The organism is Dolichospermum sp. UHCC 0406 (genome assembly GCF_009712025.1).
In the GTDB taxonomy this organism is placed as follows: Bacteria; Cyanobacteriota; Cyanobacteriia; order Cyanobacteriales; family Nostocaceae; genus Dolichospermum; species Dolichospermum lemmermannii.
This window is the reverse complement of record NZ_VILA01000003.1, coordinates 1-57671: the sequence shown is the minus strand read 5'-3', so window position 1 is coordinate 57671 and position 57671 is coordinate 1. Positions and strand designations below refer to the sequence as shown.

Annotated in this window: 46 protein-coding genes and 1 tRNA gene (1 of these 47 running past the window's edge); 23 read left to right on the top strand and 24 right to left on the bottom strand. The window is 37.6% G+C overall.

All coding sequences use genetic code 11. The features are described 5' to 3' along the window. The 6 genes from FJR09_RS04760 to FJR09_RS04735 all read left to right on the top strand — a co-directional run. Positions 1-2936, top strand: partial view of an ABC transporter substrate-binding protein gene (locus FJR09_RS04760; protein WP_168653130.1) — the 3' portion only. The gene continues 196 nt to the left of window position 1, outside the view; 2936 of the gene's 3132 nt are visible here — the last part of the coding sequence; its start codon lies beyond the left edge, outside the window; the stop codon is at positions 2934-2936. A 42-nt stretch (positions 2937-2978) separates the two neighbouring features. Continuing rightward, positions 2979-5654, top strand: a complete 2676-nt coding sequence (locus FJR09_RS04755; RefSeq protein ID WP_168653129.1) for an ABC transporter substrate-binding protein — start codon at positions 2979-2981, stop codon at positions 5652-5654. A 23-nt stretch (positions 5655-5677) separates the two neighbouring features. Continuing rightward, on the top strand, positions 5678-5935 hold the full coding sequence (locus tag FJR09_RS04750) for a MoaD/ThiS family protein (RefSeq protein WP_168653128.1): 258 nt from the start codon (positions 5678-5680) through the stop codon (positions 5933-5935). Positions 5936-5972: 37 nt separating this feature from the next. After that, positions 5973-6380, top strand: a complete 408-nt coding sequence (locus tag FJR09_RS04745) for a hypothetical protein (RefSeq protein WP_168653127.1) — start codon at positions 5973-5975, stop codon at positions 6378-6380. A gap of 429 nt (positions 6381-6809) precedes the next feature. Then, positions 6810-7115 (top strand): hypothetical protein, encoded by a 306-nt coding sequence (locus FJR09_RS04740; RefSeq protein ID WP_015083136.1) that lies wholly within the window; start codon positions 6810-6812, stop codon positions 7113-7115. A gap of 620 nt (positions 7116-7735) precedes the next feature. Next, the gene (locus FJR09_RS04735) at positions 7736-8227 is read left to right on the top strand and encodes a hypothetical protein (RefSeq protein WP_015083137.1); all 492 of its coding nucleotides are present in this window, start codon (positions 7736-7738) and stop codon (positions 8225-8227) included. A gap of 17 nt (positions 8228-8244) precedes the next feature. Here the strand turns inward: FJR09_RS04735 and sbcD are convergent, their stop codons facing one another. From sbcD to FJR09_RS25760, 4 genes are all read right to left on the bottom strand, one after another. Further along, positions 8245-9501 carry an exonuclease subunit SbcD gene (sbcD, locus tag FJR09_RS04730; RefSeq protein ID WP_015083138.1) on the bottom strand — a complete coding sequence of 419 codons (1257 nt, stop codon included), beginning with the start codon at positions 9499-9501 and terminating at the stop codon, positions 8245-8247. A gap of 65 nt (positions 9502-9566) precedes the next feature. Beyond that, positions 9567-10142 (bottom strand): transposase, encoded by a 576-nt coding sequence (locus FJR09_RS04725; RefSeq protein ID WP_015083139.1) that lies wholly within the window; start codon positions 10140-10142, stop codon positions 9567-9569. A gap of 83 nt (positions 10143-10225) precedes the next feature. Continuing rightward, positions 10226-10930, bottom strand: a complete 705-nt coding sequence (gene cysH / locus FJR09_RS04720) for a phosphoadenosine phosphosulfate reductase (protein ID WP_015083140.1) — start codon at positions 10928-10930, stop codon at positions 10226-10228. 137 nt (positions 10931-11067) lie between these two features. Next, the gene (locus FJR09_RS25760) at positions 11068-11196 is read right to left on the bottom strand and encodes a hypothetical protein (protein ID WP_256370239.1); all 129 of its coding nucleotides are present in this window, start codon (positions 11194-11196) and stop codon (positions 11068-11070) included. Positions 11197-11269: 73 nt separating this feature from the next. On the opposite strand from FJR09_RS25760, the gene psb32 reads away from it, so the two are divergent. After that, a complete protein-coding gene (gene psb32 / locus FJR09_RS04715; protein ID WP_168651262.1) occupies positions 11270-12013 on the top strand; it encodes a photosystem II repair protein Psb32 in 744 nt (247 codons plus the stop codon). 61 nt (positions 12014-12074) lie between these two features. On the opposite strand, the gene FJR09_RS04710 is transcribed toward psb32, so the two are convergent. The 4 genes from FJR09_RS04710 to FJR09_RS04695 all read right to left on the bottom strand — a co-directional run bounded on the left by FJR09_RS04710 (position 12075) and on the right by FJR09_RS04695 (position 18720). Further along, positions 12075-16010 (bottom strand): GAF domain-containing protein, encoded by a 3936-nt coding sequence (locus FJR09_RS04710; RefSeq protein ID WP_168654025.1) that lies wholly within the window; start codon positions 16008-16010, stop codon positions 12075-12077. A 294-nt stretch (positions 16011-16304) separates the two neighbouring features. Then, a complete protein-coding gene (locus tag FJR09_RS04705) occupies positions 16305-16694 on the bottom strand; it encodes a DUF4346 domain-containing protein (RefSeq protein WP_015083143.1) in 390 nt (129 codons plus the stop codon). Positions 16695-16809: 115 nt separating this feature from the next. After that, complete coding sequence (locus FJR09_RS04700; protein ID WP_015083144.1) at positions 16810-17979, bottom strand: GNAT family N-acetyltransferase; 1170 nt, start codon at positions 17977-17979, stop codon at positions 16810-16812. Positions 17980-18030: 51 nt separating this feature from the next. After that, positions 18031-18720 carry a RibD family protein gene (locus tag FJR09_RS04695; protein WP_041458569.1) on the bottom strand — a complete coding sequence of 230 codons (690 nt, stop codon included), beginning with the start codon at positions 18718-18720 and terminating at the stop codon, positions 18031-18033. 466 nt (positions 18721-19186) lie between these two features. Between FJR09_RS04695 and FJR09_RS04690 the strand changes: the two genes are divergently transcribed. The 3 genes from FJR09_RS04690 to tnpA all read left to right on the top strand — a co-directional run bounded on the left by FJR09_RS04690 (position 19187) and on the right by tnpA (position 22697). Beyond that, positions 19187-21079, top strand: coding sequence for an ATP-binding protein (locus FJR09_RS04690; RefSeq protein WP_015083146.1), 1893 nt, complete (start codon positions 19187-19189; stop codon positions 21077-21079). 57 nt (positions 21080-21136) lie between these two features. Continuing rightward, on the top strand, positions 21137-21994 hold the full coding sequence (locus tag FJR09_RS04685; protein ID WP_015083147.1) for a hypothetical protein: 858 nt from the start codon (positions 21137-21139) through the stop codon (positions 21992-21994). A gap of 232 nt (positions 21995-22226) precedes the next feature. Further along, a complete protein-coding gene (tnpA, locus tag FJR09_RS04680) occupies positions 22227-22697 on the top strand; it encodes an IS200/IS605 family transposase (RefSeq protein WP_015083148.1) in 471 nt (156 codons plus the stop codon). Between the two features lie 485 nt (positions 22698-23182). Here tnpA and FJR09_RS04675 read toward each other — a convergent pair whose 3' ends face one another. Together FJR09_RS04675 and FJR09_RS04670 are read right to left on the bottom strand one after the other, a co-directional pair. Then, positions 23183-24865, bottom strand: a complete 1683-nt coding sequence (locus FJR09_RS04675; RefSeq protein WP_015083149.1) for a transglutaminase domain-containing protein — start codon at positions 24863-24865, stop codon at positions 23183-23185. Positions 24866-24887: 22 nt separating this feature from the next. Next, on the bottom strand, positions 24888-25565 hold the full coding sequence (locus FJR09_RS04670) for a hypothetical protein (protein ID WP_168654024.1): 678 nt from the start codon (positions 25563-25565) through the stop codon (positions 24888-24890). Between the two features lie 17 nt (positions 25566-25582). On the opposite strand from FJR09_RS04670, the gene FJR09_RS04665 reads away from it, so the two are divergent. The 3 genes from FJR09_RS04665 (at position 25583) to recF (ending at position 30310) form a co-directional block, all read left to right on the top strand. Beyond that, entirely contained in the window at positions 25583-28453 is a 2871-nt protein-coding gene (locus FJR09_RS04665; RefSeq protein WP_015083151.1) for a cation-transporting P-type ATPase, read from the top strand. Between the two features lie 190 nt (positions 28454-28643). Then, positions 28644-29078: a hypothetical protein gene (locus FJR09_RS04660; RefSeq protein ID WP_168650476.1), complete on the top strand. Its 435-nt coding sequence runs from the start codon at positions 28644-28646 to the stop codon at positions 29076-29078. A gap of 116 nt (positions 29079-29194) precedes the next feature. After that, positions 29195-30310 carry a DNA replication/repair protein RecF gene (recF, locus tag FJR09_RS04655; RefSeq protein WP_168653680.1) on the top strand — a complete coding sequence of 372 codons (1116 nt, stop codon included), beginning with the start codon at positions 29195-29197 and terminating at the stop codon, positions 30308-30310. On the opposite strand, the gene FJR09_RS04650 is transcribed toward recF, so the two are convergent. Both FJR09_RS04650 and FJR09_RS04645 read right to left on the bottom strand, forming a co-directional pair. Beyond that, a complete protein-coding gene (locus tag FJR09_RS04650) occupies positions 30225-30512 on the bottom strand; it encodes a hypothetical protein (protein ID WP_085929765.1) in 288 nt (95 codons plus the stop codon). The two genes, recF and FJR09_RS04650, sit on opposite strands and share 86 nt — an antisense overlap. Further along, complete coding sequence (locus tag FJR09_RS04645) at positions 30513-30968, bottom strand: MgtC/SapB family protein (RefSeq protein ID WP_168650474.1); 456 nt, start codon at positions 30966-30968, stop codon at positions 30513-30515. It abuts the gene before it with no gap. 106 nt (positions 30969-31074) lie between these two features. On the opposite strand from FJR09_RS04645, the gene FJR09_RS04640 reads away from it, so the two are divergent. Beyond that, complete coding sequence (locus FJR09_RS04640; protein WP_168653679.1) at positions 31075-33402, top strand: putative PEP-binding protein; 2328 nt, start codon at positions 31075-31077, stop codon at positions 33400-33402. Here FJR09_RS04640 and FJR09_RS04635 read toward each other — a convergent pair. The 5 genes from FJR09_RS04635 to FJR09_RS04615 all read right to left on the bottom strand — a co-directional run bounded on the left by FJR09_RS04635 (position 33399) and on the right by FJR09_RS04615 (position 39412). Continuing rightward, complete coding sequence (locus FJR09_RS04635; protein ID WP_015083156.1) at positions 33399-34565, bottom strand: hypothetical protein; 1167 nt, start codon at positions 34563-34565, stop codon at positions 33399-33401. The genes FJR09_RS04640 and FJR09_RS04635 overlap by 4 nt on opposite strands. A 250-nt stretch (positions 34566-34815) precedes the next feature. Then, on the bottom strand, positions 34816-35352 hold the full coding sequence (locus FJR09_RS04630; protein WP_015083157.1) for a shikimate kinase: 537 nt from the start codon (positions 35350-35352) through the stop codon (positions 34816-34818). Between the two features lie 46 nt (positions 35353-35398). Then, positions 35399-36016, bottom strand: a complete 618-nt coding sequence (locus tag FJR09_RS04625) for a LapA family protein (protein ID WP_168650469.1) — start codon at positions 36014-36016, stop codon at positions 35399-35401. A gap of 146 nt (positions 36017-36162) precedes the next feature. After that, positions 36163-36783, bottom strand: coding sequence for a flavin prenyltransferase UbiX (locus tag FJR09_RS04620; protein ID WP_168633931.1), 621 nt, complete (start codon positions 36781-36783; stop codon positions 36163-36165). A gap of 259 nt (positions 36784-37042) precedes the next feature. Continuing rightward, entirely contained in the window at positions 37043-39412 is a 2370-nt protein-coding gene (locus tag FJR09_RS04615) for a ribonuclease R family protein (protein WP_168653678.1), read from the bottom strand. A gap of 931 nt (positions 39413-40343) precedes the next feature. Here FJR09_RS04615 and FJR09_RS04610 point away from each other — a divergent pair. Continuing rightward, complete coding sequence (locus FJR09_RS04610; protein ID WP_015083162.1) at positions 40344-41045, top strand: hypothetical protein; 702 nt, start codon at positions 40344-40346, stop codon at positions 41043-41045. A 9-nt stretch (positions 41046-41054) separates the two neighbouring features. Here FJR09_RS04610 and FJR09_RS04605 read toward each other — a convergent pair whose 3' ends face one another. The 3 genes from FJR09_RS04605 to FJR09_RS04595 all read right to left on the bottom strand — a co-directional run bounded on the left by FJR09_RS04605 (position 41055) and on the right by FJR09_RS04595 (position 43487). Next, positions 41055-41201 (bottom strand): hypothetical protein, encoded by a 147-nt coding sequence (locus FJR09_RS04605; protein WP_168654023.1) that lies wholly within the window; start codon positions 41199-41201, stop codon positions 41055-41057. A 25-nt stretch (positions 41202-41226) separates the two neighbouring features. Next, complete coding sequence (clpP, locus tag FJR09_RS04600) at positions 41227-41832, bottom strand: ATP-dependent Clp endopeptidase proteolytic subunit ClpP (protein ID WP_015083163.1); 606 nt, start codon at positions 41830-41832, stop codon at positions 41227-41229. 695 nt (positions 41833-42527) lie between these two features. After that, a complete protein-coding gene (locus FJR09_RS04595) occupies positions 42528-43487 on the bottom strand; it encodes an FTR1 family protein (protein WP_015083164.1) in 960 nt (319 codons plus the stop codon). A 473-nt stretch (positions 43488-43960) separates the two neighbouring features. Between FJR09_RS04595 and FJR09_RS04590 the strand changes: the two genes are divergently transcribed. Together FJR09_RS04590 and FJR09_RS04585 are read left to right on the top strand one after the other, a co-directional pair. Next, the gene (locus tag FJR09_RS04590) at positions 43961-44353 is read left to right on the top strand and encodes a hypothetical protein (RefSeq protein ID WP_158310557.1); all 393 of its coding nucleotides are present in this window, start codon (positions 43961-43963) and stop codon (positions 44351-44353) included. Positions 44354-44372: 19 nt separating this feature from the next. After that, positions 44373-44615 carry a YgiT-type zinc finger protein gene (locus FJR09_RS04585; protein WP_015083166.1) on the top strand — a complete coding sequence of 81 codons (243 nt, stop codon included), beginning with the start codon at positions 44373-44375 and terminating at the stop codon, positions 44613-44615. Positions 44616-44742: 127 nt separating this feature from the next. Here the strand turns inward: FJR09_RS04585 and FJR09_RS04580 are convergent. Further along, positions 44743-44814, bottom strand: a tRNA-Lys gene (locus tag FJR09_RS04580). A 62-nt stretch (positions 44815-44876) separates the two neighbouring features. Then, positions 44877-45746, bottom strand: coding sequence for an aldose 1-epimerase (locus FJR09_RS04575; protein ID WP_015083167.1), 870 nt, complete (start codon positions 45744-45746; stop codon positions 44877-44879). A gap of 149 nt (positions 45747-45895) precedes the next feature. Here FJR09_RS04575 and FJR09_RS04570 point away from each other — a divergent pair, with 149 nt between their 5' ends. Further along, positions 45896-46297 (top strand): CAP domain-containing protein, encoded by a 402-nt coding sequence (locus FJR09_RS04570; protein ID WP_254433033.1) that lies wholly within the window; start codon positions 45896-45898, stop codon positions 46295-46297. A 115-nt stretch (positions 46298-46412) separates the two neighbouring features. Here the strand turns inward: FJR09_RS04570 and pdhA are convergent, their stop codons facing one another. After that, complete coding sequence (gene pdhA, locus FJR09_RS04565) at positions 46413-47450, bottom strand: pyruvate dehydrogenase (acetyl-transferring) E1 component subunit alpha (RefSeq protein ID WP_168653383.1); 1038 nt, start codon at positions 47448-47450, stop codon at positions 46413-46415. Positions 47451-47775: 325 nt separating this feature from the next. Beyond that, complete coding sequence (gene tatC / locus FJR09_RS04560) at positions 47776-48558, bottom strand: twin-arginine translocase subunit TatC (RefSeq protein WP_168653384.1); 783 nt, start codon at positions 48556-48558, stop codon at positions 47776-47778. 812 nt (positions 48559-49370) lie between these two features. Here tatC and FJR09_RS04555 point away from each other — a divergent pair. The 5 genes from FJR09_RS04555 (at position 49371) to FJR09_RS04535 (ending at position 57417) form a co-directional block, all read left to right on the top strand. After that, the gene (locus tag FJR09_RS04555; protein ID WP_015083171.1) at positions 49371-49574 is read left to right on the top strand and encodes a hypothetical protein; all 204 of its coding nucleotides are present in this window, start codon (positions 49371-49373) and stop codon (positions 49572-49574) included. Between the two features lie 361 nt (positions 49575-49935). Next, positions 49936-51273, top strand: a complete 1338-nt coding sequence (locus FJR09_RS04550) for an ATP-binding protein (RefSeq protein WP_168653385.1) — start codon at positions 49936-49938, stop codon at positions 51271-51273. After that, a complete protein-coding gene (locus FJR09_RS04545; RefSeq protein WP_168653386.1) occupies positions 51243-56330 on the top strand; it encodes a hypothetical protein in 5088 nt (1695 codons plus the stop codon). The genes FJR09_RS04550 and FJR09_RS04545 overlap by 31 nt, the downstream gene beginning before the upstream one ends. Positions 56331-56400: 70 nt before the next feature. Further along, a complete protein-coding gene (locus tag FJR09_RS04540; RefSeq protein WP_015083174.1) occupies positions 56401-56634 on the top strand; it encodes a 2Fe-2S iron-sulfur cluster binding domain-containing protein in 234 nt (77 codons plus the stop codon). 6 nt (positions 56635-56640) lie between these two features. After that, the gene (locus tag FJR09_RS04535) at positions 56641-57417 is read left to right on the top strand and encodes a hypothetical protein (protein WP_015083175.1); all 777 of its coding nucleotides are present in this window, start codon (positions 56641-56643) and stop codon (positions 57415-57417) included. Positions 57418-57671 lie beyond the last annotated feature (254 nt).

Below are 57671 nucleotides of genomic sequence, written 5' to 3'. Positions count from 1 at the left end.
ATGAATTTGTTTTTATCAGTTTCGATTTTCAAGGTACAGTAAACTCGTCTCATCAAGAAATTATACATTCAATTGCAATTGGAATTATAGAGAAACTAGAAACATTAGAAACAAACGAGGAAATTTTAACCCATTTAGCAGAGAATATTCTTACCAATATTGAGATTTTTTCTCGTGAATTTCTACCGACAGTTTATCAACAATTAGGTAATAAGAAATTGGTTTTACTATGGGATGAATTTGATGTTTTGACTGAAAGAGATACTGAATCAGATACAGATAGTAATAATTTTTGTGATTATATTCTACAGCTACAGAAAAGAGATCAGAAATTATTTATTATCCCAGTAGTAGGAAGACATATATCAAAGTTACCAAAATTAGTTTCTTCATTACGAGAAGCACTAAATATAGAAATTGGTTTGTTAAAGAAAGAGGATACTCAAAAGTTAATTATTCAACCTGATAAGAATGTTTTAAACTATGAAGAAGAAGCAATAGAAGCAATTTTCCAATTATCCGCAGGACATCCTTATGTTACCCAGTGTATATGTTCTGCCATTTATAATCTAGCACGCGATCGCTATAATCAAACAAATGTGCTTCCCCAGAGTATAAATGGTCATCATGTTGAAAGTATCGTAGATAAAGCAATTGAATTAGCTGAAGGTGGTTTAGATTGGTTCTGGGGGGGATTAACCCCTGAGCAGCAAGTTATTTTTGCAGCAGCAGCAGAGGCTCGAAATATAGCTATTCAAGAAAATGAACCTCCCCAGCTAATGCTATTAAGAAGCCATGGAATAGCAACAGAATATTTGAATACAGCAGACGAACAATTACATGAATATGGTTTTTTAGATAATAACAGGGTTAAGGTAGAATTTGTCCGTCGTTGGTTGGTGAAAAGTCATCAGCTAAAAGAGGAAATTAGCCATTTAGAGACAGTTGAACAAGAAAATGTTAATAAGCTCTTGTCAGTAGCAGATGATTTGCGAGAACATGATGATACACGGGCAGTGCAAACTTATGAACTGGCTTTAAAGCTTAATCCTAATAACTTTAAAACTGTAACATCTTTGGCTGAAGAATATTTAAAGATTGAAGAACTTAATAAAGCCTGTGAACTTTACAAACGAGCCTATCAATTCTATTCTTTTATCGGAAATATAAATAAACAAGAGTCTGTTTTACAGCCTTTATTAACTGTAGCTGAAAAATACTCAAAGTCCGAAAATTTTGAGCAAGCCTTGGAAATTTACAGACTAGCTGACGAAATTGATAGAGAAAGTAGCAAAGATGGTTTTTTACAGACAATAGAAAATTATGTCCATAAATTGATACTTGCAAGAGAATGGATTAAAGCAACAGAACAATGTCAATCAGGGTTAGAAATTGATCCAAACAGAATATTATTTAAACAAAGATTAAAAGAAATTGAAGCCCGTGAGTCTAACACTAATCTTAACGTTGCAGCTAAACCTTTAAATAAAAAACCTTCTACAATCATGCTCAAATGGCTCAACCGTAGTTCAAGACTAATAGCATCTTTAGGATTAGCTGGAGTTGTAGTTATTGGTGTGGGTATTTCTCAAAGTTTGAGAACTTGTCCACCAGGTGAAAGAAAGGAATTAGGTGTTTTTTGTGTAGTAGATAATAGTGGAATTAGTCGAGGTAATCGCACTTTCTTCCCTGAGATTAATAATACCTATCGTGACCAAGGTATTCAAGCCTTTAAAAAAGGTAATTATCAAGAAGCAATTAAATTATTTAAAGAAGCTGTAAACGCTAATCACAATGACCCAGAAGTGCTAATTTATTATAATAATGCCCTAGCTCGTAAACAAGGTTCTCCGTTTACATTAGCAGTAGTTGTGCCAATAGTACCAATTAGAGGTGTTGCTCAAGAAATATTACGTGGTGTAGCCCAAGCACAAGACCAATTCAATCAAAAAAATGGCTTAAACCGCAGATTACTAGAGATTGTAATTGCTAATGATAGCAACACAGAAAAGGCTAAGGAAGTAGCACAAGAACTCGCCAAAGATGCTTCCATATTCGGAGTAATTGGACATTATTCTAGTGAAGCTACTCAGCTTGCATTACCAGAATATGAAAAAGCAAAATTAGCAGTTGTTTCGCCTACCAGTGCTAGCACTTTTCTAAACAATCCAGTTTTCTTTAGAGCAGTTTCTTCTAGTGAAAGTGCAGGAAAAACACTTGCTGAATACACTTATAAAAATCTGCAATTGAAAAAAGCAGTAGTTTTTGGAAATCCGAATAGTCTATATAGTAATAATATCAGAGAGATATTCACTAATCAATTTGAAAAACTAGGAGGTGAGGTGGTTCGTAAACCCCTAATTGATTTAACTGCTTCTATATTTAATCCAGAGAAAGAAGTTGCTAAAAGTGTCTATAATTATAAGGCAAAAGCAGCGTTATTGTTTCCAGATACAGAAAGCACTAATATTGCTCTCAAGATTGCTAAAGAGATTACCAAAATAAACGAAATACTCAAAACTCAAAATCCACCAAGACCAGAATTAAAAATGTTAGGTGGAGCTAGTCTTTATCTGAATGAAACCTTAACCAGCGGGAATAACAATGTAGATGGTTTAATCATTACAGCACCCTGGTTTAGAGAATCATCACAAGCTAAATCTTTTGCCGACAAAGCAGATAAGAAGTGGGGAGGATATATTAGTTGGCGGACTGCAATTAGCTTTGATGCGACTCAGGCTTTAATTAAAACTTTATCTAATAATGCAACTCGTAGTACAGTATTAAGAGGGCTGGAAAAAGTCAGTCTGCTCGCAAGTGAAACTTCCGGCTATCCTCTCAAGTTTACACCGGAAAGAGAGCGTGAAGGGGAATCTATTCTTTTGCAAGTTAAAGGCAATCAATTCGTTCAAATTGATCCACCAGCAAAACCGTGATCTCACAGATGCAATTAAAACGTTTGGAGGTACTATGAGGATATGATTACTTCTTTTAAGTCTCAAAGAAACCCTTATGTTATTGGTCGTCCTATTGACCAACAGTTGTTTTTTGGGCGAGAAAGCCTATTTTTGACTATTCAAGATCATATTCAACATAATAGCAACATTATCTTGTTATATGGTCAGCGCCGCATTGGTAAGTCATCTGTCATTAGAAACATTCCTCATGGATTGAATGATTTACATGAGTTTGTTTTTGTGACATTTAATTTAGAACATTATAGCCAAAAGTCCCTAAGTGAAATTTTGGCGGATTTAGCTCAAGAGATACTTCATGATCTTTCGTTGGACGATGAAAATATTAAACTACCGGAAATTACGGAGTTAGAATTAGATACGGGAATTTTTTCTCATCAATTCTTACCGCAAGTATATCAATTATTAGAAAATAAGAATTTGGTATTGGTACTTGATGAATTTGATGCCTTAATGAATAGTAATAATCCAGAATTATTAGAACAAGTTTATAAATATTTATCTTCCCTTATCAATATTAATAAAAAATTATTTTTAATTTTATTAATAGAACAAAGATCAGTAAATAAGCACAGAATAAGTAAGATATTTAAGGATGTACCTGTTCGAGAAATTGGGCTGTTGGATGAAAATAGTACAAAAGAATTAATTATTAAGCCAGCAGAAAATATTCTTGAATATGAAGAAGATGCGATAAAAGCAATTTTTGATCTATCCGCAGGACACCCTTATTTTACTCAAGCGATATGTTTTACTATTTTTGGGAGAGCGAGAGAGGAGGATAAATGGACAGTTAGTAGTGAAGATGTAAAACTCATTATTAATAAAGCAATTGAGTTAGCTGAGGCTGGTTTAACATGGTTTTGGGACGGCTTTTCGATTTTAGAAAAAGTTGTCTTTGCAGCAATAGCAGAAGCACAAGAAAATTCAAATGATTATGTTAGATTAATAAAAAGATTTAGACATGACACAGAAGATAAATTAATTATAGAAACGAATCAACTTCTGAGAAGTAATGGATTTTTAGATGAAATAGAGGAAAGGGTTAAAATAGAATTTGTCCGGCTCTGGATCATACAACGTCACCCACTAAGAGAAGAAATTCATGAGTTAGATAAAATTGAGCAAAAAAAAAGTCCTAGTAATAGTAATATAATTCCAGATTCAAACACTGTTGAGAGCGATTCTACACTTGAGAGTGATATTAATTTACATCAATCAAGTGAAGTTAATATTCCAGATATTCGTGCAAAATCCAATTTGATTATTTTAACTGCAATAGCATCTGTTGTTTTTATTATTTCTAGTATTATAGTAGCTAGTATTTCTCGCGGATCTAAAGACTGCGAACCAGGTAAACGAAAGGAATTAGGTGTTTTTTGTGTAGAAGACAATAGTATAATTAATAGTAGAATTAGTCGAGGCGATCGCACTTTATTCCCTGAGATTAATAATATCTTTCGTGATAAAGGCATTCAAGCCTTCCAACAAGGTAATTATCCAGAAGCAACTAAATTCTTTGAACAAGCTAAAAAAGCTAATCCCTATGACCCAGAAGTGCTAATTTATTATAATAATTCTCTAGCACGTCAAAAAGGTTCTCCTCTAACATTAGCAGTAGTTGTACCAGTAGACAAAAGCACCATTACTACTCAAGAAGTATTACGTGGAGTAGCTCAAGCACAAAACCAATTTAATCAAAACAAGGGTTTAAATAGCAGATTACTCGAAATTGTAATTGCTAATGATAGCAACACAGAAAAAGCCAAAGAAGTAGCTCAAGAACTCATCAAAGATTCTTCAATACTGGGAGTCATTGGACATATTTCTAGTGATGCTACCAATATGGCATTACGAGAATATGAAAAAGCCAAATTAGCAGTTATTTCCCCTACTAGCACTAGCATTTTATTGAACAATCCAGTTTTCTTCAGAGCAGTTTCTTCTGATGAAAGTGCCGGTAAAAAACTTGCTGAATATACTTATAAAAGTCTGAAATTAAAAAAAGCAGTAATTTTTGGAAATCCAACTAACTCATATAGTAATAGTATCAGAGAGATATTTACGAATCAGTTTGAAAAACTAGGAGGTGAGGTAGTTCGTAAACCTTTAATTGATTTAACTTCTCCTACATTTGATGCAGAAAAAGAAGTTGCTAAAAGTGTCTATGGTGATCATGCAGAAGCAGTAATGTTATTTTCTAATACGCAAAAGCTTGATATTACTCTCAAGATTGCTAAAGAAATTACTAAAAGAAACGAAACACTCAAAACCCAAAATTCACCAAGACGAGAATTAAAAATGTTAGGTGGAGATAATCTTTATCAGGATGAAATCTTAAACAGTGGAGGGAAAAATGTAGACGGTTTAATCATTGCAGTACCCTGGTTTAGAGAAACACCACAAGCTAAATCTTTTGCCCAAAAATCAGATAAGCAGTGGGGAGGAGCTATTAGTTGGCGGACTGCAACTAGCTTTGATGCAACTCAGGCTTTGATTAAAGCTTTATCTAATAATCCATCTCGTAGTACAGTATTGGAAGGATTGGCAAATGTTAGTCTTTCTGCTAATGAAACATCAGGCTATCCTCTTAAGTTTACACCAGAAAGGGAGCGTGAAGGTCAATCTATTCTTTTGCAAATTAAACAAGGTCAGTTTACAATGATTCCCAATAATTAAATTAGGTTGTATACAAAAATTATATGTCCCAATCTATCGCTGTTACTGTTAAGTTATTTGCTGTTTATCAAGAAGCTTTTGATGTGTCCGAACTAGTGTTAGATTTTCCTGATGGTACACCAGTTCAAGCTGTGTGCGATCGCTTAATTGCCGAACACCCAAAATTAAGCAAATGGCGAGAAATAACCCGCTTTGGTGTGAATTTACAATTTGTTGCACCAGATACCATTCTCCAAAATGGTGACGAAGTGGTTTTAATTCCCCCAGTCAATGGTGGTTAATGAGGATATATTCCAATACATTAAAAAGAAATTAAAGATGATTAAGTTAATTTTTACAACAATTTTCATAGTTTTCCTCACAGCTTGTACTAGTATTGCCTTATTACCAACACCGGAATTAGTGCAAAAAGCGATCGCACTCCAACTAGAACAAACCCAACAACAACTTAACCAACAGCTAGATTTAAACTTCCAAAAATTTAATATTCAGCGGATATCCATTACTCAACAACAACCCCTCACCATTGAAAACTTACCGGCTTATCGGGTACAGGGAAATTATGATTTTACGGTTAAATTACCAAAACGCAGTTTTAAACAACTTGAAAAACCCTTTGAAGTTTATCTGCAAATTCAACAAGAAGGTAAAAGTTGGCGGTTATTAATACCAGAAAAAACCCGTCAAAATCCTCAATCAAAATGGCAAAGTTACTTAATTCTTTAATGGAACGAGTTCCAATTATGATAGTTATCTTATCAAAAAGATAAAATAATTTTATAACTTGACATAACTTATCTGTACCAAAATAAATGTACATAGCTGATATAATTAAAATCCTAACCTCATCAAAAATCGGCGTTGCTGATAGCCTGCGTGGCGATAGCCATATTGAGGTATGAAACTAAAAACTCAAAATCTAAAACTTTGCGTCTTTGCTCCTTTGCGACTTTGCGCGAAACAAAATTCATACCGCCATTATGCAACGCCCAAAAATATATCAATCTCAGATTCAACCTGTGATATATGCTGGTTTAAGGTTAGACTCTAAATATATAGGAAAAAAATACTTCTTTCCTTAATTATTGTAAAATTCACTTAACAAACAAAGATTCAGTTTGAACAAGTGTCATCTAATACAAAGGACAAATAAAAATGACAGAAAATAATCAGGATAATGTTGGTAATACTGAAGAAAGTTCTCAAGGAACAATCATAGTTGCTGGAATGCGTCCCATTACCACCGGGACATTACAAGTAGTTGATACCTTCAACTCTATGGGGATTCGTCCCATAGGTGCAAACACATTCCAAGTAGTTGATAGTATTAACTTGTCTGGTATTCGTCCCATAGCTTCTAGCACCTTGGTAGTTGCTGACAACTATTCTGTCTTCGGAAATCGGCCAATAGCACCAAATACCTTTGACGATTCCGAACTTTTGATGGGTTTTCTAGACTAATTACAAGATTACTCGGTAAGCGTAAAGCTCAGTCACTTTAGTGCTGAGATATAAGCGACACGGGCGAATTTATTCGCTCAAGCTCTTGACTAGTAACAGTAGGTGTGATATACTTTCAGAAGTTCCATAATTTAAGTATAACTAAACAACGTAAAAACTTAACTAATTTGGTTGAGTGCGTAGTCATACCTAACAGTATTGCAGTTTAGGAAAGCTAAATTTGGTGAAAAATGAAATACAAAAATCGAGTACGGTAGGGCATACCGGAATTAACGCTTTAGGAGAATCGACCTCTGTTTTTGTTGGAGTAATCCAGCAATTGTAAGTTGGCTCATTGATTAAAGAATCTCAGTGTCTTTAGACCTGAGAGTGTCAAATTTCCAATATTTTCATCATATCAAATTCAACCTGGTTTTATGAATAAACTAGGTTGTTTTATTAGAAGGAGTCAGGAGTCAGGAAGAAGAATTAGAAGGAAATAAGAATAGTCTCAAATCTGGGAAAATGATAGCTAAATGAATAGTTTCAAAGTTTATTCCTTGCACATTATTCACATTTTATCCTTCTCAATTCATTGATTTATTTATCAAGGTTTTAGGTTTATTAAGCAAGCCCTAATTATGGCAAAATATCCAATTTTATCAACATCTTTAAACTTTCACGAAGATTATCCATGTCCAGTATGTCACGTGGGTAAAATTTCGCAAATGTTGATGATGGAAACTATGTGTTGTGATTTTTGCAATGAAATATTTACAGTTAACTTAGAATTACAACAAGTTAAAATGCCTTCTAGAGAACCACCTTTAGTTTGGAATTGGAATGGATTAAGGTGGACCCAAGCACGATTAGGAAATGTGGAATTAGGTTGGGGTTATGGTTTGTCCGCAATTGCTTTTATTATTTTACCGACTACCTTAATAGGAATTACAGCCTATTATTTTCCTCCTCATTCTCATGTTCCGCTTTCATGGATTCCATTTATTTGGACTGTGCTAACTTTTTTATCACACTTAGGAATTATTGTGTGGATTTTTATTGAAGTTTATCAGCTTCCCATTATCGCATATTTGCGAGCTATTACCCGTTGGCAAAATAGACTAGTTAGGTAGAAAAGTTCTGACTCCTATTAATTTTTAATTCCTCCTTGGGGTACTAGCAAAATCCCCTCATCATCTGCTAATAAATTGTGTGCTGCTTCCAACATAGATGGCATTATTTCTTGCAAATCTTCCCGATTATTTAAGTAAGTTTTTAAAGCTGACATTGGGTCAATACTGCTACTCGCGCTTAATTCAGGAATGCGGGGTTTTGCTAACTGACTCACTAATTCAGCTTGTATAGTGTAAGTGTGCGCGACACTTAAAGCTTGGTGAAGAGAAGAGTTATCAATTAAATCCAATTGTTCTGATTTCAATTTGTAAATAAGTCGCACCACATTATCTTGAATATCATATTTAGCAATTCCTTTTAATAATGCCTTTTGTGGATCATCCTGCTTAGATAAATCTATCTCAATAGTCCGAAAAGTTCGCACAGGTAAAGGACAAAATTCCCAATCTGCTTTCCCTTTTTCCAAATCTATCATCACATAACCTTTGTCTTCCTTCTCTTCACTAAAATCTACCCGTTCAATACTTCCTGGATAAATTACCGGTGGGTCATTGGATTTATTTAAATTTTGGTGTTTGTGGACATGACCTAAAGCCACATAATCAAAACATGGTCTAGTTAATAAAGATAAAGGTAAGGTAAAACCTTTCCCGACTGCTAATAAACGTTCTGCACCTAAAGTGGCATTATCAGCCATTAAATGAGCTAAAAGTACAGTGGGTAAATCTGGGTCAAGACGGCGAATTTCTCCTTCGATAACTACCTCTAAACGGTCTGTCAGGAGTTGATTTACTTCAGCTAAAGAAGAACCTTGAGTTTCTTGACGAGTCATCAAAGTTGAACGAGTTAACCAAGGAAGAGTAATGATTTGCACATCTCCGCTGCGGGTAGAAATGCGATGAGTTGTTAAAGTATCACCAACCACAAACCCTGGTACTCCCAAAGTCCGATAAATATTTAAACTCGCACCTCCCAAACCCTGGGAATGTTGGTCATGATTTCCCACTAATAATACTGTGGGGATATCTGCATCTACTAGTCGGCGAAATTGATTAGCAAAGGCTTCTTGAACATAGGGTGCAGGTGTGGCATTGGGGAAAGCATCACCACCAAATAAAACTAAATCTACATGATTGGCGATCGCTCGGTCAATACACAAAGATAATGTTTTCACAAAATCCTCCAGTCGTGTGTTTAAACCTGTGGCTGGATTAACGCGCCCGTGGCAAAAACCGCTACCAATATGAATATCTGAAAGATGGAGAATTTTCATAGTTTATTGGTTGTAAGGGTTTAGATCCCCGATTTCTCAAAGAAGTCGGGGATCTATTCTTCGATCTATTCTAAATCTAGTAGCAGTTTTTTGAAGTCACTGCTATGAGGTAAGTTATGATCCGCTAAAAATTGCTGATAAACTGATTCTTCCTCAATCTGCATTTTGATATACTCTATCTTGGGTATTGTTCCTTTTCTTAATCCAGCATATTCTAAATAACTGGAAAACTCCCATTCTTCGGGTTGCTTCACCAGTGATGCTTTCACAGGATTGAGATGAATATACTGAGAGAGGTTAACAAGATAGTCAGTTTGTGAAATATGAATACTTTGAAACCTTCCCTGAAATAATACTCCAGAACGGTTAAAACGTTTATTAATTGCTTTTGTGTAAGAAAGTGAGAGAGATTTCATAGCATCAGAAAGGGTTTCATCTCTCAGATAGACTAGAAGATGATAATGATTAGGCATTAAACAGTATGCAATAATATCTACTGAATTTTTAATTAGATGTTCTCTGATCAGTCGAAGAAAATAAATATAGTTTTCACGTTCAAAGAAAATTATTTGGCGATTGTTTCCGCGATTATAAACATGATAAAAGTTGCCAGTTTGGAGTGGAATCCTTCTTTGTCCCATAATTGGATGTTTATTCGCATTATTTCAGAGAGTTCAGAAATTTCAGATCCCTGACTTCTTTAAGAAGTCAGGGATCTAAGAGATTAAATGTGAATTCCACACTCAGTTTTTTCGCTTCCTCTCCAACGTCCAGCGCGTTCGTCTTCACCTTCACCTACTTTAGTAGTAATGGGTTCGTCGCCAATGCTAGGATAACCTTCGTCATGGAGAGGATTGTAAATTACTTTATGTTCAGCTACATAAGCCCAGCTTTGTTTACGAGTCCAATTAGCTAGAGGGTTGATTTTTAATCTGCCTTTACCATCTAATTCTAATACGGGCATGGTAGCACGAGTAACGGCCTGATCACGACGGCGACCTGTAATCCAAGCTACAGTATTGAGTTCATCTAATCCCCGTAAAAGTGGTTCGATTTTGGTAATGTCGTGGAATTTAGCAATATCTGTATCCCAGAGGGCTGCACCGAATTTAGCAGCAAAGGCTTCACGGCTATCCACGTCTGGTGTTTTATACGTTTGTAAATCTAGGTTATAGATTTCTTTGACTTTACCAACTAATTCTAAGGTTTGAGGGAAATGATAAAGGGTATCCAGGAAAATTACAGGAACGGGATGCTGAAGTACGCTATAGAAAATATGTGTCAAGATAATATCATCTACGTTGAAGGCGCTAGTTTGTACCAGTCCTGTGGGGATATTCTTCACAGACCAGGCTAATATCTCTGTAGGACTTGCGGTTTCAAATTGCTGATTTAGTGATGCTAAGTCAAAGGCGGTAGAAGTTGTCATGATCTTTCTCTAAAACAAAGATTTTTTTATTTTTATTAAATTTAATTTTACCTTAATAAAGTCACATACAGCGGTTTCCGCTCTTATGAGGTACAAAGTTGAATCATGAAACTCTTGTAGTGCGGGCATCTTGCCCGCTAGATATGTACCTCATAACACCGGGAAGTGCTGTATCCCCCCGATGATTGAGGAAATAGGGCAGAGCGTAGGTTGCAGGGGAGATATTTCCAACCAACAACCAACAACTGACAACTGACAACTAACAACTAACAACTAACAACTGACAACTGACCTAATTATGTAGTATTTTGATTGCAAGTCTGTTTAAGGATTCATCCCATGCAACAGTTACTCAAGCAATTATTTAGTAACTCAAAATACCTTGTCCGTCTCATTTTTCCTGTATTGGTAATGATGATGGCGAGTTCACTGTTTATTTTACCTGCTGCTGCTACTGGTGTATACCAAATACCCAGTTTAACGGCAGATACTTGGATTTTAGATCAAGGTGATGTGATTAGCCGATTGAATGAAGGTCAGATTAGTAAGACTTTCCAGGATTTAGCTCAGGAAACTGGTAACGAGGCTAGAATTGTCACTATTCACCGCCTCGACTATGGGGAAACACCGGAAAGTTTTGCCAAGGGACTATTTAGTAAATGGTTTCCAACAGCAGCAGAACAGGCTAATCAAGTGTTATTACTTGTTGATACTGTTACTAATGGAACTGCTTTAATTAGTGGAGATCAGGTTAAGTCTCTGTTAACTGATTCTATCGTCCAAAGCGTGGCTGAAGAAACATTGGGTACAGCATTACGTAGTGGTAATAAATACAACCAAGGATTTTTGGATGTGAGCGATCGCTTGGTGGCTGTTTTATCCGGTAAACCAGATCCCGGTCCGCCAGAGATCAAGGAAACAGTCCAAGTAGAAGGAACTTTTACCAAAGCTGAAGAAACAGATCAAGGTAATGCTACTGCTTGGGTTGTCGGGCTGTTAATTGCGGCCACTGTCATCCCAATGGCTACATACTACATTTACTTAGTGTTTCAAAAACCACCCTCTCAGGAATCTGAGGAATAGGGAATAGGGAATAGGGAATTGGTTATTTTTTTCTTTCCAATTCCTGACTCCTATTTTTTATTTAAAACACTGTTTCTTCAGGAATAATTATTTTCTGTATTTTCAGAATTTTCTGACTCCAAAGTTCTAACATTGCGGCTAATTTATCTTTAGCTACTGGTTTACTTAAATAGTCGTCCATACCAGCATCTAAACAAATTTTTTGGTCTTCTTTCATGGCATTAGCAGTAATAGCAATTACTACAGGTTGTTGATGTTTAGGAAAGGAACTTACTGGACGACGACGAATTTCTTTTGTGGCTGCCAAACCATCGAGAATTGGCATTTGACAATCCATGAAAATCAAGTCATAGGGAATTTTATCTAATAATTCTAATACTTCTTGACCATTGGCTACGGCATCTGCTTGATATCCTAGATTTTGAAGTTGCTTGAGAAAGACTTTTTGATTAACTAGATTATCTTCTGCTAACAGCAACTTTAATTTGGATGTATTCTTGTTACTTATTGCTTGCAACTCTTCATTGATAGCAATCTGAGAATTATTTATTTTCGATTGAGAACCTACTATATTCATAATAGTATCAAGCAGTCGAGTAGGCTTAACCGGCTTGACTAAATAACTGATAAATCCTATATCTAATGCCTTTTTTACTTCATCTCTTTGATTAGTAGAAGCCAGCATAATTAAAGGGACATTAGCAATAGCTGGATTTTTCTTAATTTGTATTCCTAGAGTCAACCCATCTATCTCAGGCATTTGCATATCAATTATGGCAATATCATAGGGCATCTGCTGTGCTGCGGCTGTTTCTAAAGCTGCAAGTCCGGCAATAGCAGAATCAACTTCATCTATGTGCATTCCCCAACTGATAGCTTGGTGGTGGAGAATTTCTCGATTGATAGTATTGTTATCTACTACTAACAACCGTCGCTGACTAAGAATTTGATCATCTTGATTTTGAGAAACAGATTCTGGCTGTTTAGTAAAAGATAAATTAAACCAAAATTTAGAACCTTTACCAATCTCACTGTTGAGGCCAATTTTTCCACCCATTAAAGTTACTAATTGTTGGCAAATGGCTAGTCCTAAACCCGTACCGCCATATTTACGGGTAATAGAAGCATCAACTTGGGTAAAGGGTTGGAAAAGGTTATTTTTATCTTCAGTGGTAATGCCAATACCTGTGTCTATGATGGCAAATTGAATGGTAGCTGTATCATCGGTTTCTGAAATTAATTCTAGTTGAATAATTACTTTTCCTTGGCTGGTGAACTTGATCCCATTACCCATCAAATTCATGATAACTTGTCGCAGACGACTAGCATCTCCTTGGATATAAATTGGGACATTGGCAGGAATTAATGCTGCTATTTCTAGTCCTTTATCATGAGCTTGGGGTGCTAACAGTTCTATAACTTCTTGAATGCAGGTAGATAGGTTAAAATCTAGGGTTTCTAGCATCATTTTCCCGGCTTCAAGTTTGGATAAATCCAAAATTTCGTTAATCAAGGATAAGAGAGCATCACCACTAGTCCGCACTGTTTCCAAAAAATCTTGTTGCTCTGGATTAAGGGGAGTTTCTAATAGTAAGCTGGTCATGCCCAAAACGCCGTTCATTGGGGTACGGATTTCATGACTCATATTGGCCAAAAAACTACTTTTGGCTTGTAATGCTGATTCGGCTTCCTGTCGAGCTATTTCTAGTTCTTGACGGTGAATAATTTCTGATTCTAATAGTTTAGCTTGGACTAAGGCAATACCGATTTGATCAGCAAGCGATCGCAAGAATTCTCTTTCCCAAGTATTCCAATGACGGGGTTGAGTACATTGATGAGCAATCAACAGTCCCCAAAATTCATCTTCGAGAAAAATAGGAATCACAAGGTTGGCTTTGATGTGAAATCTTTCCAGTAATTGTCGGTGACAAAGTTGGATATTGGCTTTTTCTATATCATCAATACTGGTAATCCATTGTTGAGCATATTTATGAGCGTGTTTTTCTACAAAACAAGGGTCAAAAATCTGCTCTCCTATGACAACAGGGATACCGGGAATCAATGCTTCTTTACGTGCAGTTAAATTGCCATTTTCTTCTAACTCTAAGATGAGGACACGATCAGCTTTTAGCAGCCTTTTAACTTCGGTAACGCTAGTTTGGAGGATTTCGTCAATTTGTAAAGAGTCGCGGATTTTTAGGGTGATATCGGCTAATAATTGTGATCGCAAATTTTGCTGCTTTAGTTCTTCTTCTATTTGTTTTCGCTTAATAAATTGACCTATTTGGTCGCCAATAGACATCATCCTTTTCAGTAGATCTGCATTTTCTAGCTGCATATTTTTACTAAAGAAAACCATGACCCCAATGTTTGTATTACCACCACGAATAGGAAAACCAAAAGCTGTTTTCAATCCTATTTGAGTAGCAATATCTGTTCGCAGAAAATTCTGATCATTACAAATATCAGTTAGCCAAATAGGTTGAAATTTAGATAAAATTCGGCCAGGGAGACCAATTCCTGGAGCAAAAGTAATTTTTCTAGTAATTTCTTCAAACTGTTTAAATTCTGAACCTGATTCATACCAAATATCTAAACAACGCAGAATATTTTCTGATTTATCCATAACCCAAATTTCGCCCCAATCCCATGCCAATGTTTGACAAATTCCTTTTAAGGTGCGATGGGTGGTATTCTGAATATTTATAGCTCCTGCTAAGGCATTAGTTACCGCATATTGGAAACTGAGATATTGTTCATTTTGTTTGCGCTCAGTAATATCTATCCCTGTACTAACAATGTATTCTATTTGGTTTTGACTATCCAGCAGAATAGTATTTGACCAATCAATTAATCGTTGTCTTCCATCTCTTGTTATCCAAGAAGTTTCGGATTCTCTTGGTCTTTTATCTAATTTTATTTGCTCAAAAATAGCTTGAATTGATGGCTGATCTTTCTCGGTTAAAAATAGCTGCCAAAAACATCGCCCTAAAACTTCTCCACAGGTGTAACCAGTATTTTGTTCGCAAGCTCGATTGAAGCGGACAATTTGCCCTTTATCATCGAGAACCATCACTAAAACGCTGGCTGTATCTAGAACACTAGAAATGAAATTACGTTCTGTTTTTAGAGATTCCTCTACCCATTTGCGGGCAATGATTTCCCGATAAATAAGGTAGTAAATCATCGCCATAATTATGACACACAAACCGATAGCAATCCCCAATCCAAGGAGCATACTATGTGTAGTATTAGTTAATTTTATTGATTGTTGTTGAGGAATTTCTTGATCTTTTTGATTAAATTCATTGATTTTTTCATATTGTGCTAATGTCTGTTTTTGCTGATTATTTATATTGACAATTTCTTGAATATTTTGATAGGAAAATATCCCAATTATCACTAAAATTGATGATGTTAAGCCAAACCAGCCGCCAATTTTCACAAAAAGTTGTTTGTTAGCTTTCTTTTGTTTTTGATGTTTAGTAGTTACCAATAGTAAGCTATCTAAATTGCGTCGTAGTTCTAGCTGTTTCATGACTTGGCAACCCAGTATTTTCAAAGCCTCTAGTTGTTCAGCCGTGAGTTCCCTTGGCACATTATCAATCACGCACAACGTTCCTAAACCATAACCCTCAGCATCAATTAGAGGTACACCTGCATAAAATCGAATATTAGGCTCGGATGTGACTAAGGGATTGGTAGCAAATCTGTCGTCAAGAGTGGCATCAGGAACAATGAAAACATCTTTTTGGCAAATGGCGTGAGTACAAAAAGCAATATCACGAGGTGTTTCTAATGCCTCTAAACCGACTTTAGACTTAAACCATTGCCGGTTTGTGTCAATCAAACTTACTAAAGCTATGGGAGTTCCACAAATATAAGCTGCTAAACGAGTTAAATCATCAAAAGCAGCTTCCGGTGCAGTATCCAGAATCTTGTACTGTAATAGTGCCTCTATTCTGGCGGTTTCATCATGAGGTAATAATTCTTTCATGTTGTAATTTTATTACTTATTAAAAAGATTTTCTAGTTTTAATAATTTTTTTGAAAAAAGTGCAGAAATGTATTATTTTTTTCTTTTTTGAAGTATACAGCACTTCCCGGTGTTATGAGGTACATATCTAGCGGGCAAGACTTGTACTGAGCTTACGATGCCCTGAGCCTGTCGAAGGGTCGAAGTATGCCCGCACTACAAGAGTTTCATGATTCAACTTTGTACCTCATAAGAGCGGAAACCGCTGTAAGTAAGTGGGAATTAGTAACTAATTCCCCGTCTTTACTCTTGTATCTAATCTTGAATGTATTCTTTTCCTGACACTAAAGCCATTTCAGCCCGCACAAATTCTCTACCTAAATAAGCTGCATGGTCTAAGAAGGTTACAAGACAATCTGGAGTTTCTTCAAAAATCTTAATACACAGTTCCTTGGCTGTACGGCCACTAAATACGGTAGTGTGAGTCCTTTCCACTTTACCGCGAACTGGAATCACCTGACCTGTTTCGGGATCTACTGCTAAACCACGTTCATTAATGACATTAGTGAAGTGCTTTGCATAAATTAACCTTTCATTTTGATCTATGTAGATAATAAAATAGCCCTTGGGGTCAAGATCAATATAACGCTGAGAAAGTTTATGATCAATTGCTGTCAAATCTTCAAGTAGTAAATCCTTATGCATTATCAAAAGTAAATTTATAGAAACAGTATTTTTAGATTACATCAATATGCAATATTCAGATCCCCGACTTCTTTGAGCAGTCGGGGATCTATTTAGAAGTCGGGGATCTATTTCCTTATTTAAAAGGTAACTCTGCATTAATAGCATCCATTTCTTTTTGTTCCATTTGATTTACTTCCCGAACCCAAGGCAAAATAATTTGTCCTAAACGGTTGTTGTAAAAGCGGTGAAGGCTGTAATTAGCAGTAGCAGGGAATCCCCGACGTTTTTTATGTTTACCACCTGCTCCTGGGTCAAAATTTTGGATACCATGAGCGATCGCCCATTCAATTGGTGCATAATAACAAGCATCAAAATGTAAGCAATCTATGTCCTGAAAACTCCCCCAATAGCGTCCATATAGTTTGTCTTCTTTGAATAAACAAAAGGACATCCCCACAGGTTGACGTGGATCTTGCTCATTATAAGCGGCAAAAAATACGACTCGATGCCGATAATTATGGTGCAACTGTTCAAAAAAGTTCTTGGTTAAATACTTACTTCCCCACCAACCAAACTTATCGCAAGTATCAGCATAGAAATCATACATTAACGGAAACAGAGAATTAGGAATTTCCTCACCTGTTAATGCTTGCAATTTTAAACCAGCCTTTTCTACAGCTTTGCGTTCCCGTTTAATATTGCGTCTTTGATTGGCATTAAATCCAGTCAAGTAATCATCAAAAGTTTGAAAATTAGCATTTTCCCAAACATAATTATGATGTAGCCAAGTTGTAAACCCCTGGCGTTCTAAAATTGGTCGCCATTGGGGATCAACATAAAGAAAATGACAGCCAGAAATCCGATGTTTCACACAAAAACTATCAATTTCATGGAGGATTACCGCCGTAATTTCTTCCTCATCTTCTCCCGCAGCTATTAAAAACCGATAGCCTTCAGCCGGGGTAAATGGTGTCATTCCTAGCAGTTTTGGATAATACTCTATTCCTAAACGGGAAGCTAATTCTGCCCACTGCTGATCAAAAACAAATTCGCCCTGGCTATGTCCTTTTAAATATAAAGGAGCAGCCGCAATTAAAGTTTTATCTCGCCACAAAATCAAGTGATTTGGCAACCAACCTGTATTGGCTGTAACACTTTGGGATATTTCCAAATTGTGCAACCAATCCCATTCTAAAAAAGGCGTTTTTAACGGCATTGCTAAAGCATCCCAGTCTGCTTGGGGAACATCGGCGATTGTGTGCGTCCAAACAAGAGAATAATGGGGTTTGTGTTCTTTGATCATTGTGTAGTTTCCCAACAATTTTATATTTTGAATTTACGCCTGAATCCTGACTTATGACTCCTGAATTATCCTATAGTGTAAAAATACTTCTTGCTCTATTGTGGATACTTCTAATAATTGTAACTTAGGAGCAAGATCAGCTAAAAATCCTGTCCCCTCCACAGGTGAAGGGGCAATACTACCACCTAAAATTAATGGACAAATAGTGAGCCATATTTCATCAATTAAATCAGATTCTAGGAAAGATGCCACTAATTGTCCTCCTCCCAAAATAGCCAGACGGGTAATTTGTAACCGTGCTAAATATTTTAAAGCAGCCAAAATGTCAATTTCTTTGGCAGCAGTTTCAAAGACTAAAACTTGCTCAAACTCTGATCTTTCTTGCCAAAAATAAGCCCCTAGAGAGGTTGTGAGTAACCACCGTCTCACCGGTTGTTGAAAAAATTTAATGTCCGGATTCAGATTGCCTGAACGGGAAATCACTATATGAACCGGCTGGGGATGCTTGTCTGCTTTTTTTCTTTGTTGCAAGAGTATTGTCTCTGTGATAGTCATTGTTGTACTGTAGGCACGAAGAGTACCAGCACCAAATAAAATGGCATCAGATGCAGCAATTTGTTTCTCCAGGTGTATTTTATCAACCAATGAGCCAAACCGCGCAGGCGATCGCCTAAAATCTGCTATTTTACCATCAACACTCATGGCTAAAACTACTGTGGTATGAGGACGATTTTGCATGATTGGGTTGCTTTGATATTTTTTGTGAGGGGATAGATTATTGAAAAATCTATAGCTACAAGATAATTTTGAGTAATTTTACACCATTAATATGAATATGCAACAGCAGTCACTATTTAATCTACATTTTATAAAATTTGGTATATGGAACAATACTTTGTCCAAATCGAGAAAAGTCTTGATTTGTAGGTTGGGTTGAAGGATGAAACCCAACATGAGCGTCGGGTTGCGCTGTCGCTTAACCCAACCTAGGAAAAATGAACAAGGTATTGATGGAAGATTGATAAATTTATGTTTCAGTAATTAGTGAGATATTTTTTAAATTTCTAATTCTTACCTGTTCTCTCCTTTCTAACTTGGAAATTTAAATTAATAGTAAACTCATCATCAATTAATAAAATGTCTCCCTTGACTAGTGTAATTTCATATCTTTATTATTGTAGTTTGAAGATGCGAAGTGAGACAAACAATGGCTAAATCTCGTCAATCGTCATTTCGACAAATATTAGTAACAAGAATACTGCTAGTATTTATCCCAGTTTTATTAGTAGGAGAAATGGTTGCCTTGAATAAAGCTCGTTCTAGTTTGTTAAATACTGCCCAACAAAATTTAACAGAAAGTGCAGTTAATAAAGGAGAAAAAATTACTGATAATATTGCCGCTTTACGCTCCAATTTAATTACAGCTAGTCAAACTAAAGTAATTCAATCAGGTTCAACTTTCCAAATTGAACAATTTCTTAAACAACTAAAAAAACAACTACCAACCCAAACTGATTGTCTCCAATTAACCCGCATTAAAAAAGGTGAGATAATTGCCAGTAGTTGTGGTGTTCAAGAAATTATGCCATCAGGTTTATCTCTTACTAGCAATGACGTTGATATTCAATTTATATTACCATCCCAATCGGGAAAAACTGGTAAAAGAGACAAACAAAATCAACTACAATTATTTTTATCAATTCCTGTTTCTAATCAACGTGGTAATTTAGCCTACCGATTAAGCATGAAAACCACATTATATCAACAAAATCCCAATCATCCAGGCTCATTAACGGGTTTTTTGGTAGTCATTGCTGAAGACGGTAAAGTTTTAGCTCATCCATTACCAGAAAGAATCGGTACTAATATTAAAGATTATGCCGATGTAGACAGAATTCAAGCTATAGTTAAAAATGCCTTGGGTGGCAGTAATAATTCCAGTAATTTATCCTTTATAGAAGGACAAGAACTGGTTGCAGGTTTTACAGCTACTACTAAACCTATCACTACAAAACCATCACAAAGATGGATTGTCCTAGCAGTTACAAGTGTGGAAAATGCCCTATTTGGTTTAGAAGAAATCAAACTAATTCTCATTGTTTTAACAGTTGGTTTAATTGGTGCAAGTTTATTGGCATCATTTTATTTAGTTCCTTATTTAGCAGGTCCAGTAGAAGAACTCCGCGACTATGCTATTAATCTTCATAGTCACCACGCGGCACAACCCATTCCCCGCAACTTCAAAATTAGAGAATTTAATCAACTAGCTCAAGCATTAGATCAAATGGTAGAAAGACTCAAAGATTGGGCTGAAGAATTAGAAATTGCTTGGAAAGAAGCTAAATCAGCCAATCAAGTGAAAAGTCAATTTCTAGCCACAACTTCTCACGAATTAAGAAACCCATTGAATATTATTATTAACTGTGTGCGGTTAGTGCGTGATGATTTATGTGATAGTAGAGAAGAAGAATTAGAGTTTCTTAAAAAAGCCGATGATACAGCAATTCATTTATTAGGAATAATTAATGATTTGCTAGATATTTCTAAAATAGAAGCGGGTAAACTTTCTGTAATTACAGTACCGCTAGATTTACGACAATTATTATTAGAGGTAATTAACTTACAATCAGTTAATATCCAATATAAAGGACTACAATTAATTTGTGATATAGGTGATAAGCCTATTCCTATAAAGTCTGATTCCATTAAACTCAAACAAGTGTTAATTAATATTATTGGTAATGCTACTAAATTCACTGATGAAGGTAGTATTCAAATTACCATGAGTATTAATCGTCATCAGCAGTATGTTTTAGTTTCTATTAAAGATACAGGAATTGGTATTGATCCAGGAGAACAAGGTAAACTATTTCGTCCCTTTGTGATGGTTGACGGGACAACTACGCGCAAGTTTGAAGGAACTGGATTGGGTTTAGCAATCTCTCGGAATTTAATTGAACTCATGGGTGGTAAAATCACTTTAGAGAGTTTGGGGTTAAATCAAGGAACAACAGTAATTATTAAATTACCTTTGATTGATCTGGCTTTATTACCTAATCCAGAAAAAAAAGATGTGGTCATAAATGGAGTTAGGAGTTAATTCTGGCTCTGAGAAATGTTCCGCAAACAATAAATTTCAAATTACCACCCTCCTAAAATGAAGCGATTTTTTGCAAGTATTTTTGTAGTTACAACTTTACTATTAGCTCCTGGTTGTTCATCTAATACTAAATCTACTGAGACACAAGTTTCACCTAGTATAATGACGAATCATGATGGACATTCCATGGAAAATATGAATCATGAAAATAATTCACAAATAACTACCAAAGTTAAATTAACTGCTCCGAAAAGTTTATCACCAAATCAACCAATTAACTTAGTTATTGATATTCAAGACTCTACTGGAAAACCTGTGAATAAGTTTGACATTTTCCAAGAAAAAATCATGCACTTAATTGTTGTGAGAGATGATTTACAATTTTTTGATCATATTCATCCCGAATATAAAGAAAATGGTCGCTTTGAAGTAACTGCAAATTTTCCAGAGTCAGGAAATTATACACTTTTCAGTGATTATAAACCTGCTGGAAATCAGGAAAATGTCTCATTAATGAATATTACAATTCCTGGTACAGTTCCATTACCAAAAAATTTAGAAAAGTTCACCAAAACTAAAACTATCTCAGATACTAAAGTCAATCTGAATATTTCTGCACCAAAAATCAAAGTCGGTCAAGACATTAACTTAACTTTTGACTTAAAAGACAACAAAAATCAACCAATTAAAGATTTACAACCTTATTTGGGTGAAAAAGGACATTTAGTAATTATTAAAAGTTCATCTCCCCTGACTTCATCTGATTATATCCATGCACACGCAATCAAAAATACTCCAGATGGAAAAATCGAATTTCATACAAAATTCCCCAAACCAGGAACATATAAAATGTGGATGCAATTTAATCGCAATGGACAAATCAAAACCGCAGATTTTTGGGTAAATGTAGAATAGAAAATCGTAGGTTGGGTTAAGCGACAGCCAGGGAATTAATTCCCAGTCTCATAACAAAAGTCGGCTCAAGCCGACTGTATTTTTATGATGATTTCCCAAAATTTTATCTTTAGTCAGCTTTAGCTTACTTTTGCTATTAGCCTTAGAATTCATTCTGAGGCGGACTATATTTTTCTGTATTTATGGGAATATTAAATATGAGAATATTTAGAATCATAAATAAGGTGTATTTATGGCTTTGTGGAGACTTTATTATCATCTGGTTTGGGCAACAAAAGAGCGTCAGCCACTAATTACCAGGGAACGGGAAGGGAAACTTTACGGTTACATTATTAGCAAAGCTGATGAACTTGGTACTATTATTCATGCTATTGACGGCATAGAAAATCATATTCATTTAGTGGCTTCTATTCCGCCAAAGATTTCCATTTCTGATTTTGTGCAAAAAATTAAAGGCAGTAGCACCCATTATATTAATCATTTATCTCCTGGAGAAGATACCTTTGGTTGGCAAAGAGGATATGGGGTTTTTTCACTGGGGAGAAAACAATTGGAACAAGCGGTTATTTATGTGAGAAATCAAAAGGAGCATCATTCAAATGGCACAACAATTGCATCTTTGGAAGAACATAATCAAGATGATGATGCTCCCACAAAATTTTATCTTTCGCAACCGCCTGAGAATGAATTTTCAGTCTCATAATGAAAGTCTCATAATGAAAGCAACCGCCAGGGAATGAATTCCCAGTCTCATAACAAAAGTCGGCTCAAGCCGACTATATTTGTATGATGTTTCCCCAAAATTTCATCTTTCGCAACCGCCAGGGAATGAATTCCCAGTCTCATAACAAAAGTCGGCTCAAGCCGACTGTATTTTTATGATATTTCCCCAAAATTTATCCTTAGTCAGCTTTAGCTTACTTTTGCTATTAGCCATGGCTTCGCCACGCAGGCTATCAAAATTCATTCTGAGGCGGACTTTTTGCTATTAGCCATGGCTTCGCCACGCAGGCTATCAGAATTCATTCTGAAGCGGACTTTTTGCTATTAGCCATGGCTTCGCCACGCAGGCTATCAGAATTCATTCTCAGGCGCTATTATCCATGGCTTCGCCACGCAGGCTATCAGAATTCATTCTCAGGCGGAATCAGACACATTTTACGTTGGGTTTCGTTCCTCAATCAAAAATTAAAAAGGTGGTAATTCCTTCAGAATCGTGAAGCGAATATGGTTAATAGCTAAGTCACCCAGGGAAACCTCTTCTTTCGTTAAGCGAATTCCATCTCTGGTTAAGGTTTCAAAAGTGATACCCTTACCAATTTCGATATGATACCAGCATAAGCCCATAAAGAATCGTGTAGGATATGGTCCACCTTCTTCCAGATCATCAGGATTAGATTCCATTGGCAACCAACCAATTCCCGGAATATAAAACTCTAACCAAACATGATTAAAATCGGGTTGGAGGGGAATTCCCTGATGTTCGGCATAAACTGGACATTTATATCTACCAACGGTGCGGCAAGGAATACCATTCAGGCGACAAAGTGCCAGTAATACACCTACATATTCGCCACATGAACCAGTACCCCGATCTAAAGCTATATCGGGTGAATCAATATGAGGTTTAATGGCATAAGACAATTGATCATAAACGTAGTTGCGGATACTGTACATTTTCCGTAACAGATTAGTTTCTGTACCAACGGCTGTGCGGGCTGCACGGATAACAATATCGGTATCCATTGCTAGGTCGTCATCATCTACCAGATAGCGGGTTTTTAATTCTGGTGACAGTTCTGGAACATCTTCGACATCTTTAGGGGTGATGCGATGTTTAATTCCGCGTACTTCTACTAATGCCTTCCAGCCAAATATGTGACGTTCACCGGGGGCAAGGGTATCAAATTTAAATACGGCTACTCTTTGTCCGTCAATGATTTCTTCTGTGAATGGTAAACCAATGGGTTCAACTTGTTGGACTTTTTGCCGTTGGGTTTCTGAGGGTAGGGCTATGCGCCATTCTATATCGGCTAAATAAATTTCATCAAGGGGGGAAATTTCTTCAACATAAGACATTTCTATCAGATAGCCATTAGAGAGGGCGTAGCGTTTATCCTCTTGGTAATGATATTGTAGAGAATGAATAAATGTGCGATCGCGGTAGGTTAATTCAAAACAAGGGTCAGCATTGGGATTATCCCGAATATAAGGTTCTTCGCTGGAGTATGCCACATAAATACGATCTTTGCCTGTGTCATCCTGCCCCTGAACTGCGATACCTGTAGGAGAATCAAAAGCCGTGAGAACACTGAAACGCACTTCTCCAGTTGCCCTATCCATAGAGTAAACTGTTTGTTCCGTGCGATCGCATACCCATAAAGTTTCTTTACTAACTGCCAAGTTTTGGATACCGACACCAGGGGCATAAAATCTGGTGATTTCCTTGCGGGTATCCCGGTTAAAAATCAAAATATAGCCAAGTCTTTGACAACTAACATAAACGGTAGATTCCCAAACGGCAACACCATCAGCGGGATAGGGTAAAGTTACAAAATGCTCTAACCCTAAAGATGCCAATTTACATAAATAGACACTGTTCCCACGAGTCACCCACAGGTCATCTTCCCACACAGCTAAACCAGTCACTTCTTGAAATTCGCGGACTTGGTGGGGATTGATAATTTTGCTGTTATCGGTAAGAGGGTCAATTTCTAATAAATGACCTTTAACCGTATCAATAGCAATAAGTCTATCCTTGATAAAAGCAATACCGTACAAGGTAGCAGCAGTAACTGGTCTGATTATTTTTTGCCCAAACATCTGGTTCACCGTCAAACTGGGTACTGGAAAACTTATATCATTAAGCATATTAGTCATAAATTATTATTTATTAGGGAACAGGGAACAGGGAAGAGAAATATTTTTTTGCAACTGACAACTGTACCGGCGAAGCATTTGCAGAACTATTTTTGGCAATGACCGATAATTTATCTTCCAAATGCTTCGCCCCTACTAACAACTGTACGGGCGAAGCATTTGCAGAACTATTTTTGGCAATGACCGATAATTTATCTTCCAAATGCTTCGCCCCCACTAACAACTGTACGGGCGAAGCATTTGCAGAACTATTTTTGGCAATGACCGATAATTTATCTTCCAAATGCTTCGCCCCCACTAACAACTGTACGGGCGAAGCATTTGCAGAACTATTTTTGGCAATGACCGATAATTTATCTTCCAAATGCTTCGCCCCTACTAACAACTGTACGGGCGAAGCATTTGCAGAACTATTTTTGGCAATGACCGATAATTTATCTTCCAAATGCTTCGCCCCCACTAACAACTGTACGGGCGAAGCATTTGCAGAACTATTTTTGGCAATGACCGATAATTTATCTTCCAAATGCTTCGCCCCTACTAACAACTGTACGGGCGAAGCATTTGCAGAACTATTTTTGGCAATGACCGATAATTTATCTTCCAAATGCTTCGCCCCTACTAACAACTGACAATTGACCAATTCCACATTTTCGGACACCACTAAATTATGATCGAATTTTGTAACCATTTCCTGTAACTTACACGATGTCTGCTCATTCTTTACCTGAATCTACCAACCTTTGGCATGGTTTAGAAGTTGATAAAGCCTTAGAAATGCTGGATAGTGACGCAAATAGCGGCTTAACCTCCCCAGAAGTTGAACAGCGTCGCCAAAAATATGGACTTAATGAACTCGAAGAACAGGTCGGTCGTAGCCCTTGGCAAATTCTGCTAGATCAGTTTACCAATATCATGTTATTGATGCTGATTGCCGTTGCCCTCATTTCTGGCCTTTTGGATTTGGTGGCTTTGACTGGGGGGACATTAAAACCCGGTGAAGTGCCATTTAAAGACACAATTGCCATTATGGCTATCGTTATCCTCAATGGTATTTTGGGCTATGTGCAAGAAAGCCGGGCTGAAAAAGCTCTAGCAGCCTTGAAAAAACTATCTTCTCCCTCAGTCCGAATCCTCCGTGATGGTAAACTGGCGGATATAGCAGCGAAGGAGCTAGTTCCAGGGGATGTGATGTTGCTGGAAGCTGGGGTGCAAATAGCTGCTGATGGTCGCTTAATAGAACAGTCTAATTTGCAAGTGCGAGAATCGGCTCTCACAGGTGAAGCCGAAGCTGTCAATAAGCAAGCCATTCTTACATTACCAGAAGATGCACCATTAGGCGATCGCCTCAATTCAGTTTTTCAAGGTACGGAAGTTGTCCAAGGTCGGGCTAAGGTACTGGTAACTCACACCGGAATGCGAACAGAACTAGGCAAAATTGCCGCTATGTTGCAGTCTGTGGACGGTGAACCTACGCCTTTGCAGCAACGCATGACCCAATTGGGTAACGTTCTCGTTACTGGTTCTTTAATTCTTGTAGCCATAGTAGTTGGTGGTGGACTTATTCATGATCTAACTAAAGGAATAGGTTGGAAGAATTTACAAGAACTGGTGGAAGTTTCTTTAAGTATGGCGGTAGCGGTAGTTCCTGAAGGTTTACCTGCGGTAATCACTGTGACTCTGGCTTTGGGAACTCAGCGTATGGTCAAGCATCACGCTTTAATTCGCAAACTCCCAGCGGTAGAAACTCTTGGTTCTGTAACTACTATTTGTTCTGATAAAACCGGAACTCTAACTCAAAATAAAATGGTGGTACAGTCGGTGTACACCAATAATTCTCCCTTTCGCGTCACTGGAGAAGGTTATACTCCCATTGGCGATTTTCAGTTAAATGGTGAAAAAGCCAATTTAGATGAATGTCCAGAAATTTCTGCTTTGCTTGTTTCCTGTGCGGTTTGTAATGATGCTGTTCTGCAACAACAACAAGGAGAATGGGCAATTTTAGGCGACCCGACAGAAGGGGCTTTAGTGACTTTGGCAGGAAAAGCCGGAATTGAACAAGACCAATGGAGTAGTAAATTACCTCGTGTCTCCGAATTTCCCTTTTCTTCGGAACGGAAGCGCATGAGTGTGATTTGTCAATTAGAAGCTGTAGCTACTGGTGATACTTCTTTAACCGCCATTGACCCAGCCATTGCTGGTTTTGTGGAATCTGAACAATATCTGATGTTTACCAAGGGTTCACCAGAATTAACTTTGGAACGGTGTACAAAAATCCATTTAGGTAATCACTCGATTCCTATCAGTGACGAACACCGCAGCCAAATTTTGGTAGCTAATGACCAAATGGCGGGTAAAGGTTTGCGGGTGTTAGGTTTTGCCTATAAACCTTTGGCTGAAGTTCCCCCAGATGGTTCTCATGATACATCTGAGGTAGATTTGGTTTGGTTGGGGTTGGTGGGAATGCTAGACGCGCCTCGTCCAGAAGTGAGGGCGGCTGTGCAAGAATGTCGCAAGGCGGGAATCCGTCCGATTATGATTACTGGCGACCATCAATTAACTGCTCAGGCGATCGCTATTGATTTGGGAATTGCCCAAGCAGGTGATAGAGTCCTCACTGGTAAGGAATTACAACTTCTCAGTGACCAGGAATTAGAGGAACAGGTTGACCTAGTGAGTATTTACGCGCGAGTCTCCCCAGAACACAAATTAAGAATTGTCCAAGCCTTACAACGTCGCGGGCGATTTGTAGCTATGACAGGCGATGGGGTAAATGACGCTCCCGCCCTCAAACAGGCTGATATAGGCATTGCCATGGGCATCACAGGTACAGATGTGAGCAAAGAAGCCAGCGACATGATCCTCCTAGATGATAACTTCGCCACCATAGTTGCTGCCACGAAGGAAGGTAGAGTTGTTTATACCAATATTCGCCGCTTTATTAAATACATTTTGGGTAGTAATATTGGGGAAGTTCTCACCATTGCGGCTGCGCCATTGTTGGGATTAGGAGGCGTTCCCTTGAGTCCTTTGCAAATTCTCTGGATGAATTTGGTAACAGACGGTTTACCAGCTTTAGCATTAGCTGTAGAACCACCAGAACCTGATGTGATGGAACGTCCCCCCTTTAGCCCCCGTGAAAGTATTTTTGCTAGGGGTTTAGGTTCTTACATGATTCGCATTGGAATTGTCTTCGCTGTAATTACAATTATCCTCATGGAATGGGCTTACCATCATTCTCATGCAGCCGGGTATCAAGGACATGAAGATACTTGGAAGACAATGGTATTTACTTCATTATGTCTAGCGCAAATGGGTCATGCGATCGCTATTCGTTCTAATAATAGACTTACCATCGAAATGAATCCTTTTTCTAATCCTTTTGTCTTGGGGTCAGTCATTGTCACCACGATTTTGCAATTGATGTTAATTTATGTTCCACCCCTGCAAAGTTTCTTTGGTACTCATCCACTCAGTTTAGAAGAATTAGCAATTTGTATCGGTTTTAGTGCTTTAATGTTTGTCTGGATTGAAGGGGAAAAAATATTCTTCCGCTTAATGGGCAAAAAAACTGTTTAATTGGTAAATTGTCAGAATCAGGACTTGCAAATTAACAGGATGTAATTTCATGATCTTTGGATTTTTTTATCCTGATTCTGATATTTATTACCAATTATTCATCAATATGTATCTAAAAATCAACTTCGACGAGATAAGAAAACCCTTTGGGTGCGTTGACAATTCTAGAATTAATTAGGAGATAGATATCATGGGTGAATCCAAACGGAGAAAACAGCAAGATCCCAACTACGGGAAAGTTAAAAATCCTGTCAAAAATCTGATGAAAGTTTTTTGCCCATTCTTTGAAGATTACGATAATTTATCTCATCTCGATGGTGATAGTATATCATTGATGATCGCTAAGGAAGGGTACAAAGAAACGGGTTTGAAAGGCATAATTGTCACAGGATATCTCGCTGAACATTTATTAAAAGACTATCCTCCTGAATCTGAATTAGTCAAAGCTTTCAAACAACATGGAAATATTTATGTTACTTCCACATTAGCCCTAGCGTATTTGGAGAATGATATAAACAAAGAGGAAAATCTCAGGAATTTTGATACATACGACCCATTAAATGACTTTATATGTATGAAAAGCGATTCCAAAAAGTACCAAGTAAGTTTGGTAACAGGATCTTAAAAAAAATTTTCTCATCTCCCGAAAAATCCCCAAAAGATCCCCGACTTCTGAAAATAATTTTCTCATCTCAAGAATAACTTATTATAAAAGTCGGGGATTTTGAATCTTCAGCTATTATGTACTTAAAAACTCTACACCTCAAACAATTTCGGAATTACCAAAACCAAAAAGTTGAATTTACCGCTGCTAAAACAATTTTAGTTGGTAATAATGCTCAAGGAAAATCGAACTTGTTAGAGGCTGTGGAGTTATTAGCAACATTGCGATCGCACCGCATGGCACGCGATCGTGATTTAATTAAAGAAGGTGAATCTACAGCCCAAATTCATGCCACCCTAGACCGGATTCATAGCCATAGTGATTTAACTCTCACCCTCCGTCGTCATTCTCGTCGCAGCGTGGCTATAAATGGCGTTACAGTCCCCAGACAAATGGATTTTCTGGGGGTTCTCAATGCGGTGGAATTTTCTAGCTTGGATTTAGAATTGGTGCGTGGTAGTCCTGAAATTCGTCGCAACTGGCTAGATACGCTCTTGATTCAATTAGAACCAGTTTATGCTCACATTTTGCACCAATATCACCAAGTTTTACGCCAACGCAATGCTTTTTTAAAACGTTACATAAATACACCAGAAAAATCTCTACAATCAGAATTAGCTATCTGGGATGCACAATTAGTGACTGCGGGGACAAGGGTAATCATCAGAAGAGATAGAGCTATTAAAAGATTATCCCCCATAGCTTCTGCATGGCACGCTAGTATTAGTGGAGCATCTGAAATTCTGGAAATTAATTATGCTGCTAATATTCCCTTAGAAAAAACTTCTCCTCAAGAATTACAAGGGGCTTTTTTTGCTAAACTACAACAAAGAGCCGTTGCAGAATTACATCGAGGGATAACTTTAGTTGGACCCCACCGCGATGAAGTAGAATTAATTATTAATCAAACTCCCGCTCGTCAATATGGTTCTCAAGGTCAGCAAAGAACATTAGTTTTAGCTTTAAAATTAGCAGAATTACAATTAATTGAAGAAGTTATTAATGAACCACCATTACTATTATTAGATGATGTTTTAGCCGAATTAGATCCATCTCGCCAAAATCAATTACTTGATGCTATTCAAGACCGATTTCAAACCTTAATTACTACCACTCATTTGAGTGCTTTTGATGTTCAATGGTTGAAATCTTCCCAGGTTTTATATGTAAATGCAGGGAAAATAGATAATTGACAATTGGGTAATCTTCTTCTTCCTTCTGATTAACTGACAACTGTACGGGCGAAGCATTTGGAGAACTATTTTTGGCAATGACCGATAATTTATCTTCCAAATGCTTCGCCCCTACTGACAACTGTACGGGCGAAGCATTTGGAGAACTATTTTTGGCAATGACCGATAATTTATCTTCCAAATGCTTCGCCCCTACTAACAACTAAAACTTTTCCAGTCTTTTAAAAATGTGTAGAATAATTACAGTTAAAATAGCACCCATTAATCCTAATTGCCATAAACCGCACCCAGCAGCAATTCCCAAAGCCGCAGCTACCCAAATCGCAGCGGCAGAAGTCAAACCATGAATTTCCGGTGATTTTGATGTTTGGGAAGATTCACGTAAAATTTCCCCAGCGCCTAAAAACCCCACTCCAGCAGCAATACCTTGAACTACACGACTAAGGGAATCAGCACTAAGTTGTGTACCACCTGTTTGGATAGTGATGAGAGTAAATACGGCTGAACCCAAACTTACTAACATATGGGTTCTTAAACCTGCCGGTTTATTTTTTAGTTGTCGTTCTAAGCCAATTAAAGCTCCAATAAACAAGGCAAAACATAAACGAAGTCCAGTGTTTAGCCAGTCACTACCGGCAATATAATAAGGATTGATCAATTTTTTTCGGTGGTAAATAATTTAATAAATGAAATCGGGGCATTCTTCGGACTAATTGGTAATATAGTAACAAAAAGTATGTAATAAATATTATTTAATAAATTGAGTGGATAAACTCTATTGGCTTGACCAAATTAAACTACAAGACCTCGCTAAAGTTGGCGTGCAGGCGTTCGATTTAAGCAAAATCAAACAACGGGGTTATCCTGTTCTTCCTGGTTTTGTGGTAGAGGCAGATGTTTTACGGCAATTTCTAGAAACTCTCAATAGTTCAGAGTCGTTAATTGCTGATTTACCCTATTCTTCTCTACATTTAGATGTACATAATTGGCGACAACTGCAACAGGTAGCCGGACGCTTACGTCAGGAAATTATCTCAGCGACTGTGCCACCTCATTGGGTGAGGACAATTTTTCAAGCTGCGCGACAATGGCAAAGAAGCAGTTTAATTTTGCGTCCCAGTTTGGCAATATCAAATAACCAAGAAATGAAAAATGTATCTGGGTTATTAGAACCAGTATTTTGCCCTTGTGAAGAAGAGGAAATAGGTGAAGCTTTAAAACAGCTTTGGAGTCAGTTATTCCGAGCGAGAAGTTTACTATATTGGCATAGTGCGGGGATTAGTTTGCCCAGCATTAATTTAGGGGTGTTAGTGCAACCAGTTGACAATGCGATCGCTTCTGGTGTAATCAATACTAAATCATCGGCATGGGATATTGAAGCTACTTGGGGTTTAGGACTAGCAATTACCAACGGTGAAGTATTACCAGATGTTTATTACATAGAACCAAAAACCGGCGCAGTCGTAGAAAGACAATTGGGTAATAAAATGTTGGCGTATCGTCTTCATCATGGTAATGCTTTTACAGATGAACAACTGCAACCAACATTAGATACTGATTTTTTATTAGCTTATATTTTAGAAGAATCCCAACAACAAGAATATGCTTTGCCAGAAGAATTTTTGCAAGAATTAATTACTGTCAGTAATCAAATAGTCAGTGAATTAGGGGCAACCTTAACTATGAAATGGACAGTTGCCAAAGAATCTTTAGCCACAAAACTCTATATTACAGAAGTCACTGTTCCCCAATCTGTAAATAAGAGTGTGCAATTTATTCAAGGCATTGGGGCAGCCAGAGGGAGAATTATTGCTAATGCCCATATTTTTAGTTCATCACAAAAAGCAATCCAAGTTCCTCAAGGTGTAATTCTCATCGCCCCAATGATTACTCCTGATTGTTTGCCCTTACTACAAGGAGTTGCGGGGATTATTACAGAACAAGGAGGATTAACTAGCCACGGGGCGATTTTAGCCAGGGAGTTGGGTATTCCTGCGGTGGTGAGTGCCACAGGTGCAACCACTCTTTTACAAGCAGGTGAAAAGTTATTATTAGATGGTAATAAGGGTGAAATATATCGTTTCACAGAAGATAAAGAAAACTTTCCTAGTGAGGAGATAGAAGAATTAATCAAAGAGGAAAAAATTGTCAATTATCAGCCGATAAATTTACCAATAATTGCCACTAAGTTACTCGTAAATTTGAGTCAAGGACGATTAATTGAACAAGTAAAATGTTTACCTGTAGATGGGTTAGGATTATTACGTTCAGAATTGATGATGTTAAATATTCTGGAGGGAGAACATCCTCAAGAATGGTTAATAGCTGGAAGAAAAGCGGAATTATTAGAGTTATTATCTGAGCAGATTAAGCAATTTGCTCGCGCTTTTTCACCCAGACCTATTTTTTATCGCTCTTTAGATTACCTACCCCATGATTTATTATTATCACAGTCATCAATTTATAGTGAGCGAAATCGAACTATTCTTGGTGACAGGGGTGTTTTCAGCTATATGCAAAATCCGGCGGTTTTTGAATTGGAATTGCAAGCTTTAGCGATAGTTCAAGCGTCTGGTTATAGAAATATTAATTTGCTATTACCTTTTGTCCGCAGTGTTGAAGAATTTATATTTTGTCGTCAAAAAGTTGAGCAATTTGGGTTAACACAAATATCCCAGTTTCAATTATGGATCATGGCAGAAGTTCCTAGTATTTTATTTCTATTACCTGAATATATTAAAGCTGGTGTGGCAGGTATTTCTATTGGCACAAATGATTTAACTCAATTATTATTAGGAATAGATAGGGAACAGGGAAAATTAGGGAGAATATTTGATGAAAGTCATCCAGCAGTAATGGGGGCAATATCTCAATTAATTAAAATGGCTCAAGCTGGAGGTATTCCCTGTTCTATTTGTGGTCAAGCCCCGGTACTTTATCCAGAAATGATTGATAAATTAATAGAATGGGGGATTACTTCTATTTCTGTAGAACCGGAAGCGGTGGAAAGGACTTATCAAGCGATTTCTCGTGCTGAACAAAGATTAATTTTAGCAGCAGCACGACGACAACTTAGCAACTTAAAAAATTAATATCGGCAAATAGCCGCTACTTTCACTCCGCTAGGCATTGCTTCTGGTTCAAGAGTATAAACTTTACCACCATTTAAGATGGTGTGAATTACCGCAAAATCTAACATATCTTCATCATCTGGTGCTGGTTCTGGATGTAATTCAACTGTAGCAGTTGGTAAATCAAATTTACCCCATATATGTTGTTTTAGAGGCACAAACAAAGTATCAACTCTTTGATAATATGCAGCCGGAATAATTGCTTTGATATCATTGGCAATTTTGTTACTTTCTTCCCCAGATAGTTGCAGATAAACAGCCATTAGATCTTCATATTCCTGTTGAAATAAAGGGTTAACAATTTCCCAAGCTGCATGATTTAATTCTTGCATTTTGAGGATTTCTGCATTGCCAGTAATCCCTGTTTCTGCTAAATATGGATAAGTATTAGCCTGTCGGTAAATTGGTAATAAATATTCTACTCCTGCTAATATTAAAGGTGCTTTTTCACGTCGCAATTTTTTATGTAATGCACTATCAACAGCATAACAAAATTGCAAAATATCTTCTTCATGTTTCTCTCGATCTGGATTACCCTGTCCATGCACAGAACCAGGGTGTTGAGCCGCAGAAGTCGCACCTCTAGGGATACCAATTCTATGCTGTACGCCTTTTTGAAATTCATCTTCTAAGAGAGTTTCATCCAAACTATGAGGCATATTTTCTACTTCTACTTCATTAATTTGGTAGCGTGTGCCTGAGTAAAGTTTGACATTCTTTTGACTTAAAGCCAAAATGTAGAATTTTCCATCATTATTAATCAGATTTAATAAGGGTTTGATATGAAAATTCTTGCCAACAACCACTAATTGGGGAAAAGAAATTGGTAAACAATAGTAACGAAATAGATTGGGGGAAATAAAAATTACTAATCCCTGATTTTGAATTTCCCAAAAATCAGTGTTGTCTAATTCCATCGCTGGTTTGAGCAAATTTACAGTCTCAGCATGGCGTAATCCTGTTTCATCTAAGCGGTTTTCAGCTTCTCGAATTAAATTTTTAAACCGAATCGGATTTTGTCGCGTATCTCCTCCTAGTTTTTCCATAGGTAGATACAGAGAAACGCATGGATACTCAGGATTTTGGACTAAATTTTTGAGTTCATCAAGAGAAAATATAGTCATAGATTTCATCCCTGTCGAGGATAATTACAGAATCTAGATTCCATTCAACTCTTGATGTGGAAATTCTGCATCTTGCTTTTGACAAGAAATTAACTGCTTTCTATTCCTTTTTATAGATATATAGCAATTCGTATTTGATTTGTGATAGCGTAGCGTGCCGTAGATATACATTGCAAGAGTCAGATCCCCGACTTCTCTAAGAAGTCGGGGATCTGATATTCAAGTGGGTTATAAATGGGTGTAGAAAGAATTATTGCGGTTTGAGAATACTGGGAATTGTAGCGAGGATGCGTGTGACAATTTCTTCTGGTGTTTCGGTCGCGCTCATAGTAATATGTAAGTCAGCTTGGGAGTACATTGGTTGACGTTGTTCCCAAAGCGATGTCAATTTACTTTCGATATCGGCATCTTGTAAAAGTGGTCTGGTATTGTCTTCCGCTAACCGCTGTAAGATTATTCCTATTGGTGCATCTAACCAAATTATCAACCCATGATGGAGATAACTCCAATTCTGCTGCTGCATGGGAACACCCCCACCCGTAGATATAATCAACTTAGTATAAGCACAAGCTTGAGCTAAAACATCACTCTCTAATTGCCGAAACTCCGCTTCACCATTTTCGGCAAATATTTCATTAATAGATTTACCTGCGGCTTTGATTATAACTTCATCTGTATCTACAAATCTATAACCAATTTCTGCAGCTAATAACTTTCCTACCGTTGTTTTCCCAACTCCCATCATGCCAATTAAATAGAGGTTGACTCCTTTTAATATATCAATCATCAGTATTTTTCTCCTGTAAAATTATTAATTATTATTAAAGCTTAAATTAGCGTTTTTGTGGTTTATTTTCGTTGTCATCCTCAAAATCATCATCTTCAAAAAAATCCCAGTCATCATCATCTGTAACTTGAGTTTTGCCTGATTCTTGGTAAGGAGGAATAATTACCCGATAATCAGCATCATAAACAGATTCAGTTTTACCCACAGCAGTGTTTTTCGGTGATTGGGAACTATAGGAATAAACGGAACTATTGCGGGAATTATAACTTTGTTGACTTGGGGAAGTTTCTGTTACTGGTTCTGAATTTTCGCCATTATCCCAATCATCTTGATTGCGATTTGTGTCCCAATCGTCAAATTCATCATCAACTTGATTAACGGTTGGTGGAGTATTTTGTCTAACACGGGGTGGAGTGGGAATTGATTTGGGTAGAGGTTGTGGTGCTTGTAAATTTAAATCAGTCGCAAACTTTAACAATCTAGTAATTATTAAAGATGTGAAAATACCAGCAGTGATACTTAATAAAATCCACAATGCTAATGGTAATGCTTGAGTTCGCATCCCCAAAAACATTAATGGAAGTGAGGGCGACAAATTTTGAACTAATATTATTATTAGTCCCAGCATTGCCGTCACCAAGATAATTAAGCGAATTACAGCCATAAAAAATTCAAAATTGCAGCAGGATTCTAAGAATACACCAGGAAAAAACAGATGAATATAGCTGTTGCCACAAAAGAGCAAAATAGAATTAAGAATTAAGAATTAAAAATTTAGTTTTTTAATTTTTAATTTTTAATTTTTAATTCCTATAAATGACCTTGCCATCGCTGAATTGGTATACAGTCAATATCTAATTGATCCAGAGCGCGAGCTACAACAAAATCAACTAAATCCTCAATGGTTTGTGGGTTGTGATACCAAGCAGGAATAGCGGGGACTATTCTCACTCCAGTTTCCGCTAAGGTCGTTAAGTTCCGCAGGTGAATTAAACTAAAAGGGGTTTCTCTGGGGACAATTACCAGTTTACGTCCTTCTTTAATTTGGACATCTGCGGCTCGTTCTAGTAAGTCGGAACTTAGCCCCCCAGCAAGTTTTGCGACTGTACTCATACTACAAGGGATAATGATCATCCCCAACGTGCGGAAAGAACCACTGGCAATACCCGCACCAACATCACTCCAAGGATGACAGCGGAGTTTACCTTGTTCGGGAACTCCGGCTTGTTCTCGCCAAAATTGCTCTTGTTTTTCTGGTTCTCCTGGCATTCGGATTTCCTGTTCTGCCTGCCAAACTGTGTAAGTAGATTTAGATGCCACCAGTTCAATTTGATATTCTGCGGCTAAGAGAAATTTAAGAGCGCGAACGGCGTAAATTAGACCAGATGCACCTGTTACGCCCAAGATTAAAGGTTTTGTGTTATTAGTCATTTGTCAGTGGTCAGTGGTCAGTTGTTATTAGTCATTTGTCAGTGGTCAGTTGTTAGTGGTCAGTGGTCAGTGGTTAATATTTAAGAGCAACTAAGTAGGTGAACACAATAAAACCAATCTGTATAAAGAAAAGTAAAATCGCCCAAACCCTCTTCACTCTTGCCTCTTGACTTTTGCCTCTTGCCTAGTGCCATAACGACGATTTTCAATGCTAACCTACTTAACAACGGACAACTGACAAAGGACAACTGACAACTGACTATTCTTGATCATAAGGTTCTCTGTCAAAAGATATGGCTTTGCCACGCAAGCTATCGCTTTGATTTTGTGGATAAATGTCTCCTGTTTCCTCATTGCCAGTATTCTCGCTCATGGCCTTAGGTAAACCATCAGCACCAACTGTCACTAAATCAATTTGTTGACGGTAGTAATCAACACTTTTGACTTGTACCATACAGCTATCGCCCAATCGGTAGGAAGCCCGATTTTTTCGCCCAAATAACGCTTGTTGTCTGGCACGATATTCATACCAATCGTCTTTGAGGGAACTGACGTGAACCAGTCCTTCTATTCGTAAGGTATTAGCGAGATTACCTTCTGTGGGCGATTCTACTGGGACTTCAATTTCCACAAAGAAGCCGTAGGATTGAACACCAGTAATTACTCCTGGAAATACTTCGCCAATGCGTTGTTTCATTAAGGAGGCTTTTTGGAGTCCGGCTAAATCAGCTTCAGCTTCTTGGACTTCTTTTTCTCGGTCATTAATTTGGACAATGACCCTGGTTAAGTCGCTTTGCAGTTCTTGTTGGAGTTCTGGGGGGAGAACGTTCCAATTGATTTCTTCGTGACAATTGGAATGGCGCAGGTTTATCCGATCTTTGACGCGGGTATTCCGGCGATCGCGCCCATGCTCTAGTAAGTTATGATACACCCGTTGCAAGAGGATATCTGGATAACGACGTAAGGGGGCAGTTATGTGGACATATTGGGATAAAGCTAGTCCAAAGTGAGAACTTTTGGTAATGCTATATAAAGAAGGCTTGAGAGTGTCTTGTAATAAATAGGTGAGAACTTGTTCCGATGGGGAATCGGCAAAAGCTCCCGTCAAGTGTTGATAATCTAGAGGTTGGATTTCTAATTCTGGATCAAGTCCTAATTCCACACCTAAATTAACGGCTAGTTTGAGCATTTCCTGAACATCTTCGGGATCAGGTGTGCCTTGAACTCGCCATAAACTGGGAACTCCCAAGGCGCTGAGATGATCAGCCATGAGTTGATTAACTAATATTACCAATTCGGTAATGAGCGATCGCCCAGGTAAGTCATTAACCACCACCGATCCCATTGCTCCTTCGTCATAGTAAGGGTTGTGGCTGGGTGGGAGATTTAACCGTAAGCTGCCCCGCTGTAGACGTACCTGCTTAATAGCAGTAGCCAAAGTCTGTAAATCTGGTAATTTCTCTTGGACTTCGACTGCCACTTTGCTGCTTTCACCGGCAAGAATAGCTGCTGTCTCTACTTGACTAACAGCTACATCTACATTAATGACACTAGGTTGAATTTCCCATTCCTCCACTTCTCCTGATTGGGGGTTAATGGTGATGATAAAAGAGAGAGCCAAGCGATCGCTACCAGGGACTAAGGAACACCGTTGTATCACCACTGCTGGCAACATTGGCAGTAGTAATTCTCCCAAATACACTGACTTACCCCGCTTGAGAGCTTCCCTGTCTAGAGCCTCATCGGGTTGGATATAGTGGGAAACATCTGTAATGTGAAATAATAATCGCCAATTATCATCAGTAGTTTTTTCCACACTGAAGGCATTTTCAACCACAGACTCATCACTGTTGACACTCTTAATGGTGAAGGTAAAAACCTCACGTAAATCGAGACGATTTTTCAGGTCTGCTTTCAGGAGTCTCTTGGGTAACTTTGCTGCTGCATCGAGGATAGGATCAGGAAAAGTTCGGGATAAATCATGTTTACAAGTTACCAAATCTATATCCGCTGCGGCTTCAGCATCACTACCCAAAATTTGCACTACTCGACCCAATGGGGGATATTGTGCGAGGGGATAGCGAAGAATTTCTACATGAGCTAAGTGATCAATTGCTTCTTCCAACTTCATGCTGTTGAGTTGTAGTTTTAGTTCAAACAGCAATCTGTCATCCAAAGGGACAGCCCGAAAACCTTCCTCCACCTGCTTAATTCTGGCGAGTAAGGTGTGATTAGACCGCTCCATAATCAACTTCACCTCACCTTCTGGCGATCGCCTGCGACTGCCTTCCTTGAGGACTCTTACCAAAACGCGATCGCCATTCCAGGCATTGCTCAAATGACTTTCACGGATGTAAATATCCTCTGAGCCTTCGCTATCTTGAATCGCAAAGCAAAAGCCCTTACTAGAACAACGGAGTTTAGCCTCAATCAAGCCTTCTTCGGTAACGCGGCGATATTTCCCCCGTTCCTTCACCAAAAGCCCGATTTTTTCCAACACATCCAAAGTAATTTGGAGTTTTTCTAGACTTTCTTCATCCTCACAACCCAGTTTTTTTTCTAGGACTTTACGAGCCACTAATTTATCATCTGTAAAATTGGCAAGAAGTGTAGCGATTGAAAATTCCATGCAGTGAACCGACCTTTGGTCAAAACATCATTTGTTGTCGAATCTGGCTCTTTACTGTATTCCCTCGCGGTTTACAGACACTTGCTTACGAATTTCGCCTTTGCGTAGTGTTTCGTAGAAAAGGCAAGTCCGCTCATCGCGCAGCGTGGCGTTAGCCATAGTCATTGTCAGATGAAGCCCCTGCGTTGACTTCTCACTGCACGACAATCTCAGCGTTTGCTTACGTGACCCTTGACTTGATCTAAACAATCTTGACCATGCACTCCTGATACCTAATAATTAAACACTACGTAATTTAGATAATGAGTTAGTGAGAGACTTGGTTTGGAGAACTCTCTATCTCACCCACAACCCACAAACTACAAACTAGTTTAACTACAGGTGTTTGATAGTTTAGATGTAAGGCAATTCCACGACATCAATATCTGATAGCATAGCGTGGTGTTGGCCATGTCTTCACTAGAAGAAACCGCTGAAAAACCCAATTCTCCCTTATGTAGAATCGGTAACAATCAGGTAAGCAGTAAAACACAGGCAACGAAGGCAAACCTTATCTTTATTATTGTAGATTTAGAGCGCACTTCTTTAAAAATACTTCTAGATATCTAATTGGTTAATTAGTATAGCATTTAAAGATAGACGACAATTTGTGATCAACAACTGTTAGTATCAGGACATATTTAACGTCGTGAGTGCTTAGTTCTCAGTAAGACTTTATATTGAAATATAGGGTTTTGTCTAGGGGATGGTCAGTGGTCAGTTGTCAGTTGTTAGTAGGGGCGAAGCATTTGGAAGATAAATTATCGATCATTGCCAAAAATAGTTCTCCAAATGCTTCGCCCGTACAGTTGTCAGTTGTCAGTTGTCAGTTGTGCGCTGACTAGCAATTTATGTTATTAGGAAAATTTAGATAAAAATGGTTGAAAGTATGATGTTGGCACAATTCCAGAATTTGTACCCCAACGGCAGTATTATCTCAGAATTAATAGAAATTTTTCAAGGGAAATATATCGTCCGTGTCAGTATACAACTCGAAGGTATCACCAGGGCAACGGCGATCGCAGGAGCAGAAACAGTAGAAGCAGCAGAAGACCAGGCTAGAAACAGAGCTTTAACGGTTTTGGGGGTCAAAAATACACCGGGGGAAGTCACAAAATCTGTCTCCCCATTAGTTACCACTCCACAAATAAAACCCACTTTCCAGGAATCAAAACCTGTTCCCCCTGTTAACAATACACAGATATATACACCACCGCTACCAGAAGAAGAAATTGATCCCAAATTTCCAGAACCAGAAATATTTTCTCATCAAGAACCAGAATATCCACCTTTATCAGAAGTCCCCCCTAGTAATGTCACGCCATTTACACCTCGCAGTTATACCCCTTATGAGGATACTGGTGTCCAGTCAGTCGTCGGTAAAAAGAAAAGACATAATGAACCAGTAAATTTATCTGATGTCATTGCCCAAACAGACGTAGAAATCGAGCGCTTAGGCTGGACACCAGAACAAGGTAAAGATTATCTGGTCAAAACCTACAGTAAACGAGGACGTTCTCTGCTGAGTGAAGAAGAATTACGAAATTTTCTCACTTACCTCAAATCTCAACCAGATCCAATTGCGGGATTTTAGAATCAGGAGTCAGGAGTCAGGAGTCAGGAGGAAGAAGAAAGAAGAAAGAAGAATTTTCTCATTGACAACTGACAACTGTACGGGCGAAGCATTTGGAGAACTATTTTTGGCAATGATCGATAATTTATCTTCCAAATGCTTCGCCCCTACTGACAACTGACAACTGACAACTGACCAATAACTAAACTAGAGGTACAGGACGACTACCGGCGGCATGACGGTCAATTACTTGGTCAATTAAGCCATATTCCTTGGCTTCGGCGGGAGACATAAAGAAATCACGTTCGGTATCTTCAGAAATCCGCTCAAATGGTTGACCAGTATGATCAGCGAGAAATTCATTTAGCCGCTGCTTGTGATACAAAATTTCGCGGGCTTGAATTGCAATATCAGTTGCTTGTCCTTGAGCGCCACCGAGGGGTTGATGAATCATAATCCGTGAATGGGGTAAACTCATCCTTTTACCCTTTGTACCCGCGCTGAGGAGAAAAGCTCCCATACTGGCCGCCAATCCAGTACAAATTGTACAGACATCAGGGCGAATATGCTTCATGGTGTCAAAAATACCCATTCCCGCTGTCACAGAACCACCAGGAGAATTAATGTACATATATATGTCCTTCTCCGCGTCCTCAGAATCTAAAAACAGCAGTTGGGCAACAATCAAGTTAGCCAGATTGCTATCAACCTGTTCTCCCAAAAAAATAATCCGCTCACGCAACAGCCGTGAATAGATATCAAAGGCGCGTTCGCCTCGGCCGGATTGTTCAATAACGATAGGAATCATTTAGTGTGTTTTAGCTATTTTTCATTTATTCTATCGGTGACAACGGCTAATTGTGTTGAAATTGCCAATTAAGATTAGGACAAGCCGGGTGAAGAGAGCAGATAGAAGCTCATGTAAAGAAATATATTTTACACAAATATCAGTATTATTACGGTTCTTGCTAATTGAGTGACTGGAGTAAAACAATGAGATATCCCCAGGGATTTAAAAATAAATTTGGATTTTCAGGACACTTTTTGGAAAAAACAAACGTCCACGTTGTCAGGTGCATATAAAGAGAGAACTGAATCACATTTTTTCACAGATTTCTGAGCTATTCTCAAATTATATTCACCAAATCCGATAAACCAATAACACAAAGTGTATTGAGAATAACAAGTTCCTATGGAAGTCTCATCCATATAAATAAAGAGAGGGATATTATGCTAGAAAAACTTATACAAGCGGCCTTTATTACATTTTTATTGCAACTCATCGCCGTATTGAGTAAAACTACTCCAATACATCCCAAGGCAGTCTCACCTCTTGCGGAAATGTCGGGTCCTGTAATTAGTTCGACTTTCCAGGTTTCGGAGTAAAATGCAGCCTAGACGGAACACTATGGCTTACGCCACGCTTCGCTATCGACAAGCTCAGTGCATCGCAGGGAATAGGTAAAAATTTTAATCTTTTCCCTGATTACCAATCTATTATTTTTAATTCCGCCCTGGGGTAGTAGTCATGACTTTATTTTTGCTATTCTGATTATCTCCACCTGTGATACTGCGGAAATATAGCCCACCAATACTGATGAGAAATACCAAATATCCCACGGCTTGAACAATATAGATTTTGTCTCTATAACCAAATAAGGACTTGAGAATGATACCGGGAAACTGTTCGTCAGATAAGATTTTTTCAGCATTCCAAACCATTGGACCTAAGATACAAGAGTGAATTCTGGTAAAGTGTTCATAATAGAAACAAAGATTTTCTGAAGAACGACTACTCAAAGCTAGATTAGCTGTAGCTTCATCAAAATGTTGTAAACCGGAAACTACTAAACCAGAAACAATTAATATTAATAAAACGCCCATAACTTGAAAGAATTGGCGAATATTAATTTTCACACCCCATTTAAATAATAAAACGCCAATTACTGACGCTGTGGCTAAACCACCAAGTGCGCCTAAAGTCGGCAATAAACCTTGTTGAAAATTAGCTGCAACGAAGAGAACAGTTTCAAATCCTTCGCGGACAATGGCGACTAGAATTAAACTAAAAACTCCCCAAGCTGCATTGGAATTTTTGCCTATTGCGTCGGTAACTGCTCCCTCAACTTGTGCTTTCATAAATCTGGCTTGTTTTGTCATCCAGATTAACATCCAACTCAGCATGACTATTGCTAAAACACTAAATACACCTTCCAATGTTGGCTCAACAACAGAGGTATATTGAGGATTAATAGATCCTAAGAATTTAATGATCCCCGTAAATAAAATACCGATTAAGCCACTGACAATAATACCAACAATTACGCCAGCATAAACCCAAGGGTTGAGTCGAGATTGTTGGGCTTTTTTTAATAATGCGAGAACAATACCCACAACTAAAGCGGCTTCGACACCTTCTCGCAGGGTAATTACAAAAGTGGGTAGAGCGGTACTAAAATTCATAAGAATACACGGCAAGCGGGAAACTCAGTCCCTTTAGGGCTGAGAGGGAAGCGACACGAGCGGTTTTAACCGCTGTGGATATTAAAATTGAAACCAGATTTTTGATTGGAACCTGGAAACCAACTCCCATTTCTGGGGTAATGTTAGCTAGATGCCTCCGGCACGCTGGCGCGAACGACCTGTTCTAAGAGCTTGTTAGACTTGCAACACTGTTCCAGTGACCTTAGAACTGTTTAATCACAAGCGACAGAGCGGGGAACTAGCTACGCATTCCCAGGTGTCGTGACTCAAATAACGGCTACCATGAGACTAAGCTCAGGGTGGTCTGGTCAGCACAGCTTGCTTGATTACTCTTGCAAGCTCAGTCCCTTTAGGGCTGGGTTACTGACTTTATTAGTTAGGGCTTGCTGAAAAAGTGGGAAAAGGCAAGAAAAAAGATGACTAAGTAATTAGGCAAAAGCAAAGATAAGTTTTTGTTGCCTAAAATTAGGCAAAACATCACTTTTCTTAATCAAATTAGGGAAAAAAGACATTATAGGGTTTTCAGCCTAGACTCTTATAATGCTTCCCCTTGTATCCTACCACTCATATCCGTACTTTCCAGTAAACTATCCCCCAAATCTCGGTTACTTACTAATGAAAAAGCAGAAAATAATAGACTTCCCTGGAATAAAATCTTTCATTGTGTCAGATACAACGAAATTATCGAAAAACAACCCAATAATCAACCCTATCCTCCTGATTTAACTTACCGAGAAAATATTGCCCGTCAACCTATTCACAAAATTAGAGGCTATGATCAGAATAGCAGCACTGCAATTTTAGTCACTGTTGATAGTTCTCAGCCTCAACACTGGATTAATTGACACATCAGGAAGTAGTAACATGAAAAACCAAAAATGTCCCACTTGTCAAGGTGAGTTAGAAACTAAGCAAATTGAAAAAATGCTAAAAGGAGGAAATAACACCGCCGTTATCCATGTAGAAGCAGAAGTTTGTTCAAAATGTGGAGAAAAGCTCTATAAACCAGACGTTGTTAGCCAATTTACTCAAATTCGTGCCAAACTTAGAAATCAACAAACAGAAGATTTTCAAGTGATTGGTCAATCTTTCCGCATTTCTGTTTAATTAATCAAGGAAGGCTGAAGAATTTTATTCTAAGTTTGATAACTGTGAAGATGTTAATAAGTTTTTAGTCTATGAATAATCTTACATCTTGCAATTGTCACAGGCAATTATGCTTGAGTCTTGAGAATGGGTGGCCCGGGATTCGAACCCGGAACAAATCGGTTAAAAGCCGAGTACTCTACCGTTGAGTTAGCCACCCTTTTGCTGTTTTTCCAACTTTATCAATATACCATCAACAGCCATGGTTTTGTCAAGGGGTTTTCAAAAAAGATTTGCCGTTAATCCAAAAGAAGCAGTACAACTAGCTCCAGGAGCTAACACAGTCAGGTTTTCACCAGTGTTGAAAGCATTGCGGGTGGCACTCCAAGGCTCTAGACAGTAGAATTCTTTGCCTTTAACAGTCCAAAACACCAACCAGGTAGAGAAATCATCGTAATCGAGGGTTAGCTTCAACCTGCGGCTGTTATCTGTGACTGTGGCTGATTTACTGGTGAGTCCCCCAAAAGCAAAATCAATTTCATCTTGGTTAAAGTCGAATTTGCCGTCAAAGGTGTGAAACTCCTTAGTTTTGTTATCTTGATATCGTGTGGAAGGAAGTTCCACTTCTAGCTGATTTTTGTCACCACAGAGAAAATAAGGGTGGAAACCAGCGGAAAATGGCATGGGTGTAGATGACAGATTTTTATATTCCTGACGCACTACTAAGGTATTCCCTTGGAGTTCGTAGGTAAAAGCCAATTGAAAATCAAAAGGATAAACTGCCTTTGTTTCCTCGTTGCTGCTGAGAACTACAGTTAGACTAGCCTTACCTTCAGTATTTTGCGCTGTTGCTGTCCAAGGCAATTCCCGCGCAAAGCCATGTTGTTTGATAGTATACGGTTTTCCGTCAACGCTGTAAGTATTATCAGGTAAGTTACCGCAAAGAGGAAACAAAATGGGATTACCACCTCTAACGCTCAAATCAGGATGAGTAAAGCGTTCAGCGTCTAGGTAAAATATTTCTTGACCTTGCACCAGCCAACGAGTGATGATACCACCTCTTTCTGGGACAACTTCTATTTGTGTACCAGCGGTTTTATCAGACAGGATGTAGGTTTTGTATTGTTGTTCTTGAATGTCAATGGTAAACATGATTTTTGGTGATTGGTGATAGGTAATTGGTGATTGGGCAGATACCCGTTCGCAAAACATGACTCGCTAACTAAGCTTTCCGTCTCACGCCTTTTTCCATTCACCTCCTATTACAGCACTTTGCGCGACAAATAGGGGCAGGTTTGATATTGATTTTTCAATTTCTTGGAGATTGTTGGTTTCATCTAATACTTTTCAAACAACCTCTTAATAATGAAAGATTCAGAGCAGGATTATCACTCCTTAGACTTAACTCAAAATTGATAGCGGCTGCTCAAGCCCATTCCAACGATATGGCTCGGCATAACCGTCTAAGCCACACTGGTTCTGATGGTTCATTAATAGTAGATCGGATGAGGCGATATGGCTATAAGTACCGATGGGCTGGAGAGAATATTGCATATGGTCAAACCTCTGCTCAAGAGATAATGCAATCTTGGATGAATAGTGCAGGTCATCGTCAAAATATTCTCAATCCTAAGTTTCGTGATGTTGGGATTGCATATGCTTACGGAAATACATTCTATTGGACACAAAACTTTGGTGCATAGCTATTTTTGAGAATCTTGGTAAGAAATCCGCGCCAGGGAATTCGTCAACTGTATCTGGGGCATAGGGCATAGGGTATTGGATATTTTCCCCAGTCCCCAGTCCCCAGTTCTCAATTTAAACGTCTTCGGCAAAAATGAAGCGATATAACTCGCTAGGATCTGGTTCAGGGCTGCTTTGGGCAAATTTAACCGCGTCCTCAATTACAGCCTGAATTTTCTTTTCAATATCTTTGAGTTCTGCTTCTGTAGCTAGATTTTGTTCCAGCAAATAAGCAGCTAACTTTTTAATGGGGTCACGAGCAAACCAAAATTCTTTTTCTTCTTTGCTTCGCATTTCGTCTGGGTCAGCTAGAGAATGACCCCGGAAGCGATAGGTCAGAGCTTCAATTAAAGTTGGACCTTCTCCTGCACGGGCGCGGGCTACGGCTTCCTGAGCCACCTGACGCACTGCTAAAACATCCATACCGTCTACTTCCACACCCACCATGTTAAACACACTGGCTTTTTTGTATATCTCTGGTTGGGAAGTTGCCCGTTCGTGAGACATACCAATTGCCCACTTATTATTTTCGACCACAAAGAGAATTGGCAATTTCCATAAAGCTGCCATATTCAATGTTTCAAAAAATTGACCGTTGTTAGCAGCACCGTCACCAAAGAAGCAAGCGGTTACTTGGTCAGCGTTTTTGTCTCCCAGAACTTCCCGACGATATTTAGATTGGAAAGCAGCACCAGCAGCGACGGGAATACCTTCGGCTACGAAAGCATAACCACCTAATAGACGATGTTCAGCCGAAAACATATGCATAGAACCACCGCGCCCTTTACTGCAACCTGTGGCTTTACCAAATAATTCTGCCATAACTTCGCGGGCGGGAACTCCTGCGCTTAAAGCATGAACGTGGTCACGGTAGGTGCTGGAAACGAAATCTTCACCGGGGCGCATTGCACCTTTGACAATGCCGCTACAAACTGCTTCTTGTCCGTTGTATAGGTGGACAAAACCAAACATTTTTCCTCTATAGTACATTTCGGCACATTTATCTTCAAATAAACGTCCTAGTGTCATATCTTCGTATAAGCCCAATCCTTCTTCTTTGGTGATTTGGACTGTGGCAGTATTAAATGTGGGTAACGTGCGCTCTTGAGCCATGCTGGTGAAGTATCCCTATTGTAAAAGTTAAAGTTAAGTTGGTTTTAGATAACGTTAGCTATAAATTAGCCAGCGTTGACAAAACTAATTTATCAAGCCTCATTTTATAGGATAGCAATGAGGATAACTGGCTTTCTGCATAGCGATTAACAATTAACGTAATTTCATCACGTAAGTTAAGATGAAGCTACATGAAATCATATTTTAAGAATAATCAAACGCAGATAAACGCAGATAAACGCAGATGAGAATGAATAAACTCATCAATTGTATGATTTTTTTTTGCAGCAACGGACAACGGACAACGGACAACTGACAACTTGAATTATTTGCCGATGAGTTTAACTAGTCCAATCCCCCCAAAGTATAGTCCTAAAACCGCACCAGCTAAAAGACTTTGGGTCAGAGGATCGGTAGAAGGTGTTAGCACTGCTCCCAAAATTACTGCTGTCATAATTACATAACGCCAACCTTTTAACATGATTTGTGAGGAGACAATTCCCAAGGTAGCGAGCAAAATTTGAATAACTGGAACTTGAAATGCTAGTCCTGTGGTGAATAACAATAACAGCACAAAATCAAAATACTTATCAATTGACCAAAGTTGCTCAACAACATCAGCACCATAATTAATGAAGAATTGTAAAGCAGCGGGAATGAGTGCAATGTCAGCAAAAATTAAGCCGCATACAAATAATACGCTTGAACCTAGCACCACAGGGATGACTAAACGCCGTTCCCGCACGGTGAGGCCAGGAAGTATAAACTGGATAATTTGATAAAGAATGAAGGGAGTAGCCAGGATTAAACCACCGTAAGCAGCAACTTTCATGGAGACAAAGAAAAATTCTCCCGGAGCTAATTGCAGAAATTTAACGCCGTGAGCAGGAACTTCTAGTAGTTGTACTAGGGGTTTGACGAAAATAAAACAACCGATAATACCCACTACTACCACTATGAGGGCATAGAAAATTCTTTGCCGCAACTCCTCCAGGTGGTCAAATATGGACATTTCCACTTCACCTGGTAATTCATCTAGCGGGTTAATAGATGGTTCTGGGTCTAAGCCGGGGGAATTTATGGTATCTACGTCTTGTGAAGAGGTCATGAGTAGGAAAAGTGGGAAACATTTGTTAGGCAATCTTCGTTCACTATTTTATAGGGAATCCGCTCGAAAACTTTTGAAGTTGTAAATAAGTCAGGAAAATAGCCGTATTTATTTTTGGTAGCATTTCTATTTCTATTTTTATTTTTACATTTGGACTTTAATTTTACATCTGTATTAATTAGCACAAAATTTACTTTGTGTATTTCTAAATTATTACTACTTGATACATAAGTATTAATTGCAGATCTTATATCCTTTTATGCAGTATTTTCTAGCTGTATAGCTTGTTAAATCTGGTTTTTTTATGCTTTAAAAAAAATACTCTAAATTTACGATTAAATACAAATGTACTTTAAATTACGTTCTGTTCTATGTTGACGGATAATATTTATATTTGTTTCTGGTCAAAAAAAGATTTTTTTATCCGGGATTTTCCCATAGTAAATGTATACGTATCAAGCACGTTGTCTTGTGGTTAAATTAACTCTGCCAGGGGGGTAAGAGTGGATTTGGCCATCACAGATATAACTTTAATCTGTGAATCAATGAAAACAATAACTTGTTTATCTCAGTCTGGGATCAATCAAGGATGTAGTTGGGTAAAACCAAGTATAAATCTTGATTTACTTCTGTACTGACTAGACAAGGATATACTAATGCGCTTTAAGGTTGCATTCTTTGTAGTGTCTTATTTGAGACTATGAACAGATTTTTCTGGCAATTTTTAGAACTATTAGCTGATTAATAAGTTTTCACGATTGATCAAAATAATGTTGCTGATTACGCAATAGAAATCTGAATCGAATTTAGATATGAAAAAAACAATTGGTGTAGGACTAATGGTGTTGTCAGTTTATCTGTGCAATTCCAGTGCTTGTTTTGCAGGGAATAAGCTGTCTAGAGATAATGCTCAAGCAAGAATCGAAAATTATACTCAATCACAGTTAGTGGTTAATGTCTCTGGTAGAGATGAGCCACAAGGAGATTGTTTACGTAAAGGTAAATGCAAGGACTAATATTTTTTGATTACAAAGTAATATTTGTAACCGAGCTTAAATAATTAGCGTTAAGCGAGATTTATCAGATCATCAGATTTTTTCTCAACTTTCAATATTGGATATATTTTGGTTGGCTTAGGTAGGGGGAGTCATCCAGATGTTATCTATGCTTGTTTATCAGGGACTACTACTTTTTTGATTTTGTTCTGAATGTATTCAAGTAAATACTGATTTTGGATTTTCTTGCGTGAAGATGTGAAGAAAAATCTAAAATTAGTTATGTTTCTATACCTGGTTTTTGCGGATATGTTCGGTTTTCCACTGTAAAAGAGATTGTGACAGATTATGTTATGACCATTACAGCGTGAATTAATTTTTTATGCTTCTTAACTTAGAAAGATTTTATCAAGCTTGTAATCCTTCCCGGCCGTTGATGATTGAGAACGTAGACGACCGGATGTATTATATTGATTTTACTTCAGTCCGTGGGGGAAAAATTATTGAAGCTCTGCTGCGGACTATTGCAAAGATTTCCCCAAATATACCAACCTGTCAATTATTTACGGGACATTTGGGCTGTGGAAAATCTACGGAATTGCTACGACTCAAAGCCGAGTTGGAAGCGCAAGATTTTCATGTTGTCTATTTTGAGTCTACCCATGTTTTAGAAATGGTAGATATAGATATTACAGATATTTTATTAGCGATCGCGGGTTTGGTGAGTGAAAACTTGGAAGCGATGAAACTGCGTGTCCAACCTAGTTACTTTACTAAGTTGTTTAGGGAGTTGGTAGATTTTTTGCAAACGCCTTTAGAACTGGGGGTAGAAGCGGAATTATCTGTGGGGATTGCCAAAATTACGGCGAAAACTAAAGAAAGTCCTCAGTTACGCAGACGGTTAAGAGACTATCTAGAACCACGCACAGAAAATATCTTACAATCAATTAATCAAGAGCTATTAGATCGGGCTAATTTGGAGCTAAAAGCTAGGGGGAAGAAGGGATTGGTGGTGATTGTGGATAACTTGGATCGGGTGGCGGTTCGTCCTTTACCGTCTGGGCGATCGCTACCAGAATACTTATTCATTGATCGAGGAGAACAATTAAGAAAATTGAATTGCCACATAGTTTACACAATTCCCTTAGCTTTAACATTTTCTAATGATAGTGCGGAACTACAACATCGTTTAGGAGGTGGAGTTGCACCGAAAGTATTACCAATGATTCCCGTGCGGCAACGTTCTGGAGAAATTAATACAGAAGGACTAGGATTAATGCGACAAATGGTATTAGCAAGAGCCTTTCCTGACAGATCACCAACAGATCGTTTAAATTTAGTTACCCAGTTATTTGATCATCTAGATACTCTAGATCGTTTGTGTTTGATTAGTGGTGGTCATGTCCGCGACTTATTAGGGTTACTATTTGATTGTTTACGAGATCAAGATCCACCTTTTGACCGCAAATGTGTAGAATTAGTAATCCAAAGACAACGAGATTACCGGGCTAATGCCATTGATCTGGATGAAAGTGAATTAATCTTGCAGGTAATCCAAGATCAACGAGTTAGAGGCAATGTAGAGTACGATATTTTATTACGGAGTTTATTCGTATTTGAATATCGTGATCACCAGGGTGTTTGGTTTGCACTTAACCCAGTTTTAGCAGAAACCGAAAAATTTAAATTATGGTTAAAAGACAGCAAGCAGAGAATATAATCGCTGCGAATCAACAGTCTTTACGTAGTTTAGAAAGAGCAATTACCTTTTCTAAAAATCAGTTTTCAGTTATCTTGCTGTGCTGTAACTACGAATTTCTGCGAGATATAATCCGGCAACAACTAGCAATTAATGGTTGGGGAAATGAGCGTATTCAAAGTATTACTTTAGCCCAAAATGCTACAAGTTTATATACCACAATTCAATCACAACTTACCATTAATCAACCTGCCGGATTAATGATTATGGGGTTTGAATCAATCTATGGAATAGATGATCTCCTGCGTTCCATTAATCAAGTCCGAGATGAATTTCGTAAACGTTATCAAATCCCCATGATTTTTTGGGTAAATGATGAAGTGTTACAGAAAATCCTGCGGTTAGCTCCCGATTTTGCCAGTTGGGCAGCTACACCAATTAGATTTGAAATGACTTCTATTGGATTACTAGAATTTCTCCACCAAGAAACTGACGATCTATTTACGAGAGTTTTACAAAGTAATTATGCACGAGGTAATCCTGTCACCTTAGAACAAGTATGGATTAGCAGTGATCAACTGCATTATGCAATTAAAGAATTGTATGATAGGGGGATGAAAATCGAAGCAGAATTAAATGCTAGGTTAGAATTTATTTTTGGCATAGATGATTATGTCAATAATCGGATTGATTCTGCCTTAAATAACTTTCAGAAAAGTTTGCGTTTTTGGCATCATCAAGAAAACTTATGGCTAACAGAATATGCAACTGATATAACAGCAGAATTATCTGATTCATCCTATGCTGATCTTTTAAAACGGTCAATTTTATTATTTTATATTGGATTATGTTGCTGTCGTCTTGCCGAACAAAATCCCAAATCAAGAGAAAGATATTGGCAATCAGCTAAAACATATTTTCAGCAATGTTTACAAACATTTGAAATTGCTGGACGGATAGATTTAGTTTCGGAATTTATTGAACAATTATTAGAAGTCTTATATAGTTTAAAATCATGGGCAGTATTAGAAGTTGTCGCTAAAAAATCCCTAGAATTACATCAAATATATGGTAGGAAAATTCAATTAGCTTGTGATTATGGTTTTTTAGCACAGGTAGCCGTACATAATTCCAACTGGATACAAGCTAGTATTTTAGCGCATATATCACTACTACAATTAGAAACAGAAAAAAATCACCCAGAATCAAATCATTATTTATTTCCTCTGATATTAGAACAAATTTATTTATTAACTTTAGCAGAAGCCCTCAATCATCTAGGACAAATAACGGTAGCAAAAGAATATATAAATGCAGCATCTCAACAACTGTCATCAGCTTTAGAAAAAAGTGAACATAAATATGATGCCCATCGTTATATTCGCTTATTACATAATTTAAGATCATTATACTTTCAAATAGGACACTATCTTCAAGCCTATATTATTAAACAAAAACTCCGTTCTGTAGAACAACAATATGGTTTTGTCCCCTTTATTGGGGCTGGACGGTTACAACCGCAAAGACAAGTCACTAACCCCACTTTAATATCTACATTTGCTAGTAATAGTATAGCCTTAGAAATTGCCGCTTCTGGTAGAGAATATGATGTTAATAACTTAATTGGGAGAATTAGTCGTGCAGACCAAAAATTAATAGTTATTCATGGACAGTCAGGTGTTGGTAAAAGTTCTACTGTTACGGCTGGCTTAGTTCCCGCACTACAAAACCGGGCTGTTGGTGATCAAATTGCTGTACCAGTTGTCCTGCAAGTCTATACAGATTGGTTAGGAGAATTAGGTAAATCTTTTACCAAGGCCATGTTAGAAATGCAAAAAATAGCAGCTATGGAAACAGAATTTCGATCTGATATTTCTATACCTACAACTATTAATAGTATTTTGCAACAATTACGGGAAAATGCAGATAATCATTTAATTACAGTGTTAATTTTTGACCAATTTGAAGAATTTTTCTTTGGTGATACAGATATTCAGAAAAAACAAATATTTGATCAATTTATTAGTGATTGTTTAGGGGTATCTTTTGTGAAAGTTATTTTGACTTTGCGCGAAGATTATTTACATCGCCTTCTAGATTTTAAATGTCTTTCATCAATCGAAACAATTAATAATAATATTCTTGACAAAAATATTCGTTATCAACTTAATAACTTTTCTCCTGAAAATGCCAGAAAAATCATTCAGAAATTAACTGAACGTTCACATAATCAATCCCAACTCAAATTAGAACCAGATTTAATTGATGCGTTAGTTGCTGATTTGTCTTCAGAACTGGGCGAAGTTCGTCCGATAGAATTGCAATTAGCGGGCGCACAATTACAAGATAAATATATTACTACCCTTGCCCAGTATCAAGCATATCGTCCCAATAAGTTAATTCAAACATATATTCAAGAATTAATTAAAGAATGTGGAAAAGAACACGAACGGGCGGCTCTCCTGGTTTTATATTTATTAACAGATGATCATAATAAAAGACCTTTTAAAACCCGGACAGAATTAACATTAGAACTCTCAGATTTAGAAGATCCTAGTAACTTAGAATTGATTTTAGATATTTTAGTTCGCTCCGGGTTAGTTGTGATATTTCCCAATGTTCCCGAACGCTATCAATTAATTCATGATTATTTAGTCAGCTTAATTCGTTATTTACAACAACAGGAATCTGGATTACAAACACAAATTAATACATTACGGGATCAGGTTAGAAATAGTTATCAAGAAATTGAACGGCTTAAAAGTGAATTAAGAAAAACTCAGAACGGCGTTAGTTTAGAACAGACACACCATTCACAAGGAGATAATTTACTGGCAGAATTAAGAGAATTACGAAAGCGAGAAGAAGCAAGTCAAATAGAAATTCAACATTTACGCACAGAATTAAAAGAAAAAGAGTTACTTGCAAAATTAGCCGATAGCCAAGAAAAACAACGTTTGGGTGCAATTAGATTAAATATTGCCCTGAAAATAGCCTTAACAGCTTCTATTATTGCTATGTTTGCCTTAACTACTTCTGTGATTACGTCCACAGATAGTGAAATGAAAACTCTAAGTGCATCTAGTGAGACTTTATTTGCTTCTCAAAAAGGTATTGATGCTCTCAAGGAAAGTTTGAAAGCAGGAAAAAAATTAAAAAAAACTCTATGGATAGATACTTCTACTCAAGAGAAGGTATTAACTGCACTGTATCAAGCGGTTTATGGAGTCAAAGAACGTAATCGTTTAGAAGGTCATTTGTCGGGAATCAGAATGGTGACATTTAGTGCAGATAAATCTTTAATAGCTTCAGCTAGTGCAGATACAACAATTAAACTTTGGAGTCCTAATGGTCTTTTAATCAACACTTTATCAGGACATGAAGATGTAGTAAATAGTGTTATTTTTAGTCCTGATAGTCAAATGTTAGTTTCCGCTAGTCAAGACAAAACAATTAAACTTTGGAGTCGAAAAGGTAAACTACTCAAAACTTTACTAGGTCATACATCTATAGTGAATAGTGTAAGTTTCCATCCTGATGGTCAAATTATCGCCTCTGCAAGTACCGATAAAACCATAAAATTGTGGAATCAAGAAGGTAAACTACTAAAAACATTATCTGGTCATAAAGATGCTGTTTTAGCCGTAGCTTGGTCTAATGATGGGAAAATTTTGGCTTCTAGCAGTGCTGATAAAACCATAAAATTGTGGAGTAGCAAAGGTCAATTAATCAAAACTTTACCAGCCCATGAAGATGCTGTTTTAGCTATAGCTTGGTCTAGTGATAGTAAAATTCTGGCTTCTGCAAGTTTAGATAAAAAAATCAAATTATGGAATCAAGAAGGTCAATTACTCAAAACTCTTTCTGGACATAGCAACGGTGTTATTAGTATCAATTTTAGCAGCGACGGTCATACTCTAGCATCTGCTAGTATGGATGAAACAGTTAGAGTTTGGAGTATTGATGGTAATTTACTAGGAACTCTGCGAGGACATAATGGTTGGGTAAATAGTGTTAGTTTTAGCCCTGACCGACTAACTTTAGCATCTGCTGGTAGAGATAAAACTATTATTTTGTGGCGTTGGGATAGTCTAATTTTACCTAATCCCCAAGCCAATAATGATTGGGTAACAAGTATTAGTTTTAGTCCTGATAGTAATACTATTGCCGGTGCTTGTTTGGATAAAACAATCAAAATCTGGAATCGGGAAGGTAAATTACTCAAAAAATTCATAGCCCATAATGATCAAGTTTGGGCTGTAGCTTGGTCGCCTAATGGTAAAATTATTGCTTCTGCTAGTAAAGATAAAACTATAAAATTATGGCATCAAGATGGTAAATTATTAAAAACATTATCTGGTCATAATGATCTAGTTTTAGCTGTAGCTTGGTCGCCAGATGGTAAAATTATCGCTTCTGCTAGTAAAGATAAAACCATAAAATTATGGAATCAAGATGGTAAATTACTAAAAACTTTAAATGGTCATACTGATGCTATTAATTGGGTGAATTTTAGTCCTAATGGTAAATTTCTAGCCTCCGCTAGTGATGATAAATCAGTAAAAATATGGACAAGTAATGGCGAACTGATCAAAAATTTAACTGGTCATACTCGCAGGGTAAATGGTGTAGCCTGGTCGCCTAATGGTAAATTATTAGCTTCTGTTAGTCTTGATAGTACGGTGAAAATTTGGAGTGAGAACGGTCAATTACAAAAAACCCTGATGGGGTATGGTGATGGTTTTATTAGTGCTAAGTTTAGTCCAGATGGTAAAACTCTAGCCGTCAGCAGTGATAATAAAATCAGGTTGTGGAATCAAGAAGGTGTTTTAATGATGGTTTTAAAAGGTGATGCAGAAGATTTAAGCAGCGTTAGTTTTAGTCCAGATGGTAAAATATTAGCGGCTGGTAGTGGTAATAGTCATGTAATTTTACGGAAGTTATCGGATATGACATTAGAAAGATTACTGGAAAGTAATTGCCATATATTAAAAAATTATCTACTATATAATCCAAACCTGACCAGAAGCGATGCCTATAAAAAGGAAAGTTATAGAACTTTATGTCAAAATAATTAGGGGAATAATTAGTGATTTATAATTCTTCTTTTTCATCTATTCTTTAGCAAATAAAAAGCCATATAGGACTATGCAAATTACTTTTTTACCAGATGATATCACCGTTAATGCCCAAGTAGGAGAACCGTTGTTAGATGTCGCAGAACGGGCTGGAGTATCCATTCCTACCGGTTGTCTGATGGGAACTTGTCACGCTTGTACTGTAGAATTAGATGATGGTGAAGTTATCCGGGCTTGTATTACCGCAGTTCCACCAGGAAAAGATAAATTAACGATACATCTTTTTAGTGATCCAACTTGGTAATTATCTATGCAGCAATCTACTTCCAATCATAATCAAGATTTTATCAGACAACTAATAACTTTAGTTGCTGTTGTTGGTGCTTTTGTGGTGAATGTAGCATCAAATATTTTTCCCTTAAATGGACTGAGTATAGGGGCAATTTCTAACACTTTATTTAAAGATGTGTTGATTATTCCTGCTAACTATGCTTTTGTCATTTGGGGAGTGATTTATTTAGGACTATTCGCTTTAGCAGTTTATCAATTTCTACCTAACCAAAAACAGGATGCAGATTTACGCAAAACAGGTTATCTGTTAGTGATTGCTTCTGTTTTTCAAAGTATTTGGGTGTATTTATTTTTATCTAGACTTTTTGCTTTTTCTGTTGTGGCTATGTTCGGTATTCTCATACCGCTGATGGCTATTTATCATATTTTAGGCATTGGCAAAAAGCGGGTATCTCAAACGAAAAAGTTATGCTTGCATAATCCTGTGAGTATTTATTTGGGTTGGATTTCTGTGGCAACTGTGGTAAATGTGGCTTCTGCACTATATTTTTATGGTTGGAATGGTTGGGGTATTAATAGTCAGGTCTGGACTATCATCATGTTGGTGATAGCAACAACGATTGCGGCTGTGATTGCAATTAGGTACAAAGATATTCCCTATACTGGTGTTACGGTTTGGGCATTAATAGCGATCGCTGTTAAACATAGTAATATTGATTTATTGCGGAATTTAGCGATATTTTTGGCATTTATCTTGACAAGCATTATGCTATTTAAGACACAAATTAAAGACTAAAAGCCCACTTTAATGGACAATACACCAATTACTCTTTATCGACAAGGAAATGCCAATTCCCCCAGAATGGATAATGTTCGCCCTAATAAAGATATAGCTTGCTATGATAAAGATGGGCAAGTGTGGGTTATCAGGGGAAACGCATCTAATTTTTTTTGACAAAATGTAACTTCTATGAATAGATAAAAAGGGCAGTATTACCATGTTAATATCAAGCCAATAAATGAGTATGAAGAAAATTTGATGGTAAATTC

Coding starts and splice junctions, on each gene's coding strand:
- FJR09_RS04555 (WP_015083171.1), top strand. CDS start 49,371: ATGAAAAAAACAATTGGTGTAGGACTAATGGTGTTGTCAGTTTATCTG.
- FJR09_RS04705 (WP_015083143.1), bottom strand. CDS start 16,694: ATGCATAAGGATTTACTACTTGAAGATTTGACAGCAATTGATCATAAA.
- cysH (WP_015083140.1), bottom strand. CDS start 10,930: ATGACAACTTCTACCGCCTTTGACTTAGCATCACTAAATCAGCAATTT.
- FJR09_RS04610 (WP_015083162.1), top strand. CDS start 40,344: ATGTTGGCACAATTCCAGAATTTGTACCCCAACGGCAGTATTATCTCA.
- sbcD (WP_015083138.1), bottom strand. CDS start 9,501: ATGAAAATTCTCCATCTTTCAGATATTCATATTGGTAGCGGTTTTTGC.
- FJR09_RS04535 (WP_015083175.1), top strand. CDS start 56,641: ATGCAGCAATCTACTTCCAATCATAATCAAGATTTTATCAGACAACTA.
- FJR09_RS04585 (WP_015083166.1), top strand. CDS start 44,373: ATGAAAAACCAAAAATGTCCCACTTGTCAAGGTGAGTTAGAAACTAAG.
- FJR09_RS04745 (WP_168653127.1), top strand. CDS start 5,973: ATGATTAAGTTAATTTTTACAACAATTTTCATAGTTTTCCTCACAGCT.
- clpP (WP_015083163.1), bottom strand. CDS start 41,832: ATGATTCCTATCGTTATTGAACAATCCGGCCGAGGCGAACGCGCCTTT.
- FJR09_RS04690 (WP_015083146.1), top strand. CDS start 19,187: ATGGCTAAATCTCGTCAATCGTCATTTCGACAAATATTAGTAACAAGA.
- FJR09_RS04620 (WP_168633931.1), bottom strand. CDS start 36,783: ATGACTAATAACACAAAACCTTTAATCTTGGGCGTAACAGGTGCATCT.
- FJR09_RS04685 (WP_015083147.1), top strand. CDS start 21,137: ATGAAGCGATTTTTTGCAAGTATTTTTGTAGTTACAACTTTACTATTA.
- FJR09_RS04735 (WP_015083137.1), top strand. CDS start 7,736: ATGGCAAAATATCCAATTTTATCAACATCTTTAAACTTTCACGAAGAT.
- FJR09_RS04740 (WP_015083136.1), top strand. CDS start 6,810: ATGACAGAAAATAATCAGGATAATGTTGGTAATACTGAAGAAAGTTCT.
- FJR09_RS04550 (WP_168653385.1), top strand. CDS start 49,936: ATGCTTCTTAACTTAGAAAGATTTTATCAAGCTTGTAATCCTTCCCGG.
- tatC (WP_168653384.1), bottom strand. CDS start 48,558: ATGACCTCTTCACAAGACGTAGATACCATAAATTCCCCCGGCTTAGAC.
- FJR09_RS04540 (WP_015083174.1), top strand. CDS start 56,401: ATGCAAATTACTTTTTTACCAGATGATATCACCGTTAATGCCCAAGTA.
- FJR09_RS04755 (WP_168653129.1), top strand. CDS start 2,979: ATGATTACTTCTTTTAAGTCTCAAAGAAACCCTTATGTTATTGGTCGT.
- FJR09_RS04625 (WP_168650469.1), bottom strand. CDS start 36,016: ATGGCTGTAATTCGCTTAATTATCTTGGTGACGGCAATGCTGGGACTA.
- FJR09_RS04750 (WP_168653128.1), top strand. CDS start 5,678: ATGTCCCAATCTATCGCTGTTACTGTTAAGTTATTTGCTGTTTATCAA.
- FJR09_RS04660 (WP_168650476.1), top strand. CDS start 28,644: ATGGGTGAATCCAAACGGAGAAAACAGCAAGATCCCAACTACGGGAAA.
- FJR09_RS04635 (WP_015083156.1), bottom strand. CDS start 34,565: ATGACTATATTTTCTCTTGATGAACTCAAAAATTTAGTCCAAAATCCT.
- FJR09_RS04595 (WP_015083164.1), bottom strand. CDS start 43,487: ATGAATTTTAGTACCGCTCTACCCACTTTTGTAATTACCCTGCGAGAA.
- FJR09_RS04630 (WP_015083157.1), bottom strand. CDS start 35,352: ATGATTGATATATTAAAAGGAGTCAACCTCTATTTAATTGGCATGATG.
- FJR09_RS04700 (WP_015083144.1), bottom strand. CDS start 17,979: ATGATCAAAGAACACAAACCCCATTATTCTCTTGTTTGGACGCACACA.
- recF (WP_168653680.1), top strand. CDS start 29,195: ATGTACTTAAAAACTCTACACCTCAAACAATTTCGGAATTACCAAAAC.
- FJR09_RS04725 (WP_015083139.1), bottom strand. CDS start 10,142: ATGGGACAAAGAAGGATTCCACTCCAAACTGGCAACTTTTATCATGTT.
- psb32 (WP_168651262.1), top strand. CDS start 11,270: ATGCAACAGTTACTCAAGCAATTATTTAGTAACTCAAAATACCTTGTC.
- FJR09_RS04710 (WP_168654025.1), bottom strand. CDS start 16,010: ATGAAAGAATTATTACCTCATGATGAAACCGCCAGAATAGAGGCACTA.
- FJR09_RS04675 (WP_015083149.1), bottom strand. CDS start 24,865: ATGCTTAATGATATAAGTTTTCCAGTACCCAGTTTGACGGTGAACCAG.
- FJR09_RS04670 (WP_168654024.1), bottom strand. CDS start 25,565: ATGGTTACAAAATTCGATCATAATTTAGTGGTGTCCGAAAATGTGGAA.
- FJR09_RS04615 (WP_168653678.1), bottom strand. CDS start 39,412: ATGGAATTTTCAATCGCTACACTTCTTGCCAATTTTACAGATGATAAA.
- tnpA (WP_015083148.1), top strand. CDS start 22,227: ATGGCTTTGTGGAGACTTTATTATCATCTGGTTTGGGCAACAAAAGAG.
- FJR09_RS04545 (WP_168653386.1), top strand. CDS start 51,243: ATGGTTAAAAGACAGCAAGCAGAGAATATAATCGCTGCGAATCAACAG.
- pdhA (WP_168653383.1), bottom strand. CDS start 47,450: ATGGCTCAAGAGCGCACGTTACCCACATTTAATACTGCCACAGTCCAA.
- FJR09_RS04575 (WP_015083167.1), bottom strand. CDS start 45,746: ATGTTTACCATTGACATTCAAGAACAACAATACAAAACCTACATCCTG.
- FJR09_RS04665 (WP_015083151.1), top strand. CDS start 25,583: ATGTCTGCTCATTCTTTACCTGAATCTACCAACCTTTGGCATGGTTTA.